Genomic DNA, 40,539 nt, shown 5'->3' with positions numbered 1-40,539 from the left:
GTCCGCCGCTCAGTCACAAACTTCGTCATTCCGAAGAAATCTAAAGTAAGTGCTTCGCTCGACTTGCATGTGTTAGGCACGCCGCCAGCGTTCATCCTGAGCCAGGATCAAACTCTCGTTAAAAACCTCATGCCTGCTGTTATACAGGCTTAAGATCAAGTTCATCCAGGTCCAAGAAAACTAACTAGCTTCCTTATCCCTTTTACTGTTTTGGGTTCGCTCCAAACTGTCTCACAGTTCAAAGCGGTTCTCTGAATTCTCTCTTAAAGAATTTTCAGGGTTGGTGTCTATTGTTCAGTTATCAAGGTTCTTTTTTGCCGGCCCTCACGGGTCAGCCTAGATATAATATCACTGAACGCAGTTTAGTGTCAAGACCTTTTCCTGGTTTTTTTCACTTTTTTGTCGCGCCTTTTTATCGGATACCATACCTAGTTTTTCACCGGACATGACACCACAAAATATCCGTCCGGATCCCTGTCAGAGAAAAACTGTCTGGAACTTTCATTCCAGACAGTTTTTCTTGACGAGCGGAGAAGGAGGGATTTGAACCCTCGCGCCGCTATTAACGACCTACTCCCTTTCCAGGGGAGCCCCTTCGGCCAGCTTGGGTACTTCTCCAAACTAATCGACTTACGTCTTACTATATCTATAACTGAAAACCACCGCCGCTGCCGCCTGGTAGTTTCCAAGCGGAGAGGGTGGGATTCGAACCCACGCGCCCTTGCGGACAAACGGTTTTCAAGACCGCCTCGTTATGACCACTTCGATACCTCTCCATATCAAAATCCGTCGTTTCTCTCAGCGACAATTGACATTGTACCACACCCAAAATCCAGCGTCAATACAAAATCCTTATTTTTTGCCACAAATCGCCCGCTGCCCGTCAGTCTGGCAACCGCAGACTAATCCAAAAGAGTTTCAAAACGCCTTTTCAGAAATACTTCTGCAATCTCCAGATCTTCCGGAGTGGTGATCTTGATGTTCTCATAGGAACCCTCAAAGAGTTTCACCGGGACATTACCGGTCTGCTCCACCACCATCGCGTCGTCTGTCACCTGGACATTTTCCCGCTTCATCAAAGCGTCATACGCATCGATGATCAGCTTGCTCTCAAATACCTGGGGCGTCTGGATCGTCCACACATCCCGCCGGGCAGGCGTCACACGGGCGAATCCATTTTCATCTGCCAGCTTCACCGTATCTTTGCTGGGCATTCCCGCCACGCAGGCCCGGTACTGATCCACCGTCTCATAGGCTCTCTTAAGGATCCCCTCATCCACAAAGGGCCTTGCCCCGTCGTGGATAAAGATGTAGCCGTCCGGATAGACTTCCGGGACCGCTCCGTTTTTAATGATCTTCAGCCCCTGCCATACAGAAGCATACCGCTCCTCTCCGCCTCTCACAATGGCCCGCACCTTATAGAAATGATATTTCTGCACGATCTGGTCGTAGACATAGTCCTCCTGGCCTTCTCCAACCACCAGGATGATATCGTCAATGACCTGCGATTCCTGGAACGCCGCCAACGTGTAGCAGATCAGAGGATTCCCCTTCAATTCAATATACTGTTTCTGTACAGAGGCTCCCATCCGTTTGCCCTGCCCCGCCGACAGCACAATGGCTGTGCAATGCTTCTTCTTCATAACTACCGCTCTCCCAGCCTGAGATTCGGTATGGCGTTCAGATCCAGCCCGTGCCGAACCCCTTTCCGATATTCATAGTATCCCGCCACGCCGATCATCGCCGCATTGTCCGTACAATACACCGGCGACGGGTAATACAGTTTTACACCCCGTTCTTCACAGGCTTCTTTCATGGCCTGGCGAAGCGCCGAGTTTGCCGCCACTCCTCCGGCGATGGCAAACCGATCCGCATGGTATTCTTCCACCGCGCGCATGGCGTTTCCCACCAGCACATCGGTCACCGCCTTCTGAAAAGAGGCGGCGATATCCGCCTGCCGGTATTCCTGCCCTTTCATCTGGCAGCCGTTGATATAATTCAGCACCGCCGATTTCAGGCCGCTGAAGCTGAAATCATAAGGCGCGTCTTCTATATGAGTCCTGGGAAATGCGATCGCCTCCGGGTCTCCTTCTCTGGCAACCCGATCGATCTTGGGGCCTCCCGGATATCCAAGCCCAATGGCCCGGGCAACCTTGTCAAAGGCCTCCCCCGCCGCATCGTCTCTTGTTCTTCCCAGGATCGTGAATACCCCGTAATCTTCTACCCGCACCAGATGGGTGTGTCCGCCGGACACCACCAGGGACAGAAAAGGCGGTTCCAGTTCCGGATGCTCGATAAAGTTCGCCGCAATGTGTCCTTCAATATGATGTACGCCCACCAGCGGTTTCCCCGCCGCGTAAGCAATGGCCTTCGCCTCTGCCACGCCCACAAGCAGGGCTCCCACCAGACCTGGGCCGTAGGTGACTGCCACCGCGTCCGTCTGCGCCAGGGAAACCCCCGCTGTGCTCAGCGCTTCCTCGATCACCTGGTTGATCCGCTCAATATGTTTCCTGGAAGCGATCTCCGGCACAACGCCGCCATAGAGGGTGTGGAGATCGATCTGGGAAGAGATCACGTTGGAGAGAACTTCTCTTCCATTTCTGACCACCGCCGCCGCAGTCTCGTCACAGGAACTCTCAATTGCCAGGATCAGTGTATCTTCCATCTCTTGTTCCTCCCTGCTCAGTCTGTAAAAACAAGTTCCATCGTACGCCCGTCTTTCGCCGCCACTGTCCGGGGAAAGATGGCCCGCACCTCATCCATATATTCTTCCGGCTTTGTCAGGGACGGGCTGTAATGGGTGAGCCACATCTCGGCCACATCCGCGTCTTTGGCGATCTGCGCCGCCTCATAGAAGGTCATATGCTTATATTCTTTGGCTTTCTTCTGCTTATCCTTCTCTCCGTACATCCCTTCACAGATAAAGAGATCCGATCCCGCCGCATTTTCCCGGATGGAATCGGTGGGACGGGTATCTGTAGAATAGGTCACCTTCAACCCTTTCCTGGGAGGGCCCAGCACCATATCCGGTGTGTAGACGTTCCCGTCATCCTCCACCGTCTCCCCTTTCTGCAGGATCCCCCAGAACCTCTGCGGGATCCCGGCCGCGTTGGCCCGCTCCACGTCAAACTTGCCCGCCCGGTCCACCTCCAGGGTATACCCGTAACAGAGCACATTGTGGTTCACCCGGAAGGCCTTCAGCCGGTAACCGTTCATCTCGAAGGTCTGCTCCGGTCCGTTGATCTCTATACATTTGATAGGAAACGGCAGTTCCGGCGCGATCACCCTGAGGGCGTTCACCACCCGCTCCAGCCCCTTGGGGCCGATCAGGGTCAGAGGCTCCGTCCGGTCCGCATTTCCCATGGTGAGCAAAAGGCCCGGGAGGCCGCTTACGTGGTCTCCATGATAATGGGTAAAGCAGATCACATCGATGGGTTTAAAGCTCCATCCTCTCTCCTTGATTGCGATCTGCGTCCCCTCTCCGCAGTCGATCAGAAGACTGCTGCCGTTATATCTCACCATCAGCGCGGTGAGCCACCGGTAAGGCAGCGGCATCATCCCGCCTGTCCCAAGCAAACATACATCCAACATTTTCCTATTAATCTCCTATCTTAACGCGGAAACTCTTCACGAACGCGTCGTAACAATCCTCGCACAGATCAAACCGGTCTGTCCGGCCGTCCTTGCGGGAGAAATATCCCCAGTGCTTCTCTACTTCCAGCACATCCTCCCTGGGGACCCCTTCTACTACCGGGATCTCCCGGCCGCATTTATTACATACGATCTTCGCGATCTCTTCCGTCTCTCTTACTTTTGTCTCATACTGGCGCATATGCTACCTCCTGTGCGTATCCATTGTAATTGTCTGTCTGGTACGCCTCTATTATATCTGTCCGGCAGTCCCATTCCTAGTGGGAACTGCTGACAGCGCTGCCAGTTCTTTTCCACACGCATCCTGTTTATCTCGTCAGCTCCTTGCTCATCAGCACTGCGTCTTCCACAGGATCTTCATAAAAATTCTTCCGCCGGCCGTCTTCCTTAAAGCCATGGCTTACATAGAAACAGCGGGCCGTCTCATTTCCTTCCCGGACTTCCAGAAGGAACCGCCCCACTCCAAGATGGCGGCAGCGTTCTTCCAATTCTCCAAGAAGGGCAGATCCCACCCCTTGATTCCTGCACCATGGCGCCGCCGCGATCCGGGCGATCTCTCCCTCGTCCAGCACATGGTAGAAGATCACATACCCGGCCAGCGCCTCTTCTATCCAGGCGCCCAGGATCAGCGCCTGCTTCTGGGAAAAGCTCTCTTCAAGCCCCTTCACGCTCCAGGCGTCCGGGAAGATCTCCTGCTCCAGCCTGGCCACTGCTTCCAGGTCTTCTCTTTCCAGTTCCTTTGTCCGGATCATCTTAAAGCTCCCGGATGTCCCGGATCAGCTGATCAACAGCTTCTTCCGTGGTCGCCCAGCTGGTGCAGAACCGCACTGCCCGACGATCGTCGTCGGTCTCGTCCCAGCCGCCGAAGGCATAGTTCTCCCGCAGCTTCTCAATATGCTCGCTGGGAAGAATGGGGAACTGCTGGTTGGTGTAGGAATCATAGCAAAGCTCATACCCCTTCTCCAGAAATGCGCTCTTCAACCGCATGGCCAGTTCATTTGCGTGTCTTCCAAGCTGAAAATACAGATCGTCTGTAAAAAGCGCGTCAAACTGCAGGCCCAGAAGCCGTCCCTTGGCCAGCATGCCGCCCCGCTGCTTGATAAGATACCGGAAATCCTTCTTAAGCGCCGGATTGGTGATCACCACTGCCTCGCCGAACAAAGCGCCCACTTTCGTGCCTCCGATATAGAAGACGTCGGTCAGCCGGGCCACATCTTCCATGGTCAGATCGGCCGTCTGCGCCGTCAGGCCATACCCCAGCCTGGCTCCGTCCAGATACAGCGGCAGCCCCAGCTCCCTGCACACCTGGGAAAGTTCCGTCAGCTGCGCTTTGGAATACAGGGTTCCATTTTCCGTGGGATGAGAGATGTAGACCATCCCCGGCTGCACCACATGCTCATGATTTTCATCATTCCAGTGGGTCTCATAGGCTTCCCGCACCTGGGCGGCGCAGATCGTCCCGTCTTCACTTGGAAGGGGAAGCACCTTATGCCCGGTGGCCTCGATGGCTCCTGTCTCATGCACATTGATATGGCCGGTATGCGCGGCCAGCACGCCCTGATGGGGACGAAGGATGGAACTGATCACCGTAAAATTCGTCTGCGTCCCGCCTACCAGGAATTGAACGTCCGCCTCCGGAGCCTTACACAGCTCCCGGATCTTCTCCCTTGCCGCTTCGCAGTAAGGATCCTCCCCGTATCCTGCCGTCTGGACCATATTGGTCTCTTCCAGCCGCTTCAGGATCGAAGGATGGGCTCCCTCTCCATAATCACATTGAAACCGGATCATCTTTCATCCGCTCCTTTCTCTCTCTTTCCGCCTGGGACATCCGCAGATAGTCCGGCCGGTGTTCCGCGGCAGATTCCGTTCTGCCCTCCTGATAGTAACGCAGTCCCAGCATTCCCACGGAAGCCGCCCGCTGCCGGTTCAGACTGGCCGGCGCAAAGGCGATATCCCTGCCTTTCAGGATGGTATCTGTCAGATCCCTGCCAAAGACCGGGACTCCGTCTCCCAGAAATGTAATCTTCTCTTCATAGTTCCCCAGATGCTCTCCCAGTTCCTCTATCCCCACAGCCATCTGATCTTCCAGGACGGTAAGCCGCCCCTCGTCAAACCGGTAGATCCCTGTGTAAACCTGTCTCCTCCGGGCGTCCATGATGGGACACACGATCCCCTCGCACCCCCACAGGTTGCAGGCAAGCCCCTCCAGGGTGGGGATGTGGATCAAAGGCTTCCCCAGGGCAAGGCCCAGGCCCTTTGCCGTGGCAGAGCCGATCCTGAGACCTGTGAAAGATCCCGGCCCCGCCGCCACCGCAATGGCGTCCACCGTCTCAAGATCCGTCTCTGTCATCCGGACAATTTCATCCAGCATGGGCAGAAGCGTCTGAGAATGTGTCTTCTTATAATTTACCGTATATTCCGCGATCACCTGCTCCGTTCGCAGATCACCGTCTCCTTCCACCAGGGCCACGCTCGCCACCAGCCCTGAGCTGTCCAGCGCTAGAATTCGCATATGCTGATCCTCCGATAATCAAATCCTTTGTCCAGATCCTTCTCGATCCGGATCTCTTTATAATGTTCCGGCAGGATCTCCCGGATCAGATCCGCCCACTCGATCAGGCAGACCCCGTCTCCGTAGAAATAATCCTCGTACCCGATCTCATCCATCTCTTCCACATCCCCGATCCGGTAGACGTCAAAATGATAGAAGGGCAGACGCCCTTCCTCATATTCCTGCAGGATCGTAAATGTGGGACTGCTGACAGGCTCCTTTATCCCAAGCCCCGCCGCCAGTCCTTTGGTAAAAACCGTCTTGCCTACGCCCAGATCGCCGATCAGGGTATAAACCTCCCCCGGTCTGGCTTCCCTTCCCATGGCAAGTCCCAGTTCATAAGTTTCTCTCTCACTGTTCGTCTCCCTGATCATCGGAAGCTCCTTTCTCCATCCCCGGCTCGTTCTTCACCGGACGGATCTTCATCGCCGATGCTGGCATATGTGTGCGGATCATATCCACCACCGGACGGTACTGGTCTCCCAGCTCGTCCACCGGAAGCACAATGGCGTGCCGCTCTCCGTCATACAGGATGATGATCCTCTTCCTGGAAAGGGCCTTCGTAAAATGGGCCCACTCTGCCTTCCCGCTGTCATCCGCCGTCACCGTCTCGATCCCTTCCTCGTCAAAGGTGTACCGGATCGGCGCCCGCAGCCGTTCCGACGCCTCCACCTGATTCATCACCTTCTTGCGGATCAGATAGGGGATCCCTGCCAGCACCAGGATCGCGAACGCCACAAACATCCCCGCCAGCCCGAATCTTCCTCCGGATATAAACGTAACGGCAAAGCCCACATTCAGGCCTCCCAGGACCAGAGTCAGGATCCCTGCCTTCCCTGTGAAAATGTGATATACCATAAAATCGGCCATGGACTTGGCATCCAGCCGAACTTCAACTGTAACAGACATGCAACCTCTCCTATTCCAACTGTTATTTTCTGATTATAACACATCTTTTTTTCTTCCGCCACCAATGATATACTTATTTTATATTCATTCAACGAGGGAAAAGGAGGATCACTAAGACATGAAATTTACATTCTACCACAACAATATCAATGTTTTTGACCTGGATAAATCCATAGAATTCTATCAGAAAGCCCTTGGGCTTACCGTCACCCGAGAGAAGTCCGCAGAAGACGGAAGCTTTAAGCTGGTATTTCTGGGAGACGAGACCACGCCCCATCTGCTGGAGCTGACCTGGCTAAGAGATATGGACCGGCCCTACGATCTGGGAGACAACGAATCTCACCTGGCCATGAAAGTAGACAACATGGAAGCAGCCCTCGCCCTTCACCGGGAAATGGACTGCGTCTGCTTTGAGAATCTGGAGATGGGCGTATATTTCATCAACGACCCGGACGGATACTGGATCGAGATCTGCCCGGCTTCATAAACCTGCCCGCCTGCAAATACCACAGGGTGCGGCCACAGGTCAGCGGATTGAAAGCCGGAAGTTCATCAGCACAGCTTGTTCCCGTTAGCCACCAGCTTAAACCGGCAGCCCAGCACTTCCGCGGCGCGGCGGCACATCAACATCCGTTCAAGGAAGATCTCGAAGTAATCCATCACCGTACAGATGGAATCATCCAGCTCCAGGCTCATCTGGATCACCTTCTTCTCTTCCTTCAGTTCCAAAGTAGCTTTCAGCGCAGCGTAATTCACCCGGTCATGGATGTCAAAATTCGCCGGATTCCGATTCTGCACCCGATTCCTTCTCACATCTGTCTTGTCCGCCAGGATCAGCGCCGCGGAGACGGCGTCCACCGCCGTCCCGGTGGCCTCATCGTGATGTCCGATGGCTGTCACTACTGTGAGCACATCGTCAATGGACAGATCAAATCCCCGCAGGATCTGAAATGCCAGTATCGCACCGCTGTGGGCATGATCGTTCCGGTTCACACAGTTGCCGATATCATGCATATACCCGGCGATCTTCGCCAGTTCCACTGAATGCTTGTCATAATCCAGTTTCTCCAGGATCTCTCCCGCCCTCTGGGCAACCTTTGCCGCATGTTTTCTGGAGTGCTCTGTATACCCCAGTTCGTAGAGCACGTGATTTCCCTTTTCGATCAACGCATTAATCTCTTCATTTTTTCGTATATCTTTATAACCGATCATTTAAAATTCTCACTTCCCTAATCCTATAATCTCTGAACTGCGTCCATCGCCAGTTCTGACCGCTCGCACTCCTCCTGCGTCATGGTGATCTGCCAGCACAGCGGGCTTCCCTTCATATGCTCCGCCGCATAACTCAATCCGTTGGTGCGGTCATCCAGGAAAGGACGATCGATCTGCCCCGGGTCTCCCAGAAGGATGATCTTGGTATCCTTCCCCGCCCGGGTAATGATCCCCTTCACCTGTGCCGGCGTCATATTCTGCGCCTCATCAATGATCAGATAGGTCTTTGCAATGGATCTGCCCCGGATAAAATTCATGGCCTCCGCCTGTATGATCCCCCGCTCAAAGATCTCTTCGATCTTACCAGACAACTCTACTTCATTGCTGTACCTTTCCTGTTCATCAGAATCCACCAGCTGCTCCAGATTATCGATCACCGGACGCAGAAGCGGAGAGATCTTCTCCTGCTCACTTCCAGGCAGAAAGCCGATTTCCGAATCAAACTGGGCGTTTGGCCTGCAGATCAGGATCCGCCGGTATTCTCCAGTGTAATGATTCAACATCTTTTCCAATCCCACCGCCAGAGAATAGAAAGTCTTGCTGGTCCCTGCAATCCCTTTGATGATCACAAGCGGCGCCTTCTGGGCCGGCTGCATAAGCGCTTCCTGAATAAAATACTGCCCTGCATTCCTTGGCTTGATCCCATAGGGCGCGCTCTTCTTATAATCCAGCTTTCGAATCAGTCCATTTTCCACACGGCCAAGCTGGGTTTTTTTATGAGACTGATCCGCTTTCAAGATCACAAACTCATTTTCAAAAAACTCCGGCACGTATGCATTGCCTTTTTCGTCTATGCAATAGGCTGACTCCACAGGGATGCCTTTTTTCTTAAAATCTTTGAATACTTCTTCCGGCACATACACTTCGATCCGCCCCGGATACTGAGTCTCATGTTCTCCCACCTGCTCCGTGGTAAAATCCTCTGCCTTAATCCCCAGAAGCTGGGCTTTGATCCGCAGCAGGATATCCTTGGTCACCAGGACGACCTGCTCCTCCCGGTTCTGCGCCAGACCCTTGCAAACCTTCAGGATCCGATTATCCGACTTATATTCCGGAAGATCCGGCGGGAGTTCTACATCCAGATAATTTTTCTCCACCCGGAGAACGCCTTCATTTTCCATTGCGATCCCATCCGTCAGGTTCCCTTTCGCACGCATCTGCTCCAAAAACCGGATGGCTCTGCGCACGTTGGCTCCCCGTTCCCCTTCATCCTTCTTCAGGTTATCAAGCTCTTCCAGCACCACCAGCGGAATCACCACTTCATTTTCCTCAAAACATGATGGCGCATACGGCGCCTGTATCAAAACATTGGTATCCAGTACATAAATCTTGCCCATTCAGATTCCCTTTCTGTTCCTGTGATTTTCTGCTTTCGCTGATTTTACTATACGCCGGCTCTGTTAGCCTTTCCCCCTGCCCCATGTAAAATCTACGTAAAAAAGGCGCCGTCCGTCTTCTGGACAACGCCTTTTCTTATGTGCTCTCTTCTTTAATTCATAACGATCAAAAGGATTCCCAGTCCCCAGTTGATCACTGCTACCACCAGGCCGATGATACACAGGATCTTTCCTGCCTTGGCCATACCAGCCTTGCTGGATCCGGACCCCAGTCTTGCGCGGGTAAATCCCAGCGCCGCCAGGATGATACCTCCCAGCGGGAACAAAAGCGCCAGAATAATACTGATGATACCAAACACCAGCGCCAGCGTCGCCGCTCCTGAATTATCCACCGTCTGTACCGGGATGGGCTGCGGGCCTCCCTGGGGAGCCGCCCCCTGAGGATTCATATCCTGCGGTCCGTTCGCCGGCAGCGGCTGCTGCAAAGCTGCGAAAAGCTGTTCCAGGCTGTCTTTGTAAGGCTTTTTCTGCAGGGTTCCCACGAAGCCATCCAGATCCATCTCTCCGCCGCCCATGCCCTTCAGCCAGGCTTCCAGATGGAATACACCACCGTTGTAAGTCCACTTCAGATATTTGAAGCCTTCTACCATTGCATCTCCTGCGCGGAATACAGCCTCTCCTTTCCAGTCGGACATCTCGAACTGATTCTTCTGAAGAAAATCGTTCATGATAAACTGTACGAAGTCATCCGGCTTGTTCAACACCAAGTCTCTTGTAAATCTGGCCATAGTCTCTCCTCCTTTAACCGATAACTATATCTTTCTCTATTATAGTCCATAACAGGGGAAAGCACCAGTAAAGTTTGCGCAAAGTCCTCAGAATTTCCTGCGGTGCATACATAAAGAATGCGCCCCGTGGTTTCATCCCACAAGACGCACCGTTATACAAATTTAATTATTCTTCCAAATAGAAATCGTCTAAAACATATGTAGTGACAGGCGTAATAAAAAGTTCATATTTGATCACTAATCTGATCAGGTCATTGCCGTCAATCAAAGTGATTGGTGTACCTTCTCTTGCCGCTTCCCTCGCTTTATTGGTAAATCGGCTGTTTGTAATAAAAACACCATAGTCCGCCTGAAACTTATTCATTGCGCCGAGAAACTGATTAATCTCCGGTTCGCTTACTGGAGCTGTATTATATCTCTTGCATTGGATCACCACCCTGGTAGTCCTGAAATCCTCTTCATCCACATGGTACCCATATCCGTCAATACCGCCGTCATTTGATATCTGGATACCCTTGTTGGTAAATTGAACTCCCATCTTTGTGAGTAACGCCCTGGAGAACTGTTCAAACTTTGCCGGGGACATATTGGCAATCGCACTTTGCAGTCTTACTTTGAAGTCATCTACAATTCCATCTTCTGTCGAGACTTCCTCCTCATCTTCCGCAGCCGGATCTTCATGTACAGGATTTTTACTTTTGTTTTTAGCAGACTGCTCTATCCAATACTCTTTAGCTTTATCATGAACCTCTGCTTCCGCATCAAAAGAATCGAGAACAATACTTGCCCCTTTTTGTGTAAGTGTAATCTTTGGGTTATATTTGACATAAGAAATGATCCCGACATAACTTAATTCTTTGATTGCAAAGTTAAATTTAAAATCAAACTTTTTATACTGATTTCCGGTTTTACCAGACGTGTACAATTTTTGTTCAAACTCTGCAATCCTTTCGTCTTTTTCCCCAATCCTGTCTCTGATCTCTGACCGCTCCAACTGGCCGCCTGCTTCCTGAAGAACTTCAATAATAGGTTTAATCAGATAAGACACCTGTTCCTCAGAATTCAACGTATCAAAATACATTTTTTCGTCCTCTCTTTTCACCATCTAATCATTTTCCCTTTACGTACTGTCTGACTATCCCTAATCAAACGACACCATAAACATACATAAATTTTACTGATAATACCTTCACCAGCCCGTCCACTATAAAAGATTCGAATGATCTATCTCATCCACCGTATATGTCTTACCGGATTTCAGAGATTCCACACCTTTCATAAGCTCCGCATCTAATTGCTCATGAGTCATGCCTCCAACAGCCACTGGCTTTTCGCTCGGAAGACGCAGCTCAAAGGGAATCCCCCTTCTCAGCACAATCTGACTATAAAGCATTTGGATCGCACTGGACGGCGAAATTCCAAGTTTCGATAGAATTCCTTCCGCATTTTCTTTCAGTTCTTTATCAATACGCGCATAAACTGCAGATGTATTTGCCATATAGATCACACTCCCTTGAGCATATTATATTCATTTTGCTTGCAATTGCAAGCAAAAACAATCAATTAGGTTTCTTTTTTCAGACACAAAAAAAGCCCGTAAAAACGGGCTTTTCAAGTGACTCCGAGGGGAATCGAACCCCTGATTCCAGCGTGAGAGGCTAGCGTCTTGACCTCTTGACCACGGAGCCATTTATCGTACTTGCCTAGTATAGCAGACAACGCCCAATTAGGCAAGTACTTTTTTCAAAATCTTGAAAATATTTTTATCCTACGATCATACTCCAGTATCCCTGGATGAAAATCCCCAGGATGATCAGCGGAAGGATGAAGGTCAGATAGAACCGGACCGCTTTGCAAACCGGGAACTTCAGCCCTTTTCCCGCATTGGCTTCCTGGATGAAGTTGTCCCATCCCCAGCCATACCGGCTTACGCAGAACAGAAGGTATACCACAGATCCCAGCGGAAGAAGGTTATTGCTCACGATAAAGTCTTCCAGGTCCATGATGTTTTTTCCTGCAACGGTAAATCCGGACCAGTCGGTCAGGCCCAGTACGCAGGGCACGCTCAGCAGGATCAGAAGGATGCCGTTTACCAGCACCGATTTTTTCAGTTCCCACCCCCACAGATCCAGCGCGTACTGGATAATGTTCTGGAATACGGCGATCACCGTGGACAGGGCGGCGAAGGTCATAAAGAGGAAGAACAGGCTTCCCCACAGCCGTCCCCCAGGCATCTCCCGGAATACATTGGGAAGGGTGACAAACACAAGTCCCGGTCCCTGTCCCGGATTCACGCCGAAGGCAAAGCAGGCCGGGAAGATGATAAGTCCAGCCATCACCGCCACACAGGTATCCAGAAGGGTGATACTCACCGCCTCCCCTGCAAGGCTTCGCTCCTTGCCGATATAGCTTCCGAAGATGGCAAGGGATCCGGCGCCCACGCTTAAGGTGAAGAAGGACTGTCCCATGGCGGCAAATACCGCCTCAGAGACTCCCGCCTCCTGGATCTTTCCAAGATCCGGCTTCAGATAGAACTCCAGTCCTGCACCTGCCCCCGGAAGGGTTACCGCCCGGATCACCAGGATCAAAAGGATCAGGAAGAGACTGGTCATCATCCATTTGGTGATCTTCTCCACACCTTTCTCCAGACCCAGGGAACAGATCAGAAGGGCGATGACACAAATCAGGATCATCCAGAACAGCATTTCATTACGGTTAGAGGTAAGCTGACCGTAGATCAGTTCCACCTGTTTGGTGTCCGCTCCCTCGAAGGTGCCGGTAAGCATCTTGAAGAAGTAGGCCAGCATCCAACCTGCGATGGTGGTATAGAACATCATCAGCAGGAAGTTCCCTGCCATGGTAAAGTACCGGAAAATATGCCACTTGCTTCCCTTTGGCTCCAGCACGTTAAAGGACATGGCCGAGCTCTTCTGGCTTCCTCTTCCCACGGCGAACTCCATCACTACGATGGGAAGCCCCAGGATCAGCAGGAAGAACAGGTACATCAGCACGAAGGTGCCCCCTCCGTAGGCCCCTGTGATATAGGGAAAGCGCCATACATTTCCCAGTCCGATGGCGCAGCCTGCGGAGATCAGGATAAATCCCAGACGGGATGAAAATTTCTCTCTCTTTTCCATTTCTTATTCCTCTTCTACTTGTTTTATTCTTCTGTCTCAGCTTCCGTCTCAAACTGCTCCGGCTCTGCCGTCAGCTGGGCCACATACTCGGTGGGCACCATGATCTGAAGCTCTTTCTTCAGGTTTTCTACGGTGACCACATCGTGGTTTCCGCCAAATTCCCCGTCCAGGGTCCAGGGGATCTCTTCCAGGGACTCGAAGGTCACCTTGCCGGTGCGGAAGGAATACATGTGCTTGGTATCCACCTGTTCGATCAAAAGCGCCGCCATAATCTCCTGCAGGGCGATGGGATTCTTGGGCGTCTTGATGAGCGTCACTTCAAAAAGGCCGTCATCGAACACCACCTTCTTGCCGATCATGTTGCGGAATCCTCCCACAGACCGGGAGTTGGTCACCATGCCGAAGATAAACTCATCCTCGATGGTCTCCCCGTCATGAGTCACCCGGATCCGGTAGGAAGGCACGTTGAACAGCCGCTTGGTCCCCTCCAGCACATAAGCCAGATGGCCCAGCACATTTTTCATCCCCTGCTTGGTCTCATAGGAGACGTCGGTGAAAAGGCCAAATGCGGCAATATAGACAAAGATATCATCATTAAAATGTCCCACATCGCAGGGGAAAGGCGTCCCGTTCACCGCGTTGTCCGCCGCGCTCAGAAGTCCTTTTGGGATATGAAGGCTGTTGGCAAAATCATTGGTGGTCCCTGTGGGGATATAGCCCACCGGCACCCGGTCTTTCCGCCGCATCATCCCGGTCACCACCTCGTCGATGGTGCCGTCGCCGCCGCTGCACACCACCAGGTCAAAGGAGCCGGACTCAAACTTCTTCACTTTCTTGTAGGCGTCCCGGTAGGACTGGGTGGGATAGGCCACCACCTCGTATCCGGATTTTACGAAAATGTCAATGATATCCGACAGCTTTGGCTTGATCAGTTCCTTCCCCGCATGAGGATTGTAGATAAACAGCATCCGTTTCATGATCATTCCTCCCTGAATGTTGAAAGAAGGGCATGAGTTTTCATGCCCTCCACCTGTCTTGCATCTATGTATTATTATTTCCTGTTTTCCAGAAAAGCTCCCACGCCGTCCACTGCGCTTTCTTCGTCTTCCCCGTCTGCGGCCACTGTCAGGCTGGTTCCTTTCACAAGGGGCAGGCTCATCATGCCCATCATACTCTTGGCGTTGATCTTCGTGTTCTCCATCTCGATATACACGCTGCTTTTGTACTGGCTGGCCTCCTGAACGAGATGGGCGATGGGACGTGACGCCATGTCCATATCCGTTCGAATCGTAACAGGTTTCTTGATCATAATATGTTCCTCCTTACTGCTCCCTTAACTGATCCGCTATTTCACTCAGTCTGCGCAGTCTGTGATTGACCCCGGACTTGCCTACCGGCGATTTCAAAAGCCGGCCCAGCTCCGCCAGCGCAGCTTCCGGATATTCGAGACGTGTAAGGGCAACGTCTCTCAATCCTTCCGGCAAACGGTCAAGACCTATGGTATCTCTGATATAGGCGATATCCTCCATCTGCCGGACGGCAGCGGAAACGGTCTTGTTGATATTTGCCGTCTCGCAGTTCACTTTGCGGTTGACTGAATTCCGCATCTCTTTCAGGATCCGGACATTCTCCAACTCCAGCAATGCCACATGAGCTTCCATGACATTTAAAATGTCTACGATCTGCTCTCCCTCTTTCAGATACACAACAGACGTTTTCTTACGCTGCACGATCTTGGCATCCATATCAAAGCTGTTGATCATATCTCTCAAGTAACTTGCGTTTTCTTCCGAATTGCACACAATCTCAAAATGATAGGACTTCCTGGGATCGCTCATGGACCCCGCTGCCAGAAAGGCGCCGCGTATATAGGCCCGCTTGCAGCACACTGCCTGCACGATCGTATTCTTTACCGCCAGGAGCTCATCCCCCTTCCAGTACAGGAAACAGGCGGTGCTGCCCCGGGACGGATTCTTCCGAATAACGATACCAGTCTTTATATTAAATGTTTTTTCCATTAATGTAAAGCATTTTCTTGCAACCGGAAGATTTTCCGTGTGGAATTTCAACGTGCAGACTCCTTTGGAATCTTCCGAGAACTCTCCGCACATGTGCAGGATCGCGGACAGTTCCGCCAGCTGGCAGTGTCTTGCCCTGCCGTAGTGCTGCGCCAGTTCTTCTTTTATATTTCCAGAAAATGACATATCAAGTCCCTACCTTGCCTTTGTGATCGCGTCTTTCCCGATATCCCGATGCTCGATCCGGATCCCGTAGCTCTCTGCCTGACTGAGCCGGGCAAAAAGCGCGTTGGCCAGGGTAACGGAGCGATGCTTGCCTCCGGTACAGCCGATCCCGATCACAAGCTGTGTCTTTCCTTCTATTATATAGTTGGGGATGAGAAATTCCAGAAGGTCCGTCAGCTTATCCAGGAATTCCCCCGCCTTCTCATTTCCCATTACGTAATCCCGGACCTCCGGGTCATTGCCGCTCATGGGCCGCAGTTCATCTACATAGTAGGGGTTGGGAAGGAACCGCACGTCAAATACCAGGTCCGCGTCCGACGGGATCCCGTATTTAAACCCGAATGACAGCACCGTAATGTAGAGATTCTTGAATTCCTTATTCTCTACAAAGATCTTGTTCAGCTCCTGCCTGAGCTCTCTGGTAAGCATATGACTGGTATCCACCAGATAGTCCGCTTTTTTCTTCAGAAATCCCAGACGTTCCCGTTCTCTCTTGATCCCTTCATCTACCCGGCCGCTGCTCCCGGACAGGGGATGGAATCTCCGGGTCTCTTTATAGCGCTTCACCAGCACGTTGTCGCTGGACTCCAGATAGAGGATCTCGTACTTCATATTTATGGCGTCCAGCTCCTGCAGCATCCGCTCCAGCTCGCCAAAGCTCTGGCCGCTGCGGATATCCACACCCAGGGCTGCCTTTTGCACTTCAGATCCGCTGACCGTAAAAAGCTCTGCCAGCTTGGGGATCAATGGCACAGGAAGGTTATCCACGCAGAAATATCCCATGTCCTCCAGCATTTTCAACGCCGTGGATTTCCCTGCGCCTGACATTCCTGTTACGATCACAAATCTCATTGGTATCCCCCTCCATTTTTCCTTAGAATTCTCCCAGGCGCTTTACCTCCGGTTCCAGATCCACGCCGGAATCTTCCTTTACTTTGGCCTGTACCTGGCGGATCAGCTCCGCGATATCGGCCGCGGTTGCCTGGTCCTTATTGATCACAAAGCCACAGTGCTTCTCTGACACCTGGGCTCCGCCCACCTGGAAGCCTCCAAGACCTGCATCCTGAATCAGCTTTCCTGCGAAATAGCCTTCCGGCCTCTTAAAAGTACTTCCCGCGCTTGGGTACTCCAGCGGCTGCTTGGTCACCCGCCGGTTCTTCAGGTCTTCCATCCTGGCCCGGATGTCCGCCTCTTCCCCTTTCTCCAGCCGCAGCTTCGCCTCCAGGACAATATAGCCCTTTTTGGCGATCACGCTGGTCCGGTAGCCCAGCTCCAGCTCATCTTTTGGAATCGTCAGGATCTCCCCTTCCCGGGTGAGCGCCTGCACTTCGGTCAGCACGTCCTTCATCTCTCCGCCGTAGGCCCCGGCGTTCATCACACAGGCCCCTCCCAGAGTGCCTGGGATCCCTGCCGCGAACTCGAATCCGGTAAGGGAAGCTTCCGCCGCCCGGGCTGCCACTGCGGAAAGCAGGGCTCCCGCCTGGGCCACGATCTCTTCGCCCTCGATCCGGATCTCATTCATCTCCTTGAAGATCTGGATGATCACGCCCTCATATCCCTGATCCGAAACCAGAAGGTTGCTCCCGTTTCCTATAATATAGTAGGGAACCTGTGCCTCGCGGCAGCAGGCGATGATCCCCTGCAACTCCTCCGCCGTCTTTGGCGTCACAAAGAACCGGGCAGGACCTCCCACGCGAAAGGTGGTATGCAGCCGCATGGGCTCTTCTTCTTTGATCCGGTCCGCCGGAAGGATCTCCTTAAGCCGGCTGTAGAAATTTTTATCCATATAGATACACTCCTTGATCTACTTCTTCATCCCTAACATCATACACGAAACCCTCCGTGAATTCAACGTGCTCTTGCAAAATAGCCGAAAATACGGTATCATTACAAAATACCGGTGCAAAAAGCGCCAGAAAAAAGGAGTTGATTTTCTTTTGGACCCCAGTGATGTGTTACAACTTATCATTCTTGTGATCTTACTTGCTCTTTCCGCCTTTTTCTCATCGGCGGAGACGGCTCTTACCACTTCCAATAAACTCAGGATGCGCAGCCTTGCGGAAGAAGGCAACAAACGGGCCCAGGCTGTCCTGGAGGTTACCGATAATTCCGGGAAAATGCTGAGCGCCATCCTGATCGGCAACAACGTGGTCAATCTGTCCGCTGCTTCCCTTACTACTACCATCGCTTATAAATTCGGCGGTTCCATGGTCGCCGTGGCCAGCGGTATCTTAACCGTACTGATCCTGCTTTTCGGCGAGATCACCCCCAAGACTACCGCCACCATCCACGCCAACGGCATGGCTTTGATCTATGCCCCCATCATCCGCGCTTTCATGAAGCTTATGACCCCGGTGATCTTCCTGATCAATGGACTGTCCATGGGTATCCTGACCCTGCTCCGCATTAATTCCAAGGATCAGAACAAGGGCGTTACCGAGGAAGACCTGCGCACCATCGTGGACGTCAGCCATGAGGACGGCGTAATCGAATCTGACGAGAAAGAAATGATCTACAACGTGGTGGACTTAGGCGACGCGGTGGCCCGGGATGTAATGGTCCCCAGAGTCCATGTGACTTTCGCGGACGTGAACAGCACCTATGAAGAGCTTCTGACCCTCTACCGGGAGGACCGGTACACCCGTCTTCCGGTTTTCGAGGATACCACGGACAACATCATCGGAACCATCAATATGAAGGACTTGCTTCTCTTTGACAACACCGGTGAGTTTCATGTCCGGGATATCTTAAGAGAGGCCTACTTTACCTATGAATACAAAAGCATCTCCGAACTGCTGGTGGAGATGCGTCAGGCTTCCTTTAACATGGCCATCGTCCTGGATGAATACGGCGATCCTTCCGGTCTTATCACCCTGGAGGATATTCTGGAGGAGATCGTGGGAGAGATTCACGACGAGTATGACGAAGATGAGGAAGAAGACATTATCCACAAGATCAGCGACCGGGAATACCTGGTAGAAGCCTCCATTCATCTGGAGGATCTTAACGACCGCCTGGACCTTGCCCTGGAATCAGAAGAATATGACTCCTTAGGCGGCTTCATCATCGAACGCCTGGACCGGCTGCCGGATCCCGGAGACGCCATCGAGACAGAATCCGAACTCCGGCTTGTGGTGGAATCCATGGACAAGAACCGGATCGAGCGGGTTCACCTGTATCTTCCGGATTAATATCTGGCCGCCTTGTTGAACAGGAAGAATCCGATGACAAACAGCAGGGCAATGATGGCCACGCCGGCATTGGCCGCATTGGTGATCTGAGCCACCAGGCCTACCAAAGTGGTTCCCATGAAGGACGCTCCCTTGCCGCAAATGTCATAGATGCCAAAGTATTCGCCCGATTTTTCCACCGGGATGATCTTGGCAAAATAAGACCGGGACAGCGCCTGGATGGCTCCCTGGAACATGCCCACCATTACTGCCAGGAACCAGAATTCCCACTGCTTGTCCAGCTGGATGGCGAAAAGAGCGATCCCGGTGTAAGCCAGGATACAGACCCTGATCAGGCTTTTAGTCTCATAATTCCTGGACAGCCGGGAGAAGATAAGAGCACAGGGGAACGCCACGATCTGGGTCACCAGAAGCGCCAGCAGAAGCCCGGTGGAATCCAGTCCCAGAGCGCTTCCGTAAGCGGTTGCCATCTCGATGATGGTGTAGACTCCGTCAATGAAAAAGAAGAACGCCAGCAGATACAGGAAGATGGGTTTCTCCTGTTTCACATCCCGCAGAGTCCTGCCCAGGCGCCGGAAGCTGTCCCTCACCGGATGGCTGGGCGCCTGGGCATAATTTTTCTGCCGGTAATTACGGAAAAGCGGAATCGTCACCAGCACCCACCAGGCCGCGTTCAGGAAGAAGGCAATGGTCATCGCCATCTTCATGGTGATCCCCAGACTTTCATACATTAAGACAAAAACCAGAGAAAGGATGAAGGGGATGCAGCTTCCGATATAGCCCCAGGCATAACCGTGGGAGGAAACCGTATCCATCCGGTCCGGCTCTGTCACGTCCACCAGCATGGAATCATAGAAGATCAGGCTGGAACTGTACCCCACCCTGGCCACAACGAACACCGCCAGGAACAGGATCCAGGATGTTGGCAGGGAAAGCGCCGCGCAGCCCAGCACGCCGATCATCATACTGATGGCAAACAAGGGCTTCTTATAATTCTGCGTATCCGCAATGGTCCCGAAGATAGGGCCGATCAGCGCCACGATCACCGTGGCAAGGGATGCGGCATATCCCCAGTACGCCAGATAATCCACCTCCGAGATCCCCGCATTCTCCGCCAGAGAATTAAAATAAATGGGGATGATGGTGGAGATCAGCAGGGTGAACGCTGAATTGCCCACATCATAAAGGATCCAGTATTTCTCCAGTTTCGTCAGTTTCATTTTCTCCATTGTCTCCCTCTCTCTTTCCTGTCTTATTCAAAGGTCCGGTCAAACCGGGAGCTTAAACAAGCTCCGTTCTTTACCGCCTCGTCCAGATTTCCGGCCATGGCAACGGCCACCTCTACCGCCTTCGCAAACCGTTCCTCCAGTCCCTGGTTGCTTGCGGCGCACCGGGGATTATCCTCCCGCTGACAGATCAATCCCTTCACACTGGGATACTTCCCTGCCGCGCCCGTCTTCAAAAGCCCGTTAACAAGATGGAACTTCACCGCCCCCGGCGCAGTAAACAGCCCTTTGATCCGCCGCATCCAGCGAAGGGACTTCTCCACCGTCTGGCAGGAGATCCCCTGGTAGAAGGGCCGGATCGCGCTGGCCGTAGCCCGGTCCGCCGGGATCAGCCTGGCGGTCTCATAAGAGAAAGGATCTTTACCGTCCTTTCTAAGAAGCGCCTTCTCGAACTCCTCCTCGATCTCCAGATGCTGGACGCCGGTCTCCCCGATCATCTCGCTCACATAGGGATGGCACTCGCTGTCCAGGATAAAATGACATAAAAATCCCAGAAGATAGGCATATTCCCCGCTGTCTCTTCCGGTTCCCTTTACGACCCTTACTCCGTGTTCGAAGAATTCCCTGGCCGGGATCTCATGGAGATGATTCCCGTATCTTGCGATCCGGTTCTTCCTGTAAGGCCGGTAGAAAAAGAAAATATCCGGCCCCTGAAGGCCGATGGTAAACTGTGGATGATAGGTTGTGGCGATCTTTCGCAGATCCTCCGGAAGCTTCCGGGACACCTTCGCCCCGAATCGGTAATGTGCATATACTGCCGGCATGGTATTCCTCCTTTTTCCTGTGCATGTTCACTTCTGTCAGTATACGTTCCAAACGTAAGATTTCTCTCTTTCCCCTGTTAAGATCAGGTAAAATTCATTATAGCATTATATTTCCCCCTTGTGTTAGAATAAAATCAACAAACATCTTGCAAAGGAGGAATCACATATGACAAAACCAACTTTCCACATTGTCAGCGACGGCTCCTGTGATCTTCCGCTGCCGGAAACTGAAAAGCTGGGCGTGGATACCGTCCGGTTTCTTGTCTCTTTCGACGGAGAACACTACAAGAAGGAAGGACTGGAAGTCCCGCTGGAGGATTTCTATCAGAAGATGGTGGACGAGCCTGGAACTTATCCCATGACTGCCGCCCCTTCCCCGGATGACTTCTGTCAGTATTTTGAAAAATACGCCGCTGCCGGCGAGGACGTGCTGTGCATCTGCATTTCCACCAAATTAAGCTCTTCCCTTCAGTCTGCCCGCATCGCCGCGCAGATGACAGAGGAAGCTTATCCCAACGCCCGGATCATTCTCCTGGATTCTCTGTGCGCCACCCTTATGCAGAGCGCTCTCGTCCTGGAGGCCTGCCGCCTGCGGGACGCCGGTCTCTCTGTAGAGGAAGCAGCCAGGATCTTAACGGATCTTAGAAAGACGGCCCGGATCTTCTTTACCGTGGGCAGTTTTGACTATATCCAGCACGGCGGACGGGTGGGCAAAATGACCGGCCTTGCCGGCGCCCTTCTCAACGTAAAGCCTCTCATCACCCTGCAGGACGGAGAGATCCACTCTTCCGGCATCCGGCGGGGGCGCCGCCGCTCCCTGGAGGGCATTCTGGAACTATTGTGCCGGTATCTGAAAGAAGAAAACTGCACGCCTAAAGACTGTATCATCATCATTGGCTATGGCCATGACAGAGAAGAGGGCTTCCGTCTGCGGGACATGACTCAGGAACGGTTCCGGAGCCTCTACGGCGAATCTCCCCTTCTTGCAGTCCATCAGATCGGCGCCACCATCGGCGTCCACGCAGGCCCCACCTCCATCGGTTATGGAGTGGTCTGCCACAGCAGCGCAGTCTGAAGCCGATCCATCTTTATCCGGTCACAGCGTAAGAAAAAGAGAGCGGAGGCAGCGGGATCCATCCCGCCATCTCCGGTCTCTTTTTTGATCATTTCTTACCCTCAGGACTCCTTAGCGTTTATCCCGGAGTGTTACGTCATGGGCGCCACCCTCTACAATACTGGTGGCAGACACCAGTGTGATCTTGGCGTTCTTCTGCAGCTCGGGGATAGTCAGCGCCCCGCAGTTGCACATGGTGGATCTGACTTTGCTTAAAGTCAGGCTCACATTGTTCTTCAAACTTCCTGCATAGGGAACAAAGGAGTCTACGCCTTCTTCAAAGGACAGCTTCTTGTCCCCGCCCATGTCATATCTCTGCCAGTTGCGGGCTCTGGCGCTTCCCTCGCCCCAGTATTCCTTCATATAGCTTCCGTTGATATTCACCCGCTTGGTGGGACTCTCATCGAATCTGGCGAAATATCTGCCCAGCATGACGAAATCCGCTCCCATGGCCAGGGCCAGGGTAATGTGATAGTCATGCACGATCCCGCCGTCGGAACAGATGGGCACATAGATCCCCGTCTCTTCATAATATTCGTCCCGGGCTTTGGCTACCTCGATCAGCGCCGTAGCCTGTCCGCGGCCGATTCCCTTCTGCTCTCTGGTGATACAGATGGCGCCGCCGCCGATACCGATCTTGACGAAATCTGCTCCCGCGTCCGCAAGGAAACGGAATCCTTCCGCATCCACCACATTTCCGGCTCCTACCTTCACGGAATCGCCGTACTCTGAGCGGATATAATCCAGGGTCATCTTCTGCCATTCAGAGAATCCCTCGGAACTGTCGATACACAGCACGTCCGCACCGGCTTCCACCAGCGCCGGAACACGCTCTTTGTAATCCCGGGTATTGATCCCCGCTCCCACCATATAGCGCTTGGAAGCGTCGATCAGCTCATTCTCATTCTTCTTATGGGTGTCATAGTCCTTCCGGAAAACCAGGTACACCAGCTCCTGATTCTTATTGACCAGAGGGAGACAGTTGATCTTGTGCTCCCAGATGATGTCATTGGCCTCCTTGAGGGTGGTATCCTCCCCGGCGCACACGATCTTGGAGAATTCAGTCATAAACTCCTTAACCTTTGTGTCCGGAGACATCCGGCTCACCCGGTAATCTTTATTGGTCACGATCCCCACGAATTTCCCGCCGGCGGTCCCGTCTTCTGTCACCGCGACGGTGGAATGTCCGGTCCGCTCTGTAATGGCCAGCACGTCCGCCAGGGTCATATCCGGCGACACGTTGGAATCGCTGACTACAAATCCTGCCCGGTATCTCTTGACCTTGCGAATCATCTCCGCCTGCTCTTCAATAGGCTGGGATCCGTAGATAAAAGAAAGTCCCCCCTCCTGGGCAAGGGCCACTGCCATCCGGTCGTCGGATACCGACTGCATGATGGCGGATACCATCGGGATGTTGATGGAGATCGGGGCCTCCTCCCCTTTCTTAAACCTCACCAGAGGCGTCTTCAGGGAAACTTTCGACGGAATGCACTCCGCAGATGAATAGCCGGGGATCAGCAAATACTCACTAAATGTTCTGGACGGTTCTTCATAATAAAATGCCATGGCTTTCCTCCTGTTTTCGAAGCACGAATCATTTGTTATTGTATCAATGATAACACGTTCGAAGCCGCATTGTAAAGGACTTGCGCACGGTCTTATCACTCCTTTTTCTCGATCTCTACTCCTTCCACCTCAAAGCAGGAGATCCAGGGGTATTCCATGTAATTGACGCAGATCTTATCCGGGATCACCACCCCCTGAGAAGGGTAGTACACCTTCCCCAGTTCGCTTTGCTCCCACTGATATCCTTTCGCCATCATGGCTTCCTCATCCTCGTCGGTAAAACTTACCGCCACCTCCAGATACGGAGGCGCACATCAGCTGGTGATCTCCTCCACGCTCAGCACCACGTCCTGAAACCCCTGCCGGCGCATATAGGCCACGGCCGCCTCGTTCATCTCTACCATAAGTCACACTCCTTCTTCTCCGGCAATTAGTTAACCGTTTTTCCTTTCCCCAAAATGTTCATCAATGCTTCCTGAAGGACTTTTGAATAATTAATTCCCGCTTTTTCCGCTTCCACATTAAGCCAGTATGGAATTGTACAGTTTTTCTTCACTGCTTTATTGTCCACCTTTTTTCTGTATTCCGCAAAATCCACATCAACAAGCGTTACGATATCATCTTTCGAAGAATGTAATTCCTTTGAATTTGGTTCAGGCATTCCCTTCCCGTCATCAAGAAAATCAATCCCCATTAATCCGATCGCGTCTCTTGCCATTTCCATAGCATCCGGCACGCTTTCTCCCTGTGTCGCGATATCAAAATCTGGAATTTCCACATAATAAAATCCGTCATCTTCCTTAGATATCACGATTGGATATGCTTTTCTTCCCACGTTTGCCATTATTTTTCCTCCTAATCGCTCAACACATCACTATACTTGATAAAACGGATATTTAATTGCCACCTCTTTCTTATTTGTGCGTATATTATACGCATTATATCCTTGTGCGTCAAGATTTTCCATGCCTACAACCTTTAACTCTTTTTCCATGCCTACAACCTTTAACTCTTTTATCTTTAAATCTGCCTATGAGGACAGTGAAGATTATAAAGAATGGCTGGACTTTTTGAGTAAGGGCGGCGCCACGGAGGAGTGGGACCGGTTGAAAAAAAACGGAAAGAAGGATATGCTAGAGATAGATGATAAAGATGATTTATATACAAACCTAAAAGAAATGTTGGAAGACTTGTTAGAGAGGACATTACAAACAGGAGAGCGTATTTTAGAGTTAATAGGAGAGATTAAAAATGTCTAGAAGTCTTAAAGAATTGGAAAGCATTATTTTTGGCAAAGACATGACAGATAAGAAATGGTTAGAATTAAATAAAGAAGTAGATGAAGTCTGGAATAGCGCAACAAATGAAGAAAGGCAGGAATTTGAAGATAGTGGTGCGGGCGACATGCTTGGACAAATATTAGAGTTTATGAATTAATACCACCGGTTGTTTATGGTTGGTGGTATTTGTCTATTACATTATAGACAGAGCTGAGAATCTGAAAAGAGTGAGGGTTGATGGTCAGATGGCTGAAATCGGAGACACGATATCATTTGACGGCAAATGGATACTGCGAAAGATGAATGAGGTGTCTAATGGACCTATCCTGGGGTTGACAGGCCATAACTTCCGCCATAACTATTGCGCGCAAATATACCCAAACACATTGAAATAGTAAATTTTACCCCTTTGAACAGCTATTAAACTGGTTAAAAAAAACTATTTTAATATATTGTAATATTCATAGTTATATAGTAATATACTTCTACGGAGAGAACCATATTGATTATGGTTGAAAGGCACTCACGCATACATTTGTGTGGGTGTCTTTTACTATGCCACACAATATCTTTTGAATACCAAAAAAACAGCGGAATCCGTTAAAAGATTGGATCTCCGCTGTTTTTCACACATGAGCGTGCGGGGATTCGAACCCCGGACAACTTGATTAAAAGTCAAGTGCTCTACCACCTGAGCTACACGCCCGAAACTGGGCTAGTTGGATTCGAACCAACGAATGCAGGAGTCAAAGTCCTGTGCCTTACCGCTTGGCGATAGCCCAATAATCAAACACCCCGGCAGTCCGGCCAGGGCTTTTTCTGAAAATAGATAAAAAAAGAGGGTGGGTAATGGGACTCGAACCCATGATATCCAGAACCACAATCTGGCGCGCTAACCAACTGCACCATACCCACCATATATATACCTGCCGGCGTAAACCGGCGAAGCACCACCTTATTCAATTGTTGTGCTCCTAACGAGCCTGGGGGGATTCGAACCCTCGACCTACGGCTTAGAAGGCCGTTGCTCTATCCAGCTGAGCTACAGACTCACAAGCCCGTTCTGCTTTGGAACGTCGCCATCTTAATTCCCTGTTTCAGGGCCTTAAGAAAGCGGGTGATGGGAATCGAACCCACGTATCTAGCTTGGAAGGCTAGTGTTCTACCATTGAACTACACCCGCATAAATATCGGGGTGACAGGATTTGAACCTGCGACCTCCTGGTCCCAAACCAGGCGCTCTAGCCAAGCTGAGCCACACCCCGTTCATATTTTATTCCTGCCACTGCATGCCCGTCTCCGTGACACAAGATATATTATATAGCATGGGTTCCGGGTTGTCAACAACTTTTTTTATTTTTCAAAACCCTGTTTCTAGACGCTGTTTCTAGACGTATTTTAACGCAAATTCCGCCTTTCCGTTTTCGTCTGTCTCCATCAGCACATAGGTTCCCCTTCTGCCCTCCTGCCGGGGGTAAGCGATGCTTCCGGGGTTGACCACAGTAAGGTCCTTCTCTCTTGTGATAGATGGTCTGTGGGTATGGCCGTACATCACGATATCCGCTCCCCGCCCCCTGGCTTCTTCCTTCAGATGATCCTCCCCCATGGACACATAATAGTAGTGGCCGTGGGTGATGAACAGGTGAAGCCCGTCCACGAAGAACTCTTCTTCCCTGGGAAGATCGGAGAAAAAGTCATTGTTCCCGCCCAGGATATGGGCCGGACAGTCCACCAGGGCCCGGATATAATCCTCCGCGCCCTCCACATCTCCCAGGTGGATCAGCATATCGATCCGTCCGGCGTCCTGGATCGCTTTCTCCAGGTTCCCATGTGATTTGTGGGTATCACTTACGATCAGTATCTTCATCTTCCCTCTCCCATTTCTTCAGCAGGATCTCCCGCATCTTCCGAAGGCCTTCTCCTCTGTGACTTAATTCATTCTTCTTCTCCGGCGCAAGCTGGGCGCTGGTGCAGCCAAATTCCGGCAGGTAGAAGATGGGATCATAGCCAAATCCGTTCTCCCCGGCGATCTCATAGCCCACCCGGCCTTCCATGGTGCCCCGCACCACTTCCGATTCCCCTCCCGGGAATACTGCCGCGATGGCGCATACAAACCGGGCGGTCCGCTCTTCGTCCGGCACTCCCGCCATCCGCTCCAGAAGCGCGTTGTTCTTAATATCATAGGAAGTGTCTTCTCCCAGATACCGGGCAGAGTAGATCCCCGGCTCCTTATTGAGATAATCGATCTCCAGCCCGGAATCGTCCGCCAGTACCACCGCGTCCTGATACTCCGGTATCTGCGCCGCCGCCCGGGCGACCTCCCCGGCCTTGATCAGAGCGTTCTCCTCGAAGGTGGATCCATCCTCCACCACATCCGCCTTGATCCCTGCTTCCTTCTGTGACAGGATCCGGGCGCCCAGCCCTTCCAGGATCATCCGGATCTCCACCATCTTATGTTCATTGCCTGTAGCAAAAATAATTGTCCGCATTCTGCCGCTCCTTCCTTGTGTGTCTCTTCCTATCCTCTCCGGGGCGGCTTGGGCCCCGGGAACTGATAGAAGTAAGTCTTCAGCATCCCATTATAGATCTTCCGGTTCTTATCCGCCTTCCGGCCAAAATACCGCTCTGCGTCCTCGTAGGAGGTGATCATGTAGGCCGACCAGGAGTCCAGCTTCCGGAAACTCTCACCAAAGGCGCGATACAGATCCGGCAGCGCTTCCTTCTCCTCCAGCCGCTCTCCGTAGGGCGGATTGGTGATGATAAATCCATATTTCTTAGGGTGGCGCAAGTCCCGCACATCCCGTTCCTGGAAATGGATCAGTTCCTCCACTCCCGCTTCCCTGGCATTACGCCTTGCGATCCGTATCACATCCCCATCCACATCATATCCCTGGATATCCGTATCAGAGGGCATCCGGATCCGGGAGGCCGCCTCATCCGCACCCTCATACCAGGCTTTTTTCGGAATGAAATTGGTCCACTCCTCCGCGGTAAAGGAACGGTTCATACCAGGGGCGATATCTGCTGCCATCATAGCCGCCTCAATAAGGAAGGTCCCGCTTCCGCAGAAAGGATCCACAAGGATCCGGTCTCCCTTCCACGGCGTCAGAAGGATCAGGGCCGCCGCCAGCGTCTCGGTGATCGGCGCCTTCCCGGACACTTCCCGGTATCCCCGCTTATGAAGCGATACCCCGGAAGTATCAAGTCCCACCGTCACAATATCTTTCTTCAAGAACACCCGCACCGGATAGGAAGCGCCGTCTTCCGGGAACCACTCCATATGGTAGTGTTCACCCAGCCGCTTCACCATGGCCTTCTTCATGATCGACTGGATATCTGACGGACTGAAAAGCCTGCTCTTTACTGAGGCAGCCTTGGAGACCCAGAACTTCCCGTCTCTTGGGATATATTCCTCCCACGGAATCTTCTTCGTCTCCTCAAACAGTTCCTCAAAGCTCTCCGCCCGGAAGCTTCCCGCCTTCACAAGGACCCGCTCCGCCGTCCTGAGAAACAGGTTGGCCCGGCAGACAGCGGCAATGTCTCCCTTGAAGGTCACTCTTCCGTCCTCTACTTCCGTGATCTCATACCCAAGATCCTGGATCTCGCGCTTCAGGACCGCTTCCAGCCCAAAATGGCAGGGCGCGATCAGTTCCACTTTATCTGTCATAGGTTTTTCTCCATTTTCTCGTCCATTCCAGGGCAAATCCCTTTCTTTATCTTATCTCCCGCTCCCGGTCTTTGTCAATCGGATTTTCTGTGAGACAAGAAGGCGGGAGACATGCTTTTTTCTGCATGTCTCCCGCCTTCTGTAAAACCTTGTCCTAGTAGCCGTTGTGCTCGCTGTCAGTTCCTGTGCTGTTCCGGTTGGACGTATTCTGTCCGGCCCCGTTCCGGTTCATTGAATTCTGCTTGCCTGCGTTCTGTTTCGCGCTGTTTTTGTTTCTAGAATTCTGATCCGTTGTATTGGTGTTCTTAGCCATTTGAATTCCTCCTCGTCTTTTTGGTTACGCGGTTATTATGTCCCCGGAGGAAGTTTTTATGTATCTTTTTCACAAAAATGCCGAAACAAATATATTAAGATTTTTTTAAACTTTTCCTTGCTTTTTGCCCCCGCCTATATTATACTAAGTCATGTAGAAAGGATACTTTCTACAACCCCTTATTAATTATTTATACTCCCCTCAAAAGACCGATGGCTCCCCCATCGGTCTTTTACTTTGCTCTTCTATTTTCGTCCGTCCAGCAGACGGAAGATCAGCGAGATCAGTACCAGCGGGACCAGGATGGGCAGCAGCAGGCTGAAGATCCCTCCGATCACCGCGATCACCAGAAGGAGGATCCCCACTACGCCCAGGATCAGAAGCAGCTTCTTCCACCAGGTATCGAACCCGAACACATGGATATGGGCGTCCTCACGGTAATCCGTCCGGCTCTGGCGCTCCGGCTCATAGTCGTAAGCTCCCCCGGCATTCCCCTGCATCTCTGCAGAATCAATAAGGGTGCGGGCAATGGCCCAGGGATCTCCCAGTTCCGCCGTCACCGTCTCCTCGCTTCTTCCTTTTCTCACTTCATCTTCAATATACTGCCGGTAGAAAGCAACCTGCTCCTGCACCGCCGCGCTGCCCAGATCCTCTGCCAGCGCGGCTCTTAGTTTCTCCAGAAATTCCCGTTTGGTCATCTGGTCCCTCCTGTTATATTATACTTCAAAAAGAAGATCTCCGTAGGACGGCATCGGCCACGCCTCTTTGTCCACGATCATCTCCAGCCGGTCCACCGGCGCTCTTAACCGTTCCATGGCAGGCGTCACTTCAAAGTAATAGAACCTCGCCCGCTCTTCTCCTTCCGATTTCTCCATGGCTTCTTCCGTAACCTTGGTAAGGGCCGCCAGCGCTTCCCTGGTCTCTCCCAGAAGCTTTGTCACCTCGTTCAGGATCTCCGCCTGAACAGTGGTGTCCGCGCCGGCCTCCCGGACTGCGTTCACCGTATCCGCCAGGGATCTGGTGTATTTGACAAAGGCCGGGACAAACTGCTTGCTGGCCATATCGATCATGGTACGCGCCTCGATGTTAATGGCCTTGGAGTAATTCTCATAACGGATCTCTGCCCTGGACTCCAGTTCCGCCCTGGTCAGCACATGGAACCGCTCAAACATCTCCACCGTCTTCTCTGTGGTGAGAGCCGGGATGGCCTCCACCATGGAGCGGATATTGGGAAGGCCTCTTCTCTCGGCCTCTTCCACCCATTCATCGGAATATCCGTTGCCGTTGAAGATGATCCTCTGGTGCTCGGTAGCGTATTTCTTGATCAGGTCATGGACCGCCATCTCGAAGTCTTCCGCCTCATCCAGCACATCACAGGCCTCCGCGAAGGCCTCCGCCACGATGGTATTAAGGACCACATTGGGGCTTGCGACAGAGTCTCTGGATCCCACCATACGGAACTCAAATTTATTGCCGGTAAATGCAAATGGCGACGTACGGTTCCGGTCTGTGGCGTCCCGGGCCAGCTGCGGCAGCGTCCGCACGCCGGTCTTCAGCTTGCCGCCCTTGATACTGTGAGTGGCCTCTCCCGTGCTCACCAGCTGGTCGATCACATCCTCCAGCTGCTCGCCCAGGAATACGGAGATAATGGCCGGAGGCGCTTCGTTGGCGCCCAGACGATGATCATTTCCCGGATCTGACGCAGATTCTCTCAAAAGATCCGCATGCTCGTCCACCGCCTTCAGGATACAGGTGAGCACCAGCAGGAACTGGATATTCTCATGAGGCGTCTTGCCCGGATCCAGAAGGTTCTTACCGTCGTCTGTAGTCAGAGACCAGTTGTTATGCTTGCCGGAACCGTTGACTCCGGCGAAAGGCTTCTCATGGAAGAGACACTTCATCCCGTGCTGGCCGGCCACCCGCTTCATGGTCTGCATTACTAGGTGGTTGTGGTCCACTGCCACGTTGGCTTTGGCATAGATGGGCGCCAGTTCATGCTGGGCCGGCGCCACTTCATTGTGCTGGGTCTTGGAGGTCACGCCCACCTTCCACAGCTCTACATTCACGTCCCGCATAAATGCAGCGATCCTCTGGCGGATAGTTCCAAAGTAATGGTCGTCCAGCTCCTGGCCTTTCGGCGGCATGGCTCCAAACAGAGTCCGTCCTGTGTAGATCAGGTCCTTTCTCTGCATAAACTTCTCCGCATCCACCAGGAAATATTCCTGCTCCGCTCCCACCATGGGAGTTACCTTCCTTGACGTGGTATTGCCGAAATGCCGGATCAGCCGCAGGGACTGCTCCCCGATGGCTTCCATGGACCGCAGAAGCGGAGTCTTCTGATCCAGCGCCTCTCCGGTGTAAGAACAGAATGCAGTAGGGATACACAGCGTGGCGCCCGCCGCGTCATGACGCACAAAGGCCGGGGACGTACAGTCCCAGGCGGTATAGCCTCTTGCCTCGAATGTGGCCCGCAGCCCTCCGGACGGGAAAGAGGACGCGTCCGGCTCTCCCTTGATCAGTTCCTTGCCGGAGAAACTCATCAGCACCTTTCCGTTCTCCAGCGGCGCAGAGATAAAGGAATCGTGTTTCTCCGCAGTCACGCCGGTAAGAGGCTGGAACCAGTGGGTATAATGGGTCGCCCCCTTCTCGATGGCCCACTCCTTCATCTCGTGGGCGATCACATCCGCCGTTGCGGAGTCCAGTTCCTTCCCCTCCTCGATGGTCTGCTTCAGATCCTTATAGACCTTCTTCGGAAGCCGCTCCTGCATCACGGTATCATTAAACACGTCTTCTCCAAAAATATCAGCTACATTAAATGCTTCTCCCATTCCTCGCCTGTCCTTTCTTCTATAGAATCAACTGCTGTACAAGGAAAAGCGTTCCAACTTGTACGCCGGAACGCTTTGCTCTCTGTTATTCCGCTTTTCCTACGGAACCAAACAGTTCCATCTTCTCTTTTACCTTGTCAACGATCGCGTCGAATCCCGGTTTGAGAAGTTTACGCGGGTCAAATCCCTTGCCTTCCAGATCTTTGCCTGCCTCGATATACTTCCGTGTCGCATCCGCAAATGCAAGCTGGCACTCGGTATTTACATTGATCTTGGCAACGCCCAGGCTGATGGCCTTCTTGATCATGTCGTCCGGGATTCCGGTACCGCCGTGAAGTACCAGCGGAAGATCGCCTGTCAGCTGCTGAATGGCATCCAGTGTCTCAAAGCTTAAGCCTGCCCAGTTTGCCGGATATTTTCCGTGGATATTTCCGATTCCTGCTGCCAGCATATCTACGCCAAGGTCTGCGATCATCTTACATTCCTTGGGATCTGCGCATTCGCCCTGGCCGATCACGCCGTCTTCCTCGCCGCCGATAGCTCCTACCTCTGCCTCCAGGGACATTCCCTTCTCCCGGCAGATGGCGATCAGTTCTTTGGTCTTGGCTACATTCTCTTCGATGGGATAATGAGATCCGTCAAACATAATAGAAGAGAATCCGGCCTCGATGCACTTCTTACATCCTTCATAGCTGCCGTGATCCAGGTGAAGCGCTACCGGAACTGTGATGTTCATCTCCTCTGTCATCGCCTTCACCATCTCGGTTACGGTCTTATAACCTGTCATGTACTTGCCTGCGCCTTCAGATACACCCAGGATCACCGGGGACTTGCACTCCTCGGCCGCTGTCAGGATGGCTTTCGTCCACTCCAGGTTATTGATGTTGAAATGACCAACTGCATAGTGGCCGGCTACCGCTTTTTCAAGCATGTCTTTTGCTGATACTAACATAAGATAATTCCTCCAATTCCTCTGCCGCCCGGCATTCCCGTGTAATGTCCGGCGCCGCCTTGATATTTGCTTTCCTTATTATAGCTCATTCATTCCGAAAACACAAGGACAGGAATTTGTCTTTCCTATGCTTCTTCTTCCGATGTCAGCTTCCAGATCTGTTCTGCTTCCTGCCGGGTGATCCCAAGCCTCCCGGCCGCCTCGTCAAGGGTCACTTTCCTCCCTTCCTCTTCTTCCATGGCTTTGACTGTATTATTTAAGTCTGTGACTTTCCGGACCATCTGCCGGTCTCTGCGACGCACCTCTCCGCTGGAGGCTATGAATTCTTCCATGGCGCTGCGCACCGTGACCCGCCGTGCTTCTTCTTCCTTCTCCGGATCTTCCTCCAGCAGCATCACAAGACGCATGTTCCCTTCCTGGATCAGATCTCCCAGGAACACCTCGCCTCTTTGCAGTTTCACCGCCTCTTCCACCACTTCTGTCAGGCGGCGGGCCAGCGTCTTATCACCCGCTTCTTCCAGCGCTTCGATCTCCTGCCGGTAAGTCTCCAGATACCGTTCCTCTTCCGGGCTTAAGTCTGCTTCTTCCTCCCCCGCCTCCCGGGCGGTTCCTTTAGAGGGCGCATATCCCTTCACTTCGATCCCCTGCTCCGTCAGATACTGAAAGACCAGTTCCATCTGCTCCGGGGACAGCCCCTCCTCCTCAAAGAACTTCTCCACGTCTTCCGCCAGGAGATGGTCTTCCCGCTCCCTGGCAAAGCCCAGCACTTCTCTTAGTTTTCCCTGAAATCCCATCCGTTCTGCCATCCCTGTTTCCTCCTTTTTTCTGGAAACATCTTAGCATAAACGGGATGGAAAATCTACGACTGTCTGCGAAACAGAAACCAGATCCCGCCGAACAATCCCACAATGATCCCGGCGTAGATGGACATACACAGCACATTGGCTGCGCAGCTTGCCGCTTCCGCGCCTGCGGCTACCATACAGAACAACATTCCCACCCCGCAGCTTAACGCCGTCCAGAGAAACACATTCGCCGCCAGGAACACACCTGCCGTCCAGTCCTCATCAAAAAAACGTTTTACCATATTCCATAAAAGCAACATCTCTCTATCTCCCTTCCTCGCAGCAACTTCTTTCCTCTCATTACTGTCCCCATTATAGTTGCCTTCTGTTAAGACACAGGATCTGCTTCTGCAAAAATCAGGTAAAATCTTCTCCCCGCCCTGTCAGCGGATGATCAGGGTCTGGTAGCCTGCGCTCCTAAGCTTCTGTTCCTCCTCCGCCGCCTGGACAAGCGTCTGGTAGGGTCCCACCTGGACGCTGAGATACTGGCCCGTATCGTCTACAAAGGCCGGGAATCCCTCCTCCAGCAGTTCATTTTCCATCCTCCTGGCATAAGTCCAGTTCCGGAACAGCCCTGTCTGGATCCGGTATTCCGGAGCTTCCCCTCCTTCCAGCGCCCCGCCGGCGCTCAGGCCGTCCAGGATCCCCCTGGCAATGGCCTGGGCAATATCCTGGAAATGATCGTCAAACAGCTGATTGTCCACGTCGGAATTGAGAAATCCGGCCTCCACAAGCACTGCCGGCATTGCGGTCCTTCGCAGCACCACAAGTCCCGGCCTGGCCTTCACGCCCAGGTTCACGAATCCGACGGCTTCCAGCTGCTGGGCAATGTCCTGGGCAACCTGGTACTTCAGGCCGGACAGATCGTACACCAGCGTTTCCACACCGGACACTTCGTTATCTGTGGGGAAGGAATTCCTGTGGATGGACACGAAGAAATCCACTCCTGCGTTGTTGGCCTCCATCGCCTTCTCAAATGGCGTCTCATACACATCTGTGGTCCTGGTATACTCCACATCGATCCCGTTGTTCTGCAGGATCTCCCCCACCGCCAGGGTAAGCGCCAGGGTGTCGTCCTTCTCCTGCCGTCCGTTGTATACTGCTCCCGGATCCCGTCCTCCGTGTCCGGCGTCCAGCATGATCGAATAAGGCATAGGTATCCTCCTATGGTTCATCTTTCTTACCAGTATATGCAGGATTTTTTTATGGGAAATCACGAAATTTATTTTCCCAGATTGAATTTTCTCTTTCTATCAAGTATAATATTTTCAGCAGAAGATCAGGTTTCTAGAAGGAGCGCGACATGAAGAAGAAATTATATTTTGGAAGCAACCTGAAGATGTACAAGAATATCAAGGATACCACTGAGTATCTGAAGGCCCTGGCTGACTACACCAAGGACTTAAGCCGGGAAGAGATCGAGCTTTTCATCATCCCGTCCTTCACTACGCTGGAGAGCGCTTCCCACTGTTACGACCGCCAGTATATCAAACTGGGCGCGCAGAATATGTGCTGGGAAGAAGAAGGACAGTTTACCGGAGAGATCTCTCCGCTCATGCTGAAAGAGCTGGGTCTGGATCTTGTCATGATCGGTCATTCGGAGCGCCGCCATGTATTCGGCGAGACGGATGTGGAAGAAAATAAAAAGGTAAAAGCCGCTCTTGATCACGGCTTTACCGCTCTCCTGTGCATCGGCGAGACCGGCGAGGAGAAGGAATTCGGCATCAGTCCGGAAGTGCTGCGGACCCAGCTTAAGATCGGGTTCCACGGCGTACCGGTTTCCCAGGTCCCCAAGATCTGGGTTGCCTATGAACCGGTGTGGTCCATCGGCGTCAACGGAACTCCTGCCACCGCGGACTACGCAGAAAAGATGCACAAGGTGATCAAGGCCTGTCTCAGGGAGATCTTTGGAGAAGCCGGTGATGACATCCCGGTTCTCTACGGCGGAAGCGTCAATCCAGGCAACTGTGAAGAACTGATCGTTCAGCCTTCCATTGACGGATTATTCACAGGACGCGCCGCATGGCAGGCAGACAAATTCGATCGGCTTATTCGGTCTTCTATCGGGGCGGCTACCCGGTAAGGTTACCGTAGTAGAGATCTGGAGAGGAGTGTTCTCTGACGGAAATACAAAAATAAACACCTCAACCCCTCGTCGGGGATCCTCCTTTCCGATCTCATCAACGACAAAAAAGCGGGCATATGCCCGCTTTTTTGCTGTCTCTTCTTTCTTTTCTATCGGTTCTTATCGTACTCTACGAATGCGTCTACCTTCGGCTGAGAAGAACATCCCGGCACAAACTCGTTGGTCAGGAAGGCTTCTGTCATCAGCTCTCTCTCCTTGCTTCCGGAAGTAAAAGCTCCCATACATGCAATGTTGGCGTCATTGCTTAAGCGCGCTCTCTGAGCAGAATATACATCGGACAGCAATGCCGCGTAAGCGCCTTTTACCTTGTTGGCTGCGATGGATACGCCGATACCGGTCCCGCAGATCAGGATCCCTCTGTCATACTCGCCTGCCGCTACCGCCTCAGCCAGCCGGATCGCTGTGTTGGCGTAGATGGGATCTTCACTTCCAAAATCTGTCATCTCGCCGTAGCCTTTTGCCTCGATGAACTTCATCAGTTCTTCTTTTGCCTGCTGTGCGTTAGGATCACATCCAATTGCAATTTTCATGATTTTCACGTCTCCTTTGAATTTTGAATTTTGAACTCGCTACTATCATTTTAGCATTTACACCCGGGGTTGTCTACTTCCGTCAGAGTTTTATATCCAAAATCCAAAACCCGTCCCTTAAAAAAACAGGAGGCCCTCTGCGCGCCTGCCGCAAAGCTGCCTCCTGCTCTTATCTTTATTCCTGTTTTGCCCTCACGCTCATGGTGATCTCTGAATCCGCCACTTTCTCTCCGTTAATATCCAGATCGTAAAGGATGCGGATATCCATCTCATTCTCCTGGATATCCATCTTCATGTCCCTGGTGTACACCCCTACCAGCAATTCTCCGTAAGGCGTCTCGTACTGGGTCATGTTGATCTTGTCTTTCTCAAAGACCATGTGGAAATTGGAAATGCCGCTCTTGATGATCTCCAGCATCCCATCGGAAATCCTCACCTTGTTCTTGATGCTCCCTGGAAGTCCCTCTACCAGCTCTTCATAGATGATATAGTGTTTCCCGTTTTTGTAGTAATAGGTGGCCGGGGTGATGACTTCTATGGGCTCATTTTCTTCCTCCGCCGACTCTGCCGGCACATCGTAGTGAAGGCCGGAGATCGACAGCAATACTTCTTTTGTCATAAGCGTCTCTTCTGCTATTAAAGGGCCAGCTGTTTCGCGATCTCGTACTGATATGCAGGGATCGCCTTCTTCATGCTCAGGGCCTCGTCGATGTCAAAGTCTACATACTGGCCGTGTTTGTATCCCACTACCCGGTTGGTCTTTCCTTCGATCAGAAGGTCTACTGCCATCGCTCCCATGATGGATGCATATACCCGGTCCTTACAGGTGGGGCTTCCTCCACGCTGCATGTGGCCCAGAACAGTAGCTCTGGTCTCCATTCCGGTGGCTTCCTCGATCCTTTTTGCCATATTCATGGAGTCGCCGATTCCCTCTGCGTTGATGATGATGTAGTTCTTCTTGCCACGCTTCCGGCACTCCTGGATGTCCGCCACGATAGCGGCCTCATCGTAATCATGCTCCTCCGGCATCAGGATGCGCTCCGCCCCGTTGGCGATACCGCACCACAGCGCCAGGTATCCCGCGTCTCTTCCCATAACCTCGATGATGGAGCAGCGCTCATGGGAAGTAGAAGTATCTCTTACCTTGTCAATGGCCTCCATCGCTGTATTCACAGCTGTGTCAAAGCCGATGGTATACTCGGTACATCCGATATCCAGATCGATGGTTCCCGGGATCCCGATGGTGTTGATCCCGAAGTTGGCCAGCTTCTGCGCGCCGGCGAAGGATCCGTCTCCTCCGATGACTACCAGGCCGTCGATGCTGTATTTCTTGCAGATGGCAGCCGCCTTCTGCTGCCCTTCCTCGGTACGCATCTCCTGGCAGCGCGCCGTCTGGAGAATAGTACCTCCCCGCTGGATAGTGTCTGACACATCTCTTGCGGACATATCTATGATCTCTTCATTTAACAGTCCCTGATAACCACGCCGGATTCCTCTGACTTTCAGACCTTTTCCCAGTGCTGTACGGACAACCGCACGGATCGCCGCATTCATGCCCGGGGCGTCTCCTCCGCTGGTCAACACACCGATTGTACGAATGATCTTGTCTGACATATTGATTCCCTCCGTTATTCGTATTCGTGTTAAGTCTTGTTTCTTAATCTCGTGCTTCATTGTACATGAATTATCTTGGGTTTTCAATGGGTTTTTCTATCACTTTTACACAAGATTCACCCAGATAATTCGTCAATCTGTTCAAAATAATACTGTCAATGTGGATATTTCTACCCTGAGGCAGCCGCTTCACCGCCCGTTCCTTCCTGCAGTAGATCACCACCTGGTCGTCTCCTTCCGAATCTCCCAGCATTTCATAAAGCTCCTGTTCCCGGGAGAGGAAATCCGCCTTGGCTTCATACTGCAGCCACAGCTCTTTCCTGGTCTGATCAAAGGGGATCACCGCTTCGCAGATCAGCTTACTGGCCGCGTCGTCCTCCTCGGATACTCTTCCCCGGACGAAGACTTTGTTCTCCTCGGTAAGATACTGCTGGTACTTCTCATAATCTCTGGGGAATACCACCACTTCCACCGTCCCCGCCAGATCCTCAATGGTGAGGAAGGCCATGGTCTTATTGTTCTTGGTATATTTAATAGTCTTCCCGGCGATGATCCCGCCGACAGTCTCCTTGACGCCGTCGTGGACTCTGGTCCGCCCGGTCTCTTCATCCAGCTGGAAATCCAGAGTAGTGCGGGTGATCCCTTTCCGCCACCGCTCTTCATACTCCTCCATGGGATGGCCGCTTAAGTAGACGCCCAGCACTTCCTTCTCAAAGGAAAGCCTGGTCTCCTTCTCATACTCTCCCACATCCGGCATCTGGGTGTCAAACTCCGCCTTCTCTTCTTCTCCTACCAGGTCGAAGAGAGACATCTGTCCGGTCATGGAGTATTTCCGCTCCTGGTTCACCTGATCCATAAGCTGGATATAAACCACCATGAACTGCTTCCTGGTGCCGCCCAGGCTGTCGAAAGCCCCGGATTTGATAAAGTGCTCGATGGTCCTTTTGTTTACTTCCTTCCCGGACATCCGTTCAATGAAATCCTTCAGGCTGCGGAATTTGCCGCCCCTCTCCCGCTCCCGGATCAGGGACTCGATCACCGGCCGGCCAATGCTCTTGATGGCCGCCAGGCCATAGCGGATATTCCTGCCGTCCACGGAGAAATTCCCCACTCCTTCATTGATGTCCGGAGGAAGGATCCCAATCCCCATCTGCCGGCAGGTATAGATGTATTCCGCCACTTTCCCCGGATTGTCGATAACGGAAGTCATAAGGGCCGCCATAAACTCCACCGGATAATAATATTTCAGCCAGGCGGTCTGATAGGCCACCACCGCATAGGCGGCGGCGTGGGATTTATTAAAAGCGTACTTGGCGAAATCGATCATTTCATCATAGATCTTGTTGGCTGTCTTCTCGTCAATGCCGTTGGACACACAGCCCGGCACCCCTTCCTCCGGGTTGCCGTAGACGAAGTTCTGCCGCTCTTTCTGCATCACATCGCCCTTTTTCTTGGACATGGCCCGGCGCACCAGGTCGCTCCGGCCCAGGGTATATCCCCCCAGATCCCGCACGATCTGCATCACCTGCTCCTGATAGACGATACAGCCGTAGGTAGGTTCCAGGATGGGCTTTAACTGGGGGCAGTCATAGGTGATGGAATCCACGTTGTTCTTTCCCTTGATATACTTGGGAATGAAATCCATAGGGCCTGGACGGTACAGGGAGATCCCGGCGATGATATCCTCCAGGCTCTGGGGCTTCAGTTCTTTCATGAAGCTTTTCATCCCGGCGCTCTCCAGCTGGAAGACGCCGTCGGTCCTCCCGGTTCCGATGGAATCCAGCACCGCCTTGTCATTATAGTCGATCTGGTTGATGTCAATGGGATGGCCTGCGCTTTTCTCCGCCAGCCGGGCTGCGTCCTGGATCACCGTCAGGGTTCTGAGGCCCAGGAAATCCATTTTCAGAAGCCCCAGTTCCTCCAGAGTGGTCATGGTGAACTGAGTGGTCACAGAGCCGTCTGACCCAAGGGACAGGGGCACATACTCATCGATGGCCTTCTGGCTGATGACCACTCCTGCCGCATGCATGGACGTATGTCTGGGAAGCCCTTCCAGGCGCATGGACATATCGATCAGTTCCCGCACCTGTGGATCTTCCTCATAGGATTTCTTCAGTTCCTGGCTCATCTTCAGGGCCCGCTCCAGGGTAATGTTCAGTTCCTGAGGCACCATCTTGGCAATGCTGTCCACAAAGGCGTAGGGCAGATCCATCACCCGTCCCACATCCCGGATCACGCCCCGGGCCGCCAGAGTACCGAAGGTGACGATCTGCACCACCCGGTCGCTTCCGTATTTGCGCACCACATAATCAATGACTTCCTGCCGCCGCTCGAAGCAGAAGTCCACGTCGATATCCGGCATGGACACCCGCTCCGGGTTCAGGAACCGCTCAAAGAGCAGCTGATACTTGATGGGATCGATGCTGGTGATCTCCAGGCAGTAGGCCACGATACTCCCCGCGGCAGACCCCCGTCCCGGTCCCACCATAATGCCGTGGTCCCTGGCGTAGCGGATGAAATCCCACACGATCAGGAAATAATCCACATACCCCATA

Annotated in this window: 45 protein-coding genes, 9 tRNA genes and 1 rRNA gene; 6 read left to right on the top strand and 49 right to left on the bottom strand. The window is 52.4% G+C overall.

Going from position 1 to position 40,539, the window contains the following annotated elements:
• The 12 genes from ACML7B_RS00590 to ACML7B_RS00535 form a co-directional block, all read right to left on the bottom strand.
• Positions 1 to 123, bottom strand: a 16S ribosomal RNA gene (locus tag ACML7B_RS00590); the annotation flags it as partial.
• Positions 124 to 528: 405 nt separating this feature from the next.
• Positions 529 to 618 (bottom strand) — tRNA-Ser (locus tag ACML7B_RS00585).
• 72 nt (positions 619 to 690) lie between these two features.
• A tRNA-Ser gene (locus tag ACML7B_RS00580) sits at positions 691 to 776 on the bottom strand.
• Positions 777 to 902: 126 nt separating this feature from the next.
• The gene (gene ispD, locus ACML7B_RS00575) at positions 903 to 1,643 is read right to left on the bottom strand and encodes a 2-C-methyl-D-erythritol 4-phosphate cytidylyltransferase (RefSeq protein ID WP_346707829.1); all 741 of its coding nucleotides are present in this window, start codon (positions 1,641 to 1,643) and stop codon (positions 903 to 905) included.
• 2 nt (positions 1,644 to 1,645) lie between these two features.
• On the bottom strand, positions 1,646 to 2,665 hold the full coding sequence (gene tsaD, locus ACML7B_RS00570; RefSeq protein WP_346707828.1) for a tRNA (adenosine(37)-N6)-threonylcarbamoyltransferase complex transferase subunit TsaD: 1,020 nt from the start codon (positions 2,663 to 2,665) through the stop codon (positions 1,646 to 1,648).
• A gap of 17 nt (positions 2,666 to 2,682) precedes the next feature.
• The gene (locus tag ACML7B_RS00565) at positions 2,683 to 3,591 is read right to left on the bottom strand and encodes a ribonuclease Z (RefSeq protein ID WP_346707827.1); all 909 of its coding nucleotides are present in this window, start codon (positions 3,589 to 3,591) and stop codon (positions 2,683 to 2,685) included.
• A 7-nt stretch (positions 3,592 to 3,598) separates the two neighbouring features.
• Positions 3,599 to 3,832 carry a hypothetical protein gene (locus ACML7B_RS00560; RefSeq protein ID WP_346707826.1) on the bottom strand — a complete coding sequence of 78 codons (234 nt, stop codon included), beginning with the start codon at positions 3,830 to 3,832 and terminating at the stop codon, positions 3,599 to 3,601.
• 127 nt (positions 3,833 to 3,959) lie between these two features.
• Complete coding sequence (gene rimI / locus ACML7B_RS00555) at positions 3,960 to 4,403, bottom strand: ribosomal protein S18-alanine N-acetyltransferase (RefSeq protein WP_418538818.1); 444 nt, start codon at positions 4,401 to 4,403, stop codon at positions 3,960 to 3,962.
• Position 4,404: 1 nt separating this feature from the next.
• A complete protein-coding gene (locus tag ACML7B_RS00550; RefSeq protein ID WP_346707824.1) occupies positions 4,405 to 5,439 on the bottom strand; it encodes a low specificity L-threonine aldolase in 1,035 nt (344 codons plus the stop codon).
• The gene (gene tsaB / locus ACML7B_RS00545; protein ID WP_346707823.1) at positions 5,420 to 6,163 is read right to left on the bottom strand and encodes a tRNA (adenosine(37)-N6)-threonylcarbamoyltransferase complex dimerization subunit type 1 TsaB; all 744 of its coding nucleotides are present in this window, start codon (positions 6,161 to 6,163) and stop codon (positions 5,420 to 5,422) included. Before tsaB ends, ACML7B_RS00550 begins: the two co-directional genes overlap by 20 nt.
• Positions 6,151 to 6,576: a tRNA (adenosine(37)-N6)-threonylcarbamoyltransferase complex ATPase subunit type 1 TsaE gene (gene tsaE, locus ACML7B_RS00540; protein ID WP_346707822.1), complete on the bottom strand. Its 426-nt coding sequence runs from the start codon at positions 6,574 to 6,576 to the stop codon at positions 6,151 to 6,153. Before tsaE ends, tsaB begins: the two co-directional genes overlap by 13 nt.
• The gene (locus ACML7B_RS00535; protein ID WP_346707821.1) at positions 6,554 to 7,111 is read right to left on the bottom strand and encodes a YcxB family protein; all 558 of its coding nucleotides are present in this window, start codon (positions 7,109 to 7,111) and stop codon (positions 6,554 to 6,556) included. Before ACML7B_RS00535 ends, tsaE begins: the two co-directional genes overlap by 23 nt.
• 118 nt (positions 7,112 to 7,229) lie before the next feature.
• Here ACML7B_RS00535 and ACML7B_RS00530 point away from each other — a divergent pair, with 118 nt between their 5' ends.
• Complete coding sequence (locus tag ACML7B_RS00530; RefSeq protein ID WP_418538814.1) at positions 7,230 to 7,598, top strand: VOC family protein; 369 nt, start codon at positions 7,230 to 7,232, stop codon at positions 7,596 to 7,598.
• Positions 7,599 to 7,663: 65 nt separating this feature from the next.
• Here ACML7B_RS00530 and ACML7B_RS00525 read toward each other — a convergent pair whose 3' ends face one another.
• From ACML7B_RS00525 to murB, 12 genes are all read right to left on the bottom strand, one after another.
• Complete coding sequence (locus ACML7B_RS00525) at positions 7,664 to 8,323, bottom strand: HD domain-containing protein (protein WP_418538812.1); 660 nt, start codon at positions 8,321 to 8,323, stop codon at positions 7,664 to 7,666.
• Between the two features lie 23 nt (positions 8,324 to 8,346).
• Positions 8,347 to 9,720 (bottom strand): PhoH family protein, encoded by a 1,374-nt coding sequence (locus tag ACML7B_RS00520; protein WP_418538809.1) that lies wholly within the window; start codon positions 9,718 to 9,720, stop codon positions 8,347 to 8,349.
• Positions 9,721 to 9,872: 152 nt separating this feature from the next.
• On the bottom strand, positions 9,873 to 10,508 hold the full coding sequence (locus tag ACML7B_RS00515) for a DUF4190 domain-containing protein (protein ID WP_346707815.1): 636 nt from the start codon (positions 10,506 to 10,508) through the stop codon (positions 9,873 to 9,875).
• Positions 10,509 to 10,674: 166 nt separating this feature from the next.
• Positions 10,675 to 11,613 carry a restriction endonuclease gene (locus tag ACML7B_RS00510; RefSeq protein ID WP_418538807.1) on the bottom strand — a complete coding sequence of 313 codons (939 nt, stop codon included), beginning with the start codon at positions 11,611 to 11,613 and terminating at the stop codon, positions 10,675 to 10,677.
• Positions 11,614 to 11,712: 99 nt separating this feature from the next.
• On the bottom strand, positions 11,713 to 12,006 hold the full coding sequence (locus tag ACML7B_RS00505; protein WP_346707813.1) for a type II toxin-antitoxin system RelB/DinJ family antitoxin: 294 nt from the start codon (positions 12,004 to 12,006) through the stop codon (positions 11,713 to 11,715).
• A gap of 118 nt (positions 12,007 to 12,124) precedes the next feature.
• A tRNA-Glu gene (locus ACML7B_RS00500) sits at positions 12,125 to 12,196 on the bottom strand.
• Positions 12,197 to 12,271: 75 nt separating this feature from the next.
• Positions 12,272 to 13,645: a sodium-dependent transporter gene (locus ACML7B_RS00495; RefSeq protein WP_346707812.1), complete on the bottom strand. Its 1,374-nt coding sequence runs from the start codon at positions 13,643 to 13,645 to the stop codon at positions 12,272 to 12,274.
• A 23-nt stretch (positions 13,646 to 13,668) separates the two neighbouring features.
• Positions 13,669 to 14,622, bottom strand: coding sequence for a diacylglycerol/lipid kinase family protein (locus ACML7B_RS00490; protein ID WP_418538805.1), 954 nt, complete (start codon positions 14,620 to 14,622; stop codon positions 13,669 to 13,671).
• A 74-nt stretch (positions 14,623 to 14,696) separates the two neighbouring features.
• On the bottom strand, positions 14,697 to 14,954 hold the full coding sequence (locus ACML7B_RS00485) for an HPr family phosphocarrier protein (protein WP_418538802.1): 258 nt from the start codon (positions 14,952 to 14,954) through the stop codon (positions 14,697 to 14,699).
• Between the two features lie 13 nt (positions 14,955 to 14,967).
• A complete protein-coding gene (whiA, locus tag ACML7B_RS00480; RefSeq protein ID WP_346707809.1) occupies positions 14,968 to 15,849 on the bottom strand; it encodes a DNA-binding protein WhiA in 882 nt (293 codons plus the stop codon).
• 9 nt (positions 15,850 to 15,858) lie between these two features.
• Complete coding sequence (rapZ, locus tag ACML7B_RS00475) at positions 15,859 to 16,740, bottom strand: RNase adapter RapZ (RefSeq protein WP_418538800.1); 882 nt, start codon at positions 16,738 to 16,740, stop codon at positions 15,859 to 15,861.
• 22 nt (positions 16,741 to 16,762) lie between these two features.
• Positions 16,763 to 17,674 (bottom strand): UDP-N-acetylmuramate dehydrogenase, encoded by a 912-nt coding sequence (gene murB / locus ACML7B_RS00470; RefSeq protein WP_418538799.1) that lies wholly within the window; start codon positions 17,672 to 17,674, stop codon positions 16,763 to 16,765.
• Between the two features lie 151 nt (positions 17,675 to 17,825).
• On the opposite strand from murB, the gene ACML7B_RS00465 reads away from it, so the two are divergent.
• Positions 17,826 to 19,079: an HlyC/CorC family transporter gene (locus ACML7B_RS00465; RefSeq protein WP_418538797.1), complete on the top strand. Its 1,254-nt coding sequence runs from the start codon at positions 17,826 to 17,828 to the stop codon at positions 19,077 to 19,079.
• Here ACML7B_RS00465 and ACML7B_RS00460 read toward each other — a convergent pair.
• Both ACML7B_RS00460 and ACML7B_RS00455 read right to left on the bottom strand, forming a co-directional pair.
• Positions 19,076 to 20,308 carry an MFS transporter gene (locus ACML7B_RS00460; protein WP_346707805.1) on the bottom strand — a complete coding sequence of 411 codons (1,233 nt, stop codon included), beginning with the start codon at positions 20,306 to 20,308 and terminating at the stop codon, positions 19,076 to 19,078. The two genes, ACML7B_RS00465 and ACML7B_RS00460, sit on opposite strands and share 4 nt — an antisense overlap.
• A gap of 23 nt (positions 20,309 to 20,331) precedes the next feature.
• Positions 20,332 to 21,129, bottom strand: coding sequence for a zinc dependent phospholipase C family protein (locus ACML7B_RS00455; protein ID WP_418538796.1), 798 nt, complete (start codon positions 21,127 to 21,129; stop codon positions 20,332 to 20,334).
• 166 nt (positions 21,130 to 21,295) lie between these two features.
• Between ACML7B_RS00455 and ACML7B_RS00450 the strand changes: the two genes are divergently transcribed.
• A complete protein-coding gene (locus ACML7B_RS00450; protein ID WP_418538794.1) occupies positions 21,296 to 22,204 on the top strand; it encodes a DegV family protein in 909 nt (302 codons plus the stop codon).
• A gap of 111 nt (positions 22,205 to 22,315) precedes the next feature.
• Here the strand turns inward: ACML7B_RS00450 and ACML7B_RS00445 are convergent, their stop codons facing one another.
• The 3 genes from ACML7B_RS00445 to ACML7B_RS00435 all read right to left on the bottom strand — a co-directional run bounded on the left by ACML7B_RS00445 (position 22,316) and on the right by ACML7B_RS00435 (position 24,653).
• Positions 22,316 to 23,809: an IMP dehydrogenase gene (locus ACML7B_RS00445; RefSeq protein WP_346707802.1), complete on the bottom strand. Its 1,494-nt coding sequence runs from the start codon at positions 23,807 to 23,809 to the stop codon at positions 22,316 to 22,318.
• A 95-nt stretch (positions 23,810 to 23,904) separates the two neighbouring features.
• Positions 23,905 to 24,066: a hypothetical protein gene (locus ACML7B_RS00440; RefSeq protein WP_346707801.1), complete on the bottom strand. Its 162-nt coding sequence runs from the start codon at positions 24,064 to 24,066 to the stop codon at positions 23,905 to 23,907.
• 173 nt (positions 24,067 to 24,239) lie between these two features.
• Positions 24,240 to 24,653 (bottom strand): type II toxin-antitoxin system HicB family antitoxin, encoded by a 414-nt coding sequence (locus ACML7B_RS00435; RefSeq protein WP_418538791.1) that lies wholly within the window; start codon positions 24,651 to 24,653, stop codon positions 24,240 to 24,242.
• 262 nt (positions 24,654 to 24,915) lie between these two features.
• On the opposite strand from ACML7B_RS00435, the gene ACML7B_RS00430 reads away from it, so the two are divergent.
• Both ACML7B_RS00430 and ACML7B_RS00425 read left to right on the top strand, forming a co-directional pair.
• On the top strand, positions 24,916 to 25,068 hold the full coding sequence (locus ACML7B_RS00430) for a hypothetical protein (protein WP_418538789.1): 153 nt from the start codon (positions 24,916 to 24,918) through the stop codon (positions 25,066 to 25,068).
• A complete protein-coding gene (locus ACML7B_RS00425) occupies positions 25,061 to 25,246 on the top strand; it encodes a hypothetical protein (RefSeq protein WP_418538787.1) in 186 nt (61 codons plus the stop codon). Before ACML7B_RS00430 ends, ACML7B_RS00425 begins: the two co-directional genes overlap by 8 nt.
• 476 nt (positions 25,247 to 25,722) lie before the next feature.
• Here the strand turns inward: ACML7B_RS00425 and ACML7B_RS00420 are convergent.
• From ACML7B_RS00420 to ACML7B_RS00345, 16 genes are all read right to left on the bottom strand, one after another.
• Positions 25,723 to 25,795, bottom strand: a tRNA-Lys gene (locus ACML7B_RS00420).
• Between the two features lie 4 nt (positions 25,796 to 25,799).
• Positions 25,800 to 25,871 (bottom strand) — tRNA-Gln (locus tag ACML7B_RS00415).
• 59 nt (positions 25,872 to 25,930) lie between these two features.
• A tRNA-His gene (locus tag ACML7B_RS00410) sits at positions 25,931 to 26,004 on the bottom strand.
• A 63-nt stretch (positions 26,005 to 26,067) separates the two neighbouring features.
• Positions 26,068 to 26,141: transfer RNA gene (locus ACML7B_RS00405), tRNA-Arg, on the bottom strand.
• A 60-nt stretch (positions 26,142 to 26,201) separates the two neighbouring features.
• Positions 26,202 to 26,272 (bottom strand) — tRNA-Gly (locus ACML7B_RS00400).
• A 7-nt stretch (positions 26,273 to 26,279) separates the two neighbouring features.
• Positions 26,280 to 26,354 (bottom strand) — tRNA-Pro (locus ACML7B_RS00395).
• Positions 26,355 to 26,476: 122 nt separating this feature from the next.
• Complete coding sequence (locus ACML7B_RS00390) at positions 26,477 to 26,956, bottom strand: metallophosphoesterase family protein (protein WP_106788917.1); 480 nt, start codon at positions 26,954 to 26,956, stop codon at positions 26,477 to 26,479.
• Positions 26,934 to 27,578 carry an RdgB/HAM1 family non-canonical purine NTP pyrophosphatase gene (gene rdgB / locus ACML7B_RS00385; RefSeq protein WP_346707797.1) on the bottom strand — a complete coding sequence of 215 codons (645 nt, stop codon included), beginning with the start codon at positions 27,576 to 27,578 and terminating at the stop codon, positions 26,934 to 26,936. The genes ACML7B_RS00390 and rdgB overlap by 23 nt, the downstream gene beginning before the upstream one ends.
• Positions 27,579 to 27,607: 29 nt before the next feature.
• Positions 27,608 to 28,756: a THUMP domain-containing class I SAM-dependent RNA methyltransferase gene (locus ACML7B_RS00380; protein WP_418538784.1), complete on the bottom strand. Its 1,149-nt coding sequence runs from the start codon at positions 28,754 to 28,756 to the stop codon at positions 27,608 to 27,610.
• Positions 28,757 to 28,910: 154 nt separating this feature from the next.
• Positions 28,911 to 29,069 (bottom strand): hypothetical protein, encoded by a 159-nt coding sequence (locus ACML7B_RS00375; RefSeq protein ID WP_165697944.1) that lies wholly within the window; start codon positions 29,067 to 29,069, stop codon positions 28,911 to 28,913.
• Positions 29,070 to 29,314: 245 nt separating this feature from the next.
• A complete protein-coding gene (locus tag ACML7B_RS00370; RefSeq protein WP_346707795.1) occupies positions 29,315 to 29,767 on the bottom strand; it encodes a DUF1700 domain-containing protein in 453 nt (150 codons plus the stop codon).
• 18 nt (positions 29,768 to 29,785) lie between these two features.
• Entirely contained in the window at positions 29,786 to 31,897 is a 2,112-nt protein-coding gene (locus tag ACML7B_RS00365; protein ID WP_418538782.1) for a glutamine synthetase III, read from the bottom strand.
• Positions 31,898 to 31,982: 85 nt separating this feature from the next.
• Positions 31,983 to 32,849 (bottom strand): class II fructose-1,6-bisphosphate aldolase, encoded by an 867-nt coding sequence (fba, locus tag ACML7B_RS00360; RefSeq protein ID WP_346707793.1) that lies wholly within the window; start codon positions 32,847 to 32,849, stop codon positions 31,983 to 31,985.
• A gap of 125 nt (positions 32,850 to 32,974) precedes the next feature.
• Positions 32,975 to 33,655, bottom strand: coding sequence for an RNA polymerase sigma factor region1.1 domain-containing protein (locus ACML7B_RS00355; protein WP_346707792.1), 681 nt, complete (start codon positions 33,653 to 33,655; stop codon positions 32,975 to 32,977).
• 53 nt (positions 33,656 to 33,708) lie between these two features.
• A complete protein-coding gene (locus tag ACML7B_RS00350; RefSeq protein ID WP_346707791.1) occupies positions 33,709 to 33,954 on the bottom strand; it encodes a hypothetical protein in 246 nt (81 codons plus the stop codon).
• Positions 33,955 to 34,077: 123 nt separating this feature from the next.
• Positions 34,078 to 34,848 (bottom strand): N-acetylmuramoyl-L-alanine amidase, encoded by a 771-nt coding sequence (locus ACML7B_RS00345; RefSeq protein WP_346707790.1) that lies wholly within the window; start codon positions 34,846 to 34,848, stop codon positions 34,078 to 34,080.
• Positions 34,849 to 34,997: 149 nt separating this feature from the next.
• Here ACML7B_RS00345 and ACML7B_RS00340 point away from each other — a divergent pair, with 149 nt between their 5' ends.
• Entirely contained in the window at positions 34,998 to 35,777 is a 780-nt protein-coding gene (locus tag ACML7B_RS00340; protein ID WP_418538779.1) for a triose-phosphate isomerase, read from the top strand.
• Positions 35,778 to 35,929: 152 nt separating this feature from the next.
• Here the strand turns inward: ACML7B_RS00340 and ACML7B_RS00335 are convergent, their stop codons facing one another.
• From ACML7B_RS00335 to ACML7B_RS00320, 4 genes are all read right to left on the bottom strand, one after another.
• A complete protein-coding gene (locus ACML7B_RS00335; RefSeq protein WP_346707788.1) occupies positions 35,930 to 36,370 on the bottom strand; it encodes an RpiB/LacA/LacB family sugar-phosphate isomerase in 441 nt (146 codons plus the stop codon).
• A 175-nt stretch (positions 36,371 to 36,545) separates the two neighbouring features.
• Positions 36,546 to 36,989: a DUF1934 domain-containing protein gene (locus tag ACML7B_RS00330; protein WP_418538777.1), complete on the bottom strand. Its 444-nt coding sequence runs from the start codon at positions 36,987 to 36,989 to the stop codon at positions 36,546 to 36,548.
• Between the two features lie 17 nt (positions 36,990 to 37,006).
• Entirely contained in the window at positions 37,007 to 37,984 is a 978-nt protein-coding gene (gene pfkA, locus ACML7B_RS00325; protein ID WP_418538776.1) for a 6-phosphofructokinase, read from the bottom strand.
• A gap of 70 nt (positions 37,985 to 38,054) precedes the next feature.
• On the bottom strand, positions 38,055 to 40,539 hold a 2,485-nt coding region (locus ACML7B_RS00320), incomplete at its 5' end, for a DNA polymerase III subunit alpha (RefSeq protein ID WP_418538774.1).

The sequence above is a fragment of the Massilistercora timonensis genome, from assembly GCF_048354975.1.
GTDB classification, from domain to species: Bacteria; Bacillota; Clostridia; order Lachnospirales; family Lachnospiraceae; genus Massilistercora; species Massilistercora timonensis.
Note: the sequence above shows the minus strand (reverse complement) of the source record. Positions and strands in the feature narration are given on the sequence as shown.

What these genes read in the sequence shown, in the direction of transcription:
- ACML7B_RS00375 (WP_165697944.1), bottom strand. Translation starts at nt 29,069, where the DNA reads ATGGCTAAGAACACCAATACAACGGATCAGAATTCTAGAAACAAAAAC.
- ACML7B_RS00440 (WP_346707801.1), bottom strand. Translation starts at nt 24,066, where the DNA reads ATGATGGCGAAAGGATATCAGTGGGAGCAAAGCGAACTGGGGAAGGTG.
- ACML7B_RS00380 (WP_418538784.1), bottom strand. Translation starts at nt 28,756, where the DNA reads ATGACAGATAAAGTGGAACTGATCGCGCCCTGCCATTTTGGGCTGGAA.
- whiA (WP_346707809.1), bottom strand. Translation starts at nt 15,849, where the DNA reads ATGTCATTTTCTGGAAATATAAAAGAAGAACTGGCGCAGCACTACGGC.
- ACML7B_RS00550 (WP_346707824.1), bottom strand. Translation starts at nt 5,439, where the DNA reads ATGATCCGGTTTCAATGTGATTATGGAGAGGGAGCCCATCCTTCGATC.
- ACML7B_RS00565 (WP_346707827.1), bottom strand. Translation starts at nt 3,591, where the DNA reads ATGTTGGATGTATGTTTGCTTGGGACAGGCGGGATGATGCCGCTGCCT.
- ACML7B_RS00560 (WP_346707826.1), bottom strand. Translation starts at nt 3,832, where the DNA reads ATGCGCCAGTATGAGACAAAAGTAAGAGAGACGGAAGAGATCGCGAAG.
- ACML7B_RS00505 (WP_346707813.1), bottom strand. Translation starts at nt 12,006, where the DNA reads ATGGCAAATACATCTGCAGTTTATGCGCGTATTGATAAAGAACTGAAA.
- ACML7B_RS00530 (WP_418538814.1), top strand. Translation starts at nt 7,230, where the DNA reads ATGAAATTTACATTCTACCACAACAATATCAATGTTTTTGACCTGGAT.
- ACML7B_RS00450 (WP_418538794.1), top strand. Translation starts at nt 21,296, where the DNA reads ATGACAAAACCAACTTTCCACATTGTCAGCGACGGCTCCTGTGATCTT.
- ACML7B_RS00520 (WP_418538809.1), bottom strand. Translation starts at nt 9,720, where the DNA reads ATGGGCAAGATTTATGTACTGGATACCAATGTTTTGATACAGGCGCCG.
- ACML7B_RS00490 (WP_418538805.1), bottom strand. Translation starts at nt 14,622, where the DNA reads ATGAAACGGATGCTGTTTATCTACAATCCTCATGCGGGGAAGGAACTG.
- ACML7B_RS00425 (WP_418538787.1), top strand. Translation starts at nt 25,061, where the DNA reads ATGTCTAGAAGTCTTAAAGAATTGGAAAGCATTATTTTTGGCAAAGAC.
- tsaE (WP_346707822.1), bottom strand. Translation starts at nt 6,576, where the DNA reads ATGATCAGGGAGACGAACAGTGAGAGAGAAACTTATGAACTGGGACTT.
- pfkA (WP_418538776.1), bottom strand. Translation starts at nt 37,984, where the DNA reads ATGTCAGACAAGATCATTCGTACAATCGGTGTGTTGACCAGCGGAGGA.
- ACML7B_RS00345 (WP_346707790.1), bottom strand. Translation starts at nt 34,848, where the DNA reads ATGCCTTATTCGATCATGCTGGACGCCGGACACGGAGGACGGGATCCG.
- ispD (WP_346707829.1), bottom strand. Translation starts at nt 1,643, where the DNA reads ATGAAGAAGAAGCATTGCACAGCCATTGTGCTGTCGGCGGGGCAGGGC.
- ACML7B_RS00370 (WP_346707795.1), bottom strand. Translation starts at nt 29,767, where the DNA reads ATGACCAAACGGGAATTTCTGGAGAAACTAAGAGCCGCGCTGGCAGAG.
- ACML7B_RS00535 (WP_346707821.1), bottom strand. Translation starts at nt 7,111, where the DNA reads ATGTCTGTTACAGTTGAAGTTCGGCTGGATGCCAAGTCCATGGCCGAT.
- ACML7B_RS00350 (WP_346707791.1), bottom strand. Translation starts at nt 33,954, where the DNA reads ATGTTGCTTTTATGGAATATGGTAAAACGTTTTTTTGATGAGGACTGG.
- ACML7B_RS00455 (WP_418538796.1), bottom strand. Translation starts at nt 21,129, where the DNA reads ATGCCGGCAGTATATGCACATTACCGATTCGGGGCGAAGGTGTCCCGG.
- tsaD (WP_346707828.1), bottom strand. Translation starts at nt 2,665, where the DNA reads ATGGAAGATACACTGATCCTGGCAATTGAGAGTTCCTGTGACGAGACT.
- murB (WP_418538799.1), bottom strand. Translation starts at nt 17,674, where the DNA reads ATGGATAAAAATTTCTACAGCCGGCTTAAGGAGATCCTTCCGGCGGAC.
- ACML7B_RS00355 (WP_346707792.1), bottom strand. Translation starts at nt 33,655, where the DNA reads ATGGCAGAACGGATGGGATTTCAGGGAAAACTAAGAGAAGTGCTGGGC.
- ACML7B_RS00495 (WP_346707812.1), bottom strand. Translation starts at nt 13,645, where the DNA reads ATGGAAAAGAGAGAGAAATTTTCATCCCGTCTGGGATTTATCCTGATC.
- fba (WP_346707793.1), bottom strand. Translation starts at nt 32,849, where the DNA reads ATGTTAGTATCAGCAAAAGACATGCTTGAAAAAGCGGTAGCCGGCCAC.
- ACML7B_RS00330 (WP_418538777.1), bottom strand. Translation starts at nt 36,989, where the DNA reads ATGACAAAAGAAGTATTGCTGTCGATCTCCGGCCTTCACTACGATGTG.
- ACML7B_RS00485 (WP_418538802.1), bottom strand. Translation starts at nt 14,954, where the DNA reads ATGATCAAGAAACCTGTTACGATTCGAACGGATATGGACATGGCGTCA.
- rimI (WP_418538818.1), bottom strand. Translation starts at nt 4,403, where the DNA reads ATGATCCGGACAAAGGAACTGGAAAGAGAAGACCTGGAAGCAGTGGCC.
- tsaB (WP_346707823.1), bottom strand. Translation starts at nt 6,163, where the DNA reads ATGCGAATTCTAGCGCTGGACAGCTCAGGGCTGGTGGCGAGCGTGGCC.
- ACML7B_RS00510 (WP_418538807.1), bottom strand. Translation starts at nt 11,613, where the DNA reads ATGGTGAAAAGAGAGGACGAAAAAATGTATTTTGATACGTTGAATTCT.
- rdgB (WP_346707797.1), bottom strand. Translation starts at nt 27,578, where the DNA reads ATGCGGACAATTATTTTTGCTACAGGCAATGAACATAAGATGGTGGAG.
- rapZ (WP_418538800.1), bottom strand. Translation starts at nt 16,740, where the DNA reads ATGAGATTTGTGATCGTAACAGGAATGTCAGGCGCAGGGAAATCCACG.
- ACML7B_RS00525 (WP_418538812.1), bottom strand. Translation starts at nt 8,323, where the DNA reads ATGATCGGTTATAAAGATATACGAAAAAATGAAGAGATTAATGCGTTG.
- ACML7B_RS00445 (WP_346707802.1), bottom strand. Translation starts at nt 23,809, where the DNA reads ATGGCATTTTATTATGAAGAACCGTCCAGAACATTTAGTGAGTATTTG.
- ACML7B_RS00515 (WP_346707815.1), bottom strand. Translation starts at nt 10,508, where the DNA reads ATGGCCAGATTTACAAGAGACTTGGTGTTGAACAAGCCGGATGACTTC.
- ACML7B_RS00390 (WP_106788917.1), bottom strand. Translation starts at nt 26,956, where the DNA reads ATGAAGATACTGATCGTAAGTGATACCCACAAATCACATGGGAACCTG.
- ACML7B_RS00335 (WP_346707788.1), bottom strand. Translation starts at nt 36,370, where the DNA reads ATGAAAATTGCAATTGGATGTGATCCTAACGCACAGCAGGCAAAAGAA.
- ACML7B_RS00460 (WP_346707805.1), bottom strand. Translation starts at nt 20,308, where the DNA reads ATGGAGAAAATGAAACTGACGAAACTGGAGAAATACTGGATCCTTTAT.
- ACML7B_RS00340 (WP_418538779.1), top strand. Translation starts at nt 34,998, where the DNA reads ATGAAGAAGAAATTATATTTTGGAAGCAACCTGAAGATGTACAAGAAT.
- ACML7B_RS00435 (WP_418538791.1), bottom strand. Translation starts at nt 24,653, where the DNA reads ATGGCAAACGTGGGAAGAAAAGCATATCCAATCGTGATATCTAAGGAA.
- ACML7B_RS00365 (WP_418538782.1), bottom strand. Translation starts at nt 31,897, where the DNA reads ATGGGAGAAGCATTTAATGTAGCTGATATTTTTGGAGAAGACGTGTTT.